Below are 57,671 nucleotides of genomic sequence, written 5' to 3'. Positions count from 1 at the left end.
CGGCGGCCACCAGGCTGCTCGCGCGGCTGGCGGAGTGGGAGGCCGGGCGGCGTACGAAGGACGCGGGGGCGGAGCTCGCCCTGGTCCAGTCGCTGCGGCCGCTGATCCGGTCTCTGGACAGTGGTGCGCGGTTCCATCTGATCCTGGCCAATGCGGCCAGCCTCGATGACTTCCAGGGCGCGCTACGGGCGATCGCTCACCGAGCCGAGATGGCCCGCCGGGTGCGTCCGGGCAACCGCCCGGCCGACCCGTGGGAGGACTTCGAGAAGCGGCCCGCCGACTACTACGCAATGCTCTCCGAGCTCGGCTTCCTCACCGAGGACGAGGACAAGATCCACGGTGACCTGTCGGCCGAGATCATCGAGGCGGTGCGGGCCCAGGAGCTGCGCACCAACAACCTGACCGCGTCGCTGCGCGGCTACCAGCATTTCGGCGTCCGCTTCGCGCTGGTGCAGATGAAGGTCATCATCGGCGACGAGATGGGGCTCGGCAAGACGCTCCAGTCGCTGGCCGTGCTCGCTCATCTGCACGCGATGGGCGCGTCCCACACGCTGGTCGTCTGTCCGGCCGCCGTGGTCACCAACTGGGTGCGCGAGACCGACTCGAAGACGACCCTCGTCCCCCACCGTCTCCACGGCAACCGCCGCCTGAAGGCCGCCAAGATCTGGGTCGAGCAGGGCGGCGTCGCGGTGACCACCTACGAGACGCTCAACGCGATCCAGCCGTTCCTCGACCAGGTCAAGGTCGCCTGCGTCGTGGTCGACGAGGCGCACATGATCAAGTCTCCGCGCACCCAGCGCACCGAACGCGTACGCCGGGTGCTGGACGCCTCCGACCGCGCCATCCTGCTCACCGGCACGCCGATGGAGAACCGCATCGACGAGTTCCGCAACCTGGTCTCCTATCTCCGCCCCGACCTGCTGCTCTCCGCCGACGAGTTCAACCCCCACCGGTTCCGCAAGCAGGTCGCCCCGGTCTACCTGCGCCGCAACCAGGAGGACGTGCTCACCGAGCTGCCCGACCTCGTCGAGGTCGAGGACTGGCTGCCCCTCTCCGTCGCCGACGAGAGGGCGTACGCCGACTGTGTCCGCGACGGCAACTTCATGGCCATGCGCCAGGCCGCCATGCTCCAGGGCACGTCGTCGGCGAAGGTCGAGCGGCTGGTCGAGATCGTCGGCGAGGCCGAGGAGAACGGCCGCCGCGTGATCGTGTTCTCCCACTTCAGGAAAGTCCTCGACGACCTGGTCACGCTCCTGCCGGGTGAGGTCTTCGGCCCGCTCACCGGGTCGGTGCCCGCCGAGGAGCGGCAGCAGATGGTCGACGAGTTCTCGGCCGCGGGACATGGTGCCGTGCTGGTCACCCAGATCGTCGCCGGCGGCGTAGGCCTCAACATCCAGTCGGCCAGCGTCGTCGTCATCTGCGAGCCACAGCTCAAGCCGACCATCGAGTGGCAGGCCATCGCCCGTGCCCGCCGGATGGGCCAGCTCCAGTCCGTCCAGGTCCACCGCCTGCTCTCCGAGGTCGGCGTCGACCAGCGCATCCACGACATCCTCGCCGCCAAGGCCGAACTCTTCGACGACTTCGCCCGGGTCAGCGCCACCGCCGCCAGCAGTCCCGAAGCGTACGAGACCTCGCATCCCGAGGACGCCGTCACCGCCCTCGCCACCGAAGCCTCCGACGCCGAGATCGCCCGCGACGTCGTCGCCACCGAACGCCAGCGCCTAGGCGTCTGACCCCAGCCGAATCTGTAGTTCTGGAGGCCGAGTCCTCAGTTCTGGGCGCCGAATCGTCAGTTATGGCGAGCGAGTCGGTAGTTCTGGCGTTTGCAGAACTACCGACTCGGTGTCCAGAAGTGCAGTTTCGGCGCCCAGAACTGCGGATTCGGCGAGGGTGAAGGTCAGTCGGAGTCGTTGCCGAGGTCGCCCTGGAACCAGTCGGCGGCGTGGCGGGCGCGCTCGAGGCAGTCGTCGAGGTCGTCGCCGTAGACGTTGACATGCCCGACCTTGCGACCCGGGCGCATCTCCTTGCCGTAGAGGTGGACGCGGAGGTGGGGGTCGCGGGCCATGGCGTGCGGGTAGCCGTCGTAGAGGCGGCCGACGTTCTCCCGGGTCGAGCCGAGGATGTTGACCATCACCGACCACTTCGCGCGGGGAGCGGGAGAGCCCAGAGGCAGGTCCATGACCGCGCGCAGATGGTTCTCGAACTGCGAGGTGACGGCGCCGTCCTGGGTCCAGTGGCCGGTGTTGTGCGGGCGCATGGCGAGCTCGTTGACGAGCAGCCGGCCGTCGACGGTCTCGAACATCTCGACCGCCAGGATGCCCACGACGCCGAGCTCACCCGCGATGCGCAGCGCGATCTGCTCGCCCTGGACGGCGAGCTCGGGCGAGAGGTCGGGCGCCGGAGCGATGACCTCCTTGCAGACGCCGTTCTCCTGGTAGGTGTGCACGACCGGGTACGCAGCGGCCTGGCCGCTCGGCGAACGGGCGACGATCGCGGAGAGCTCCCGGCGGAAGTCGACGAGCTCCTCGGCCAGGACCTGGACCCCTGCCTCCTCGGCGACACGGAGCGGCTCGGCGACATCGGCGACGTCGCGTACGACCCAGACGCCCTTGCCGTCGTATCCGCCGCGGGTGGTCTTGAGGACGCACGGGAAACCGAACGCCTCGACCTCTGCGGTGGACGACACGATGGCGTTGCGCGGGCACGGGATGCCGAGCTCGGTCAGCCGCGCGCGCATGACGCCCTTGTCCTGGGCGTGCACGAGCGCGTCCGGGCCGGGGCGGACAGCTACCCCGGCGGCCGCGAGCGCATGCAGATGCTCGGTCGGGACGTGCTCGTGGTCGAACGTGACCACCTCACATCCCTCGGTGGCCTTCTTCAACGTGTCCAGGTCGCGGTAGTCGCCTACCAACTGGTCGGGGATCACCTGAGCGGCCGACACACCCTCGCCCTCGGCGAGAAGCCGGAGCGGGAGGCCGAGCGCGATTGCGGGCTGAGCCATCATGCGGGCCAGCTGGCCGCCGCCGATGATCGCAAGTGTCGGTGCGAGGGTCACGACGACAGGGTAATGAGACTGCCCCGCCGGGGCCGATTTCGCGGATCCCCCTCACGCAATCCGCGAAACCCGACCCCCGGCAGATGAACGAAGGTCAGGCCTTCTCGAAGCGCAGTCCCTTGCCGCGCAAGGTGGTGATCAGATGGGGCTTCCGGGGGTCGTCGCCCAGCTTGCGACGCACCCATCCCAGGTGTACGTCGATGGTCTTCGACGAGGTGTAGAAGGTCGCGTTCCACACGTCCCTCATCAACTCGTCACGGGAGACGACATTGCCAGCCCTCTTGATCAGGGCGTGAACCAGGTCGAACTCCTTGCGAGAGAGCGTCAGCTCCTCATCGTTCCGCCATGCTCGCCGCGTCTCCGGGTCGAGCTTGATCTCCTGTACCTCGATCATGAGACCGACATTAGGGAGGTAAAGAGCCCTTGGCAAAGGATTGCACGATATTGCCACTGACATTTTCATGCCAAGGTGCAACGAATTGGGCATGCCAAACGTGCGCCCCCGAATCGCGCACTCAACCATGCCCACGAAGGACCTGCCGGGTAAAGCAATCAGGGCCCGTCGTTGATCGACTGTTAACTACAACGGAATGTGAACAAAACCGCGAAACCGCAGGTCAGCGACACCCTCGAAGGTCACGATTCAGACACGGCGGACAGCGACGGGCTCCACGATCCCGAACCCTCGCACCGGTCGAGCGGCCAGTCGCCGGGTCTCGAACTCGTCCTCGGGCATCGTCCCGGCGGTCGCCTCGTCGACGATGATCCGGTTGCGGCGAGCGACAGCGGTCAGCCGCGCGGCCATGTTCACAGGCGGTCCAAAGACATCGCCGAGACGCGAGACGACATTGCCGGAGGCGAGCCCGACACGTACGTCCGGCATCCGCGGGTCCCGGCCGATCACGTTGATGATGCCCTCGGCGGTGCCGTAGGCCTGGAGCGGGTCGTCGTTGACGAAGAGCACCGAGTCGCCGAGCGACTTGATGATCCGGCCGCCCCAGGTCGCCACCACGTCGGCACACCGCGACTCGAAGAGCTCGACCAGGTCGCCGATCTTCTCCTCGGTCAGCGTGTTCGACAGCGCGGTGAACGAGACGATGTCGGCGAACCCGACCGTCTGCCAGACCGTGCCCAGCTGCTCCTCGGGGCCGGCGATCGACGCCTCGGCCCGAGCGAGCGCGGCGCGCGTGTGCCGGCGCCAGGCGAAGATCATCATCTCCTCGAACGCGCTCTCGAACTGCTCGGAGACGGAGACGGTCGCCTTCAGCAGCTCGGCGGGCGTCCGGTCGCCCTCGTTCTGGGTCTCGACGTGGTGCAGCAGCGCGGAGACTTCGTAGTCGGACAGGCGCGCCATCGACTGCCCGATGCCGCGGGTCAGGTTGACGACCAGGTCGAAGCTGACCAGCCCGTTGCCGGCGATCTCGTTGGCCTTGGCCAGGGCCTGCACGTCCGCCTCGTCGAAGAACGCCTCGTCGTCCCCGATCTCCGGGAACCCGAGAGCACGCCACAGACGCTTCGCCTGGTCCAGGCTCACGCCGGCCTTCTCGGCGACCTCCGCCGAGGTCAGGTTGACGGGCTGCTTCGATTTCGCCACGAACAGATCATGCCATCCGGCTCGTCACGACCGCCCGTCACGACCGCGGACGGAGCCGGGCGTGGATGACGTCGCCCGCGCCGACCACCCGCGACCCGTCGTCGGTCGCGATGACGAGGCGGCCGAAGTCGTCGATCTCGGTGGCCACGCCCTCCCAGACGTCCCCGCCCGGCAGCTCGGCGCGTACCTGCTCACCGACGGTCACCGACAGCTCCCGATAGCGGCGAGCGAGCTCGGCGGGGTCCGACCCCCAGATCTCGTACGCAGCCCCCAGCTCCTCCAGCAGCGCGGCAAGCATCTCGGTGCGGTCGACCGGCGCGCCGCTCTCCAGCTCCAGTGAGGTGGCGGTCTCGATCGGCAGCTCCTCGCGCGTCAGCGAGGTGTTGAGCCCGAACCCGATCACGGCGGCCGCCCCCTCGGGTCCGTCGATCCGCTCGATCAGGATCCCGCAGACCTTGCGACCCTCGATGAGTACGTCGTTGGGCCACTTCAGCCCCGCTGCGTACCCCTTCTGCCGCAGCACCGATGCGACCGCGACACCGGTCATCAGCGGGAGCCACGGCCACCGCTCGACCGGGATCGAGGGCGAGGGCCGCAGCAGCGCGGAGACGGCCAGCGCCGAGCGCGCCGGGGTGATCCAGCCCCGGTCCAGGCGTCCTCGGCCGGCGGTCTGGTGCTCGGTGGTGATCACCAGGCCCGGCGCCTCGCCCGAGCGCGCGCGCTCGGCCAGTACGGCATTGGTCGAGGGTGTCTCGTCGAGGACCTCGACGCGCCATCCCCCCGGCAACGCATCGAGCCGGGAACGGTCCAGTGATGGGCGTCGCATCGCGAAAGGAGGCACGGGGATTAGATTGGCCCCCGCACCGCACGAAGTCCAAAGGAGCAACGTGAGCGCCGAATCGACCAACGAGCCAGTCATCGATCTGCACACGACTGCCGGGAAGCTGGCCGAGCTGGAGCGTCGTCTTGACGAGGCTGTCCATGCTGGTTCCGCGAAGGCGGTGGAGAAGCAGCATGCGAAGGGTCGCCAGACCGCGCGGGAGCGGATCGAGATGCTGCTCGATGAGGGCTCGTTCCAGGAGGTCGATGAGCTGGCCCGGCATCGTTCGACCGCGTTCGGGCTGGAGAAGAACCGGCCCTTCGGGGATGGTGTGGTGACCGGGTACGGCACCATCGATGGCCGTCAGGTGTGTGTGTTCTCCCAGGACTTCACCGTCTTCGGTGGGTCGCTGGGTGAGGTCTATGGCGAGAAGATCACCAAGATCATGGACCTGGCGATCAAGACCGGGTCCCCGCTGATCGGGATCAACGAGGGCGCCGGCGCCCGCATCCAAGAAGGCGTGGTGTCCCTGGGGTTGTATGGGGAGATCTTCAAACGCAACGTCCACGCCTCCGGGGTGATCCCGCAGATCAGCCTGATCATGGGCAACTGCGCCGGCGGGCATGTCTACTCCCCCGCGGTCACCGACTTCACCATCATGGTCGACAAGACCTCCGGCATGTTCATCACCGGCCCCGACGTGATCAAGACCGTCACCGGTGAGGACATCACCATGGAAGAGCTCGGCGGCGCCCTGGCGCACAACTCCAAGTCCGGGGTGGCCCACTACATGGGCGCCGATGAGGCCGACGCCATCGACTACGTCAAAGCGTTGTTGTCCTACCTGCCCTCCAACAACCTCGAAGAACCCCCCGCCTACGAGGAGGTCGCGGACCTGGAGATCACCGGGCTGGACCGGGAGCTGGACACCTTCATCCCCGACGGCGGGAACCAGCCCTACGACATGCACGAGGTCATCTCCCATGTGGTCGATGATGAGGAGTTCCTCGAGGTCCAGCCCTTGTGGGCACCCAACATCATCATCGGCTACGCCCGCATCGAGGGCCGCCCGGTCGGGATCGTGGCCAACCAGCCGATGCAGTTCGCCGGCTGCCTCGACATCGACGCCTCCGAGAAGGCCGCCCGGTTCGTCCGCACCTGCGACGCCTTCAACGTCCCCGTGATCACCTTCGTCGACGTACCCGGGTTCCTGCCCGGCACCGACCAAGAACACAACGGCATCATCCGCCGCGGCGCGAAACTGATCTACGCCTACGCCGAGGCCACCGTCCCCCTGGTCACCATCATCACCCGCAAGGCCTACGGCGGCGCCTATGACGTGATGGGCTCCAAACACCTCGGCGCCGACATCAACCTGGCCTGGCCCACCGCCCAGATCGCGGTCATGGGCGCCCAAGGCGCCGCCAACATCATCCACCGCCGCACCCTGGCCGACCTGGAAGCCTCCGGCGTGGGCACCGACGAGGTCGAAGCCAAACGCGCCCAGCTGATCGACGAGTACGAGACCACCCTGGCCAACCCCTACATCGCCGCCGAACGCGGCTACATCGACGCCGTCATCCCACCCCACGAAACCCGCGCCGAAGTCACCCGCGCCCTACGCCTGCTGCGCACCAAACGCGAAACCCTACCCGCGAAGAAGCATGGCAATATCCCGCTCTGATGTGAGCGAAGCGAGCGAGGAGCGGGATATTGCCTGCTTCTTCGCGAGCGCGCCGAGTCGGCGCAAACGGACCGCAGCGAAGCGAAGCGAGCGAGGACCGGATTGCGCCGACTCGGCGAAAGCCCGACGTAAGGCATCTGAAAGACGAAAGGTGGTCACGGAATGACCGACAACCACGAGCAGAAGCCCCTGCTCAAGGTCATCGACCACAACGCCACCCCCGAAGAGGTGGCAGCGATCGTGGCCGTCTTCGCAGCCCTGGGCTCAACCGCGCCGCCGAAGAAGAAGCCCCGCTCCCTGTGGGCCACCCCGCAGCTGCGTACCCCACTCCACCCCGGCCCCGGCGCCTGGCGCGCAAGCGGCCTGCCTCGCTGACGAGGACCGCAATGTCATGATCGCTCCGTGATCACGTTCTCTCGGCGATATCTCCTGGTCACCCTGGCATGGCTGGTGACCCGGGGATGGGTGGTGATCCTCTACGGCTTCCCGGCCGCGGCGGAGGGCTCGTTCTCCTGGTGGGGCGCCGAGTGGGGCGTGGTGGGCGACGTAAACTACTACCGCGACAGCCTCGACGCGCTCGCCACAGACGGGGTCGCGGGGACGCTGGTCGAATATCCGGTGCCGGCGCTGCTGCTGCTCTGGATCCCGTACGCCGCGATCGGCCTGCTCAACCTGGGCGGCGAGGCGTACATCATCGCCGTGCTGGCGATGGCGGCGCTGACCGACCTGCTCTTCATGGTGCTGCTCGTCCGCAACCGCCGCGGGACGCACCCGAGGTTCGGGATCTCCGCCGCGGAGGCGTTGTGGCTGGTCGCCGTCCCGGCGCTGGGGGCGACGGCGTACGCCCGCTTCGATCTCTTCCCCGGGATCATGGTGGGCCTGGCGGTGCTCTACGCGGCCAGGAGACCGAAGGTGGCTGCGGCGTTCGCGGCCTTCGCGACCGGCGCGAAGTACTGGCCGATCCTGGTCATCCCGGCCCTCGCCGCGAACCGCACCACCCGCCGCGGAGTCATCCTGACCGTGGCCGGCACCGGCATCGCCCTGGCCGGGCTGAGTCTTGTCCTCGGTGGCTGGGACCGGCTCTGGACACCGCTGAACTACCAGGGCGAGCGGGGCCTGCAGATCGAGTCGGTCTTCGCGACCCCGGCGATGTACGAGTGGGGCCACGGCGGTCCGGAGAGCGGCTACGCCATCGACTACACCGAGTGGAAGGCGTACGACATCAGCGGGCCGCTGGTCGAGCCGCTGCTCCTCGCGGCGACGATCGCGTCCGTGGTCGCCGGGGCGCTCGTCTTCGTCTGGTGGGTGCTGGCCTGGCGACGCCTCCCCCGCGGTGAGCGGACCGAGGAGACGATCGTGTGGCTGGTGCTCGCGACCGTGGCCGCGTTCCTGGTGACCAACAAGGTGCTCAGCCCGCAGTACATGCTCTGGCTGCTCCCCGCCGCCTCCGCCGGTCTGGTCCTGCTCCGCGGCAGGGCTCGCCGTCAGCTCGGCATCTGGTCGGTCGTGCTGGTCGTGGTGACGCTGCTGACCCACGAGATCTTCCCGCGGATGTACGGCTACATGCTCACCTTCAACGACATCGGCTCACCGTGGATCACCGAGGTGCTGGCCTGGCGCAACGGCCTGCTGGTGCTTCTCTTCCTCTATGCCGCGTGGCGCACGACCCGGTTGCTGGCCGCCCTCCCCGAGCGGGGGCGGCCAGCAACCGAGGGTCAGGAGAGGCAGACCTTGGCGACGTCGCCCTGAGCCGAGTAGATCGTGACCGGCTCCTCGGCGAACACCGGCCGGCAGGCCGCCGGGGTGAGCTCGTGCACGGTGATCCCGTCGTAGAACCCGTGGTCCTCGCAGTTCTCGTAGTTCACGAAGACCTCCCCGGGCTCGCCTCCGTCGCGGAAGATCCGCAGGATGACGTACGCCGTGACCGGCTGCCCCGCGGCACAGTTCTGCGGCGTGTTGGGACCGGAGCGGGCCGGCGCGCTGCGGATCGCCTCCACGAGCCCGGCGGCCTCGGCGCCGGTGACCTCTCGCGAACCGGTCAGCGATGCCGAGGACGGCTCGTACTCGCAGATCGCGATCGACTCCGGGGCATCGCCCTCCAGCGGCGAGGTCGCGGGGTCGGTCTTCGGCCGCACCGGGTCGCCCTCGGCCAGCGGCGAGGCGGTCTCGCAGCCGTAGGGATCCTTCGCGACGGTCCTCAGGGACCCCTTGATCTCCTGGTTGACCCGCTCGTCGCCCGGCCCGGTGAGGATCGTGGCGTACGCGTCGTCTCCGACCTGGACCCGGGTCAGCAACCAGCCCTCGTGCTCCCAGGAACCGGTCTGGAGGGTGGCGCCCTTGCCCGGCTTCTCGATCAGGACGTAGGGCTGCCACAGCGCGAACGGCACCTTGCCGAACTGCGGCGGGAAGTCACGGTCGCTGGTCTCGTTGCAGGCGATGGCCGGCACCGGCTGGTTGGTGATGTTCGCGACGTAGGGAGTCCGTGGCACGGTGTCCCACTGGTCGCCAGGCTTCGCGATGCACTCCGGCAGCGCCGGCGCCGTGGCGTCGGCCCACTCCTGGGGCACCTGGAAGGCGATGTCGTAGCGGACCGCCCAGCGGTTCCCGTCCGCGGGCGCGGGCAGGTCGTCGCGACGACGCTCGATGTAGGTGTCCTCCGGCGCAGCGCCCTTCTGCGCGTCGAGCGCCTCGGGCGCATCAGCGGCACCATCTTCGTCGCCAGCGGTGTCGCTCGCGGCAGTGCTCTCGCCAGCGCCGCCGGTGGGCTGCAGGTTGGCCACCACGCCACCCAGACCGACGACGGCCAACACCGCGGCGGCAGCGGCCAGAATCCAGGTGGTCCGTCGGCGTACGGGTGCCTTCTCCTCGGCCTGCTTGCTCTGGTCCGTCCCGTCGGACACGTCGACCGGCCCCGACGCATCAGAGGCCCCGGGGATCGCGAGCTTCCGCGGCTCGAAACCGTCGGCCGCACGGGCCAGGGCGGCCCGGAAGGCCCGCTCCTCGCGCTCGAAGTCACTCATTGTCAACCCCCTCGTTCAAACGTTCCCTCAACTTGGCCAGCGCCCGGTGCACGTGTGAGCGGGCGGTCGCCTCGGCGCAGTCGAGCACCGTCGCTATCTGCGCGAACGACAGGTCCTCGTAGAACCGGAGGACCACCGCCGCTCGCTGGTTGGATGGGAGCGTCTGCACCAGCTCCCACGCCTCGTCCGCGTCTCGCTCCTCGGGGCCGGGCTCATGGCTGGTCGCCATCGGCTCGACGTCCTCGACCAGCACCAGCCGACGCCGCTTGCGCCAGCCGCTGATCGACCCGTTGACGATGCTCCTCTTCACGTACGCCTCCGCCGTCCCGGACGCCGCCAGCGACTCCCACCGCGGCAGCGCACGGGCCAGGGCGTCCTGCACCAGGTCAGGAGCGTCGGAGTTGTTGCCGGTCACCAGATAGGCGAACCGCTGTAGCGCGGGCCCCCTCGAGGCCACCCAGGCCCCGAAGTCCGGATCCCTCTCCTGCTCTTCGGCATCCACGGACACCTCCTCTGGCACGTTCACACCCCTCCTACGCGAAGTCTGTCGTGTTCGTTGCGTGTAGCGGGGAATTGAGTTGCCCCAAGACGCCCCGGTCCTAAGGTTGGCCGGGTGACCCGTGAAGTAGACGCCCGCACCGACCGCTATGTCGAGGAGCTCTGCGCCCTCGACCCGCTGACCGCGACGTACGTCGGTGTCGCCGGCCACGACGCAGAGCTCCCCGACCTCTCCCCCGACGGGATGCAGGCGGTGGAGGAGCTCAACCGCGCTGCCTACGCCGACGTGGCTGCGATCAGGCCGGTCGACGAGCGTGAGCAGGTCGCCAAGGATGCGTTCCTGGAGCGGGTCGGGCTCGACATCGAGTTCGCCGATGCACAGCTGGACCGGAAGTTCGTCTCGGTCATCACCAGCGGCATCCACAACCTGCGCGAGGTCTTCGACCTGATGCCGACCGGCACCGAGGACGACTGGGCCGCGATCGGCGCCCGGCTGGCCGGGATGCCGGACGCGGTCGCGGGCTACACCGCGACCCTCCGGGAGGAGGCCGCGGCCGGACGGGTCTCGGCGACGGCTCAGTACGAGAAGGTCGCCGACCAGATCCTGAGCTGGACCGGGCAGAAGGGTGCCGGCGACTTCTTCACCGGTCTGGTCTCACGCGCCCCGGACGCCGTTCCTGCCTCCCTGCGCGCCGAGCTCGAGGCCTCGGCTGCGAAGGCCAACGAGTCGTTCGCCGAGTTCGGGCGCTTCATGGCCGCCGACCTGGTGCCCAACGGGCTCCCGAAGGAGGCCGTCGGGCGCGACCACTACCAGCTCTCCTCCCGGCGCTACCTCGGCGCCGAGATCGACCTGGAGGAGACGTACGCCTGGGGTTGGGAGGAGCTCAAGCGACTCTCCGACGACATGGAGGCCACCGCTGACCGGATCCTTCCTGGCGCGAGCGTCGTCGAGGCGGCGGCCCATCTCGACAAGGACCCCGCGCGGCAGCTGACCTCGACCGCCGCGCTCAAGGAGTGGATGCAGACCGCCGCCGACCGAGCCATCGCGGAGCTGGCCGACGTGCACTTCGACATCCCCGAGCCGGTCCGCCGGATCGAGTGCATGATCGCGCCGACCACCGACGGCGGGATCTACTACACCGGCCCGTCCGAGGACTTCTCCAGGCCTGGCCGGATGTGGTGGTCGGTGCCCGAGTCGGTCACCTCGTTCGGCACCTGGCGCGAGCTGACCACCGTCTACCACGAGGGTGTACCGGGCCATCACCTCCAGGTCGCCCAGACCGCCTACCGCGCCGAGCTGCTCAACCGCTGGCAGCGGCTGATGTGCTGGGTCTCGGGCCACGGCGAGGGATGGGCACTCTACGCCGAGCGCCTCATGGACGATCTCGGCTACCTGGACGACCCCGGTGACCGTCTCGGCATGCTCGACGGGCAGTCGTTCCGGGCCGCGCGGGTGATCATCGACATCGGCATGCACCTGGAGCTGACGATCCCGGAGGACAACCCGTTCGCCTTCCACCCGGGCGAGGTGTGGACGCCCGAGCTCGGCCGAGAGTTCATCGGGCAGCACTGCCTGATGGAGGACGCCTTCCTCGACTTCGAGGTCGCCCGCTACCTCGGCTGGCCGGGCCAGGCCCCGTCCTACAAGGTCGGTGAGCGGATCTGGCTCCAGGCTCGCGAGGATGCGCGCGCTCGTGCCGGCGCCGCTTTCGACATGAAGGCGTTCCACCGGGCGGCGCTCGACCTTGGCTCGCTTGGCCTCGATCCTCTTCGGGCGGCGCTTGGGCGGCTGTAACTTTGCTGGCGTCATTGACGTCTGCGGACTGTTCAACGGGGCTGGTCTTGGGCCGCCGACCCGTTCTTTGAGGGTCTTCTCGACCTGGCCCGGAGTCAAGGACGGCCTGCGGCCGCCGGCTTCGCCGGCCGCTTCGCGGTCCTTGACACCGGACCATGTCGAGAAAAGACATGGCTGGCTATCGGGGCGGCGGCCCGGGTGTGGCCACGGCACACGCACCCACGGCAGGTGACCGCTCCACGCTTACAGCAGACATGAGCTCTCCGGGTGGAAGGAAAGTTTCTTCCACCCGGCAACCCCAAACCGGCCGAGGTGGCCTCCGCGGCGAACGAAAATTCGTTCGCCTCCCCAACCACGAGCCCAGCTAGACGCCAAGCGGAAAGAAAATTCCTTCCGTTGGTCGGCCCACCCAAGCTCCCGAGCCCCCACCCAACCCAAACCGCTGCACCAAACCCCTGCCGCCGACCCGATAGCCAGCCAAAATTCTCGGCGACGTCCGGTGTCAAGGATCGCCGAAGGCGACCGGCGTCAGCCGGCGGCCGAAGGCCGTCCTTTACTCCGGACGGCGGCGAGAACACCCTCCTCGAAAGGGTCGGCGGCAAACCCCAACCACAAAACACGGCCCCCGACAGGAGAAGAAGACCGACCTACCCCCTCCGAGTCAACACCCGCTGCGCAACAACAAACACAAGCACCAACACCCCGATCGAGATCCGAGTCCACCACGACGACAGCGTGCCGTCGAAGGAGATGAAGGTCTGGATCGTGCCGAGCACGAGCACCCCGAGCAGCGACCCGATCACGAAACCACGCCCACCGGTGAGCAACGTTCCGCCGATGACCACGGCAGCGATCGCGTCGAGCTCCATCCCGACCGCGTGCAGCGAGTATCCCGAGAGCGTGTAGAGCGCGAACAGCAGCCCGCCCAGCGCCGCACACAGCCCGCTGATCGCGTACACCCCGACCTTGGTCGCCGCGACCGGCAGTCCCATCAGCAGGGCCGACGGCTCGCTGCCGCCGAGCGCGTAGACGGTGCGTCCGAAGCGGGTCGAGGCGAGGACGTACGCAGCGACCGCGACGATCACCAGTGCGAAGACCGCCGTCCACCCGAGGTAGTAGCCACCGGGCAACGTGATCGTGCCGAACGCGATGGCGGAGAAGGTCTCGTCCTTGATCGGGATCGAGTCGACGCTGATCAGGTAGCAGAGACCGCGGGCCAGGAACATGCCCGCCAGGGTGGCGATGAAGGGCTGGATGTCGAAGTAGTGGATCAGCAGCCCCATCGCTGTGCCCAATATGGTCCCGGACAGGAGCACGATCACGATCACCGCGACCACCGGCAGGCCGAGCTCGAGCGTCCGGGCTGCGATCAGCGTCGAGAGGGCCACGTTGGAGCCGACCGAGAGGTCGATCCCGCCGGTGAGGATCACGAACGTCATTCCGACCGCGAGCACGATCAGGAACGCGTTGTCGAGCAACAAGGTCAGGAAGACCTGCGGGTCGGCGAACCCTTCATAGCGGATCCCGCCGATCCCGAACATGCCGATGAACAGCGCGAACGTGCCGAGCACGGGCAGGTAGCGGCGCGGCGGGCTGTAACGTGCGACCCGGGCGATGAGCCCGGTCTCGATCGCGGGCACCTGAACACTCATGCGACAGCCTCCTCGCGGCTGGTCGGCGTACGGTCGCTGCGCCGTTGCAGCACCGCCCGCGCCTTCGGCGACTGCAGCAGGCACACGACCACGACCACCAGCGCCTTGAACAGATAGTTGGCCTCGGCCGGGATGCCGATGTTGGGGATGGTCCGGGTGAGGGTGGCGATCAGCATCGCCCCGACCAGGGTGCCGGTCAGCGAGAAGCGGCCGCCGGCCAGCGACGTACCTCCGATGACGACGGCCAGGATGGCGTCCAGCTCGATCCACAGTCCGAGGCTGTTGGCGTTCACCGAGTGGGTGTTGGCGGCGATGATCAGGCCGGCGGTGCCGGCACACAGTGCCGCGAAGACGTAGACGGTCCAGATGATCGTGCGGGAGCGTACGCCGGCCAGCCGGCTCGCCTCCGGATTGATCCCGACCGACTCGATGAGCAGGCCGAGCGCGGTGCGGCGTACGACGATCTGGGTGGCCGCGAAGACCCCGAGCGCGATCAGGGCGGCGACCGGGAGGGTCAGCAGATGGCCCGAGGCCAGCGCGGCGAAGGCGTCGTTGTTGACCGTGGTGATCTGGCCACCGGTCACCAGCATCGCGATGCCGCGGCCGGCAACCATCAGGACCAACGTGGCGATGATCGGCTGGATGCCGACGACCGCGACCAGGAAGCCGTTCCACAGCCCGAGCGCGACGCTGACGGCGAGTGCCATCGAGATCGCGATGACGGCCGTGCTGGCGGCACCGTCGGCAGGACTCTTGACGATGTAGACGCAGGCGACCGCGCCGGCGATCGCCGCCACCGCGCCCACCGAGAGGTCGATCCCGCGGGTCGCGATGACCAGCGTCATCCCGATCGCGACCAGCAGCACCGGGGCACCGTTGCGGACGATGTCGACCAGGCTGCCGAAGAGGTGACCGTCCTGGATGCGTACGTTGAAGAAGGTCGGCGTCGCGATCAGGTTGACCACCAGCAGCGCGCCGAGCGCCGCCAGCGGCCAGAAGAGCCGGTGGGCCATCGCGCGGGCGCCGAGTCCCTTGCCCGCTCTGATGTTCTCAGGCATCTGCTCGCTCCTTCTCGGCAAGGCCGCCGGGTTCGCCGGTGATGATCTCGAGTACGTCGTTGACATCGATGCCGCGGTTGGGCCGCTCGGCGATCTTGCGGCGGTCCTTGAGGACCACCAGCCGGTGGCTCAGCCGGAGCACCTCCTCGAGCTCGGCGGAGATGAACACCACGCTCATCCCCTTCTCGGCGAGATCGGCGACGAGCTGCTGGATCTGGGTCTTGGCACCGATGTCGATGCCGCGGGTGGGCTCGTCGAGCAGAAGTACGTCCGGCTCCGTGATCAGCCAGCGCGCCAGCAGGACCTTCTGCTGGTTGCCACCGGAAAGACTTCGCATCGGCAGGCTCGGGTCGGCCGGCCGTACGTCGAGGGCGATCATGAACTCCTTGACCAGCTTCTCGCGGGTGGCCGTCGGGATCGGCCGCAACCAGCCACGGGTCGCCTGCAGGCCGAGCAGCATGTTGTCGGCCACGGAGAGCTCCTCGAAGACTCCCTCGGCCTTGCGGTCCTCGCTGCAGAAGGCGAGCTTGCGGTCGATCGCGTGCCGGGGGCTGCGCAGCCTCCGCCGGCTCGAGCCGCGCACCGTGAGGTCGCCGGTGTCGGGGGCGTCGGCGCCGAACAGCAGCCGGGCCAGCTCCGTACGCCCCGAGCCGAGCAGGCCGGCGATGCCGACGACCTCCCCGGGGTACAGGGTCAGGTCGGTGGCCTCCAGGCTCCCCTTCCGGCCCAGCCCGACGGCGCTCAGCACCGGGAGGCGCTGCTCGGCCGCGGCCTCCTCGGATGCCTCGTGCACGGCATGGTCGAGGCGTTCGAGGACCTGGAGGTCGCGGCCGATCATCATCTGCACCAGCTCCAGCTGGGTGGTCCCCTCGACCAGCCGCTCACCCACCACGCGGCCGTTGCGCAGGATCGTCATCCGGTCGGAGATCTCGAAGACCTGGTCGAGGAAGTGGGAGACGAAGACGATCGCGGTGCCCTGGTCACGCAGTCTGCGCATCACCTCGAAGAGCCTGGCCACCTCGTCGGCGTCGAGGCTGGAGGTCGGCTCGTCGAGGATCAGGACCCGCGCGTCGGTGTCGACGGCACGCGCGATCGCGACGAGCTGCTGGACGGCGATCGGGTGACTGCCGAGCTCCGACCCGGGGTCGATGTCGATGCCGAGGCCCTGCAACGAGGCGGCGGCGCGGCGGTTCATCGCCCGGCGGTCGATCGGGCCGATCCCGTTGAGACGGCGCGGCTCGCGGCCGAGGAGCATGTTCTCGGCAACGGTCAGGTTCGGCACCAGGTTGACCTCCTGGTAGACCGTGCTGATCCCGGCGTGCTGCGCCGCGGCCGGGGTGGCGAACTGGGTCTCGACGCCGGCGATCTCCACCCGGCCCGAGTCGATCGTGTAGACCCCGGTAAGCGCCTTGATCAGCGTCGACTTCCCGGCCCCGTTCTCTCCCATGAGCGCGTGCACCTCCCCCGGCAGGAGTCGCAGCGAGACGCCGTCAAGCGCTCGGACCGCTCCGAACGTGATGGAGACGTCCAGCATCTCCACCACCGGCCGGGGTGGCTTCATTTCTGCCTGGCTCATGTCGTACTGGCTCCTGGCGGGGTCGGGGGGATCGGCGGCGGATGCTCACCGAGGTAGCTCGGTGGACGCGCGCTTCCCTCGTGGAGTTCCACGAGGGAAGCGACGCCTCACCGAGGCACCTCGGTCAACGGGCGTCAGTACTTGCGGTCGGGCAGCGCCTCAGCGGCCTGCTCCGGGGTGAAGGTGGTCTCCTCGGTGACGATGCGGTCGGGGACCTCCTCGCCGGCGACGACCTTCTCGGCCACGTCCATCAGCTGCGGCCCGAGCAGCGGGCTGCACTCGACGATGAAGTTGATCTCGCCGGCGGCCAGCGCGGTCATGCCGTCCTTGACCGCGTCGACGGTGATGATCTTGATGTCGGTGCCGGGCTTCTTGCCGGCTGCCTTGATCGCCTCGATCGCACCCAGGCCCATGTCGTCGTTGTGGGCGTAGACGACGTCGATCTTCGGGTTGGACTGCAAGAAGGCCTCCATGACCTGCTTGCCGCCGTCACGGGTGAAGTCACCGGTCTGGGACTCAGTGATCTTGATCTTGGAGTCCGCGGCGATCTTGTCCTCGAATCCCTTCTTGCGGTCGATCGCCGGAGCCGATCCGGTGGTGCCCTGAAGCTCGACGACGTTGACCGCACCGTCCTTGTCGACATCGGACGCGTCGGCGTTGTCGACCAGCCACTGGCCGGCCTTCTCACCCTCCTCGACGAAGTCGGAGCCGATGAAGGTGACGTAGAGCGAGGTGTCTTCGGTGTCCACGGCCCGGTCGGTCAGCACGACGGGGATCTTGGCGCGTTTGGCCTCCTGGAGCACAGCGTCCCAGCCAGTCTCGACGACGGGGCTGAACGCGATGACGTCCACCTTCTGCTGGATGTAGGACCGGATCGACTTGATCTGGTTCTCCTGCTTCTGCTGAGCGTCGGAGAACTTCAGGTCGATGCCGGCTTCCTTGGCCGACTCCTGGATCGAGGTGGTGTTCGCGGTGCGCCAGCCGCTCTCGGCACCGACCTGGGCGAAGCCCATGGTGATGGTGCCGTCGTCGGCTGCTTCGCTGCCGCCGCACGCGCTGAGCGACATCCCACCCATGGCGAGCGCACACAGCCCGATGAGGGTCTTCTTCACTGTCGTCCTCCAGTGTTTTTACTGCGGCGGCCGGTGTGACCGTCGTCACGATGCGACCCAGTGTGAGCGCTAACATTCGCGCGGTCAAGCGGAATCGGAAGATCGGTTCGAATCGGCAGCAGGTCGTCCGGAACTCCCCATACTGTGTCGACCATGACGCTCACCCTGACCCCGGAGCAGGCGCGCCGGATCGCTGTGCGTGCGCAACTGCTCGACGCACGTCGGCCCGTCTCGCTGGTGGAGACCGTCGATCAGCTGACGCTCCTGCAGATCGACCCGACCAAGGCGATCGCCCCGAGCGCGGATCTGGTGGCGTGGTCGCGGCTGGGGGACGCGTACGACCATTCGGATCTGACCTTCGCCCTCGAGCAGGAGCGCTCGCTGGTGGAGTTCTCCAGCTTCATCTTCCCCATGGACGAGATCGAGACGGTTCTCGCGCTGTCCCCGGGCCGGATCCACCCCACGGCCGTCGAGTGGATGGAAGCCAACAAGAGATTCCGTACGCAGGTCCTGGACCGTCTGCGAGCCGACGGTCCGCTCGTGGCCGGCGAGATCGAGGACACCGCCGAGGTTCCCTGGGCATCGACCGGGTGGACCAACGACAAGAACGTTCTGCGGATGATCGAGCTGCTCAACCGGATGGGTGAGGTCGCGATCGCCGGCCGCCGCGGCAAGCTGCGCACCTGGGACCTCGCCGAGCGCGTCTACCCCTCCGACCTGCGGCTTCCGTCCCCAGAGGACGCGCTGAGGGTCGAGACCGTGCGCCGCCTGGCCTCCCTCGGCATCGCCCGACCTGGACGGAAGGACTCCTCCGGCGGCGAGGTGCTCGGGGCCGGGGACGCCGGCGTCCCGTGCACCGTGGCCGGCGTCGACGGCGAGTGGCGGGTCGACCCCGAGGCGCTGGCCGCTCTCGAGGACGGGTTCGCGCCGCGGGCTGCCCTGCTCTCCCCCTTCGACCGCCTCGTCTACGACCGCGACCGGGCGCTGGACCTGTTCGGGTTCGAGTACGTCCTGGAGATGTACAAGCCGGCCGCCAAGCGCCGCTGGGGCTACTTCGCCCTCCCGATCCTGTACGGCGAGCGGCTCGCCGGGAAGCTCGACGCGAAGGTGGACCACAAGAAGGCGGTGATGAACGTCTTCGCCGTCCATGAGGACTTCGGGTGGACCGCCGAGATCGGTGACGCGGTGGAGGCCGAGATCGAGGCGCTGGCTGGGTGGCTGGGCGTCGAGATCACCCACGCGTGAAACGGCGACCCCGAAATCGGGGCAAACCGGCGGCGCCCTTCTCTACCTCCGTCGGCGCGCTTACTGTGTGGGGGAAGGGGTCGGAAATCGATCAAAGGAGACGATCCGGATGGCAACGCTCAACCCCTACATCAGCTTCAAGTCCGAAGCCGCTGAGGCGCTCGAGTTCTACCGGTCGGTGCTCGGCGGCACCGTCGAGACCATGACTTTCGACTCCATGGGAGACGCGATGGGTCCGGTGTCGCCGGAGGCGAAGGACCTGGTCATGCACGGCTCGCTCACCCTCGACGACGGCCTCGTCCTGATGGCCGCCGACACGCCTCCGGGGATGGGCATGGAGTACGTCGCCCCGACCGCCGGCGTCACGATCGCGATGACCAGCGCCGACCCCGCCGACCAGTCGCGCTTCGCCGACTACTACGCCAAGCTCTCCGAGGGCGGCACGCCAGGGATGCCGTTCGCGCAGGCGCCGTGGGGCGACTACTTCGGCCAGTTCGAGGACAAGTTCGGCGTGAGCTGGATGTTCGACGTAGCCAGCCCGGAGTCGGCACAGGCCTAGACGAAGGTCCGAGCAAAGATCCGTCTTTCGTAGGAGGCGCCGGGCAGCGAGTCGTTTTACCGTCGATGCATGCTGATCGCGGAAGACCTGCTGCTGCTCGTGCTCGACGACGAGAAGGGCACGCTCGCCTCGTCCTGGGTCCAGCAGGCGCTGGGCGGAGCGATCCTGACCGAGCTCGTCATGGCGGGCTCGGCCCAGGTCGTCCCCAAGTCCGGGCTCACCCCGGCCAAGGCCATGGCGGTGCCGGGCCGGCGGCCGGACGAGCCGGTCCTGGCCGCTGCGTACGACGTGTTGGCGGCCAAGCCGCTGGCGGCCAAGAACGCCGTCACCAACCTCGGCAAGGGGCTGCACGAGGCGCTCGCCGCGCGGCTGTGCGACCGCAACATCCTCAAGCGCCGCGACGAGAAGATCCTCGGCCTCTTCCCGCGCACCACCTGGCCGGCCGCGGACTCGACCCACGAGAACGCCGTACGCGGCCGCCTGGTCGCCGTCCTCATCCAGGGTGCCGCACCGGACGCACGGACCGGACCGCTCATCGCCCTCCTCTCCTCCATCGACCTCGCCCACAAGGTGGTCGACACGAGGGGCGTCGGCGCCGGAGCGGTCAAGAAGCGGGCGAAGGAGATCGCCCGTGGCGACTGGGCCGCCAAGGGCGTCAAGGACGCGATGGACGAGGTCACCGCGGTCATGACCGCGGTGATGGTCGCCACCACCGTCACCACGACAGCCACCTGACAAAACCCGAGGATCGCAGCCGCGGAGGGGCTGCGATCCTCGGGTTCTTTGCGAGACGTCAGGCGAAGAACGCCCGCACGTCGGCGGCGACGTCCTCGGGACGCTCCATGGCCGCGTAGTGGCCGCCCTCGGAGAACTCCGACCAGTGCTGGATGTTGGCGTTGTCCCGCTCGGCCAGCGACCTGATGGTCTGGAAGTCGTCCTTGAAGACGGCGACCCCGATCCGGCCCTGGGAGACCTCCGGCTCGCGCTCGGCGTGCCCCTCCTCGTAGTGGTAGCGCGCAGCCGAGGCGTAGGAGTTGGTGAGCCAGTAGTAGGTCGCCTGCTCGATGACCTGCTCGGGGGTGACCAGCGAGGTGCCGTTGCCGAAGGACTCGAAGAGCTCGCTGTAGGCCAGCGTCCCGACCGGCGAGTCGGCCAGCGCCGCACCGATCGTCTGCGGCCGGGAGCCGTTCATGGCGTTGTAGCCGCCGACGGACTGGAACCACTGCATGTGCTCGAGCGCGGCGTACTCCTTCGGCCCGAAGTTCTCGAACTCGCTCGGGTCGCCCGACGGGAACGAGAAGAGCTGCAGCACGTGCGCGCCGAGGAAGCCCTCGGGGTTCAGCAGGGCCAGCTCGCGACCGATCATCGCGCCGCCGTCGCTGCCGTGCACCCCGTAGGAGTCGTAGCCGAGCCGGCGCATGAGCACGTCGTACGCCTCGGCCGCCCGCTTCATCGTCCAGCCGGTGTCGACCACCGGGGTCGAGAGCCCGAAGCCCGGCAGCTCCGGGATCACCAGGTGGAACTCCTCCGTCAGCAAGTCGATCATCGGCAGGAACTCCAGGAACGAGCCCGGGTAGGTGTGGGCGAGCAGGAGCGCCTTGGCGTCCGGGTTCGAGGAGGGTACGTGGACGAAGTGGATGACCTGGCCGTCGATCTCGGTCAGGTGGTTGGGCACGGCGTTGATCCGCGCCTCGACCGCACGCCAGTCGAAGCCCTTCCAGCGCTCGACCATGTCGGCGAGGTAGGCCGTCGGGGTGCCGTAGACCCAGGAGTCGCCGGGCACGCTGGGCGCGAACCGGGTGCGCTCCAGGCGGGAGCGGAGGTCGTCGAGATCCGCCTGCGGGAACTCGACGGTGACGGTGCTGATCTCGCCGTTGGACTTGGTGCTGATTCCGGTGTTGACCTGCGTGTTCATGACTTCTCCTTGGTGGTTTCCGACCTTGTGAGACCCACGTTATGAAGGGTTCCGGCAAGCCTGATTCCGGAATTCCGGTGGCCCGTGAATCTTTTTTCCCGCACGCTGAGCCCGTGCTGGAAACCTCTGCGCGACTGCTCGCGCTCCTCGGTCTGCTGCAGTCCTCGGCCGGCTGGACCGGCGCCGACCTGGCCACCCGGCTCGACGTCTCCGAGCGCACCGTGCGCAACGACATGACCAAGCTGCGCGAGCTCGGCTATCCAGTGGAGTCGGTCCGCGGCCCGGGTGGGCGCTACCGGCTCGGCTCCGGCGGGAATCTTCCGCCGCTGCTGCTCGACGACGAGGAGGCGCTCGCGGTCGCCGTCGGGCTGCGGGCTGCGACGGGCATCACCGGCGTCGCGGAGACCAGTGCCAGGGCGCTGGGCAAGCTCGAGCAGGTGCTGCCCGACCACCTGCGTCGCAAGCTGGCCGCGGTGGTCGACGCGATGGACGCCGGCCCCGTCAACACCGACAGCAACGTTCCCGACCCGGACGTCGACGCCGGCACCCTCCAAGCGCTGGCCACCGCGATCCGGGACCACGCCGGCGTACGTGCCGACTACCGCGACGAGCCGATCGAGGTCGAGCCCTACCGGCTGATCGCATGGCAGCGGCGCTGGTACCTCGTCGCCCGCGACCCCCGCGCCGACGCCTGGCTGCCGCTCCGCGTCGACTGGCTGCGCCTGAAGGTTCCCGGCGGGCGCCCGTTCCGTCCGGCTGATCCCGCCTTCGACCTCACCGAGTTCGTGGTACGCGAGGTCGCGCGCACCGGCTGGGCCGTCCACGCCCGTCTGATCATCGCCGCCTCCGCCGAGGAGGTCATCTCCCGGATCAACCCCGCCGTCGGCACCGTCGAGCCCATCGCCCCCGACCGCAGCGTCCTGGTCACCGGCGGCGACAGCCTCGAGGTCGTGGCCGTCTGGATCGGCATGCTCGGCCTCGACTTCACCGTCGAGTCACCCCCGGAGCTCCGCGACCACCTCGAGATCCTCGCGAAGCGCTACGCAGCCGCCATCACCCCGCCGGAATGACGCCAAGCTGATCGCGGAGAACCTCGTGCAGCGCGGCCTGCTGGGTCGGGTGACAGAGCGGCGCCACCTCATCGCCGGACTGACTGGCCGCGGCCACCGTACGCGGGGATCTTCCGAGCCTCTCGTAGGCGAGGTGACTGGTTCGGTGGCGGAGACGGTAGAGGCGGTTGATGTCCGCTATGACAGAGGGTCCGAGCTTGTGAATCCCTCACAAGCTCGGACCCTCTTTCATAGCGAACCGGAATCGCCCCTCCCGAACCTCGCCAGGTAGTGCCAGACCCGCTTGACCGACTGCGCCTCGTAGTCCCCCGACCGCGCCGCGTCGCCGAGAAGACCAGGTGTGAGTACGTCACCGAGCGATCGCGCCAGGTCGACGTACTCCTGACCGCGGTAGCCCGGATCGAGGCCGTCGGTGGCGACCCGGAACCCCGGATGCCACTCCACCGCGCAGCCGAGGCGAGCGGCAGCCGCCTCGACAGCGGTGTCCCGGAAGCACGGGTCGAGCACGACCGCCTCGACGTCGCGATCGATCACGACGCCACCGTGCACGTGCGCCTCGACGCACTCGTCGAGGTCGTCGAAGCCCGAGGCGGCGTCGGCCATCTCGGACAGCTGCGGCAGCATCTCCGGACCACCGAAGTCGGTCGGCTCGAAGACCGAGTCGGGGAAGCAGAAGGTGCACCGATCCCGCACCTCCGGCCGGAGCCTGAGGTGGGCCGATCCGAACCGGATCGCGCCACCGTACGGATCTCGACGACGGTTCCACGCTCCGTAGACCGGCCTCTCGCCGGCCGGTCCTGCGTCGTAGCGCCCTCCGAACAGCCGGCTCTCCCAGCGCCAGCGGTCCCCACCCGGATGCGCGGTCAAGCCGCCATTCGAGATGCCGGTCTCGAACTGCGAGCGGTAGACCCCATCGCGCGCCAGCGACTCGATCACCAGCCCGCCCGCGTACGGCCAGTCGGGGTGGAACTGGAGCGTGACGCTCATCGCCGCGCGGCGACCGCGCTCACGAACTCCCGTACGAGCGGGTGGACCGGGGCTCCGGCGAGGGCGCCGACGTGGGGCTGGAACATGCTGGTGACGTAGAACGGGTGGTCCGGGAACTCCAGGACCTCCGCTCCGGCGTCGTCCGCGGTGGCGCCGACGACGACACCGATCTTCTCCAGCGTCGCCACGGCCTCAGCTGTGGGCGCGTAGTTGCAGAAGTGCATGCCGACGAACGGCTCCGGCTGCCAGGCTTCGAAGCGGGTGCCGGGGACCGGTGTCACCAGCCGCTCCTCGCCGTAGAGCGAACAGGCCAGCGCGGCGACCGCGTTGTCCTCGCCCACGCCGTCGGACTCGGCATGGGTCGCCGTCGAGCCGAGCACGTTGCGGGTCCACTCCAGCACGGCGTACTGCATTCCACCGCACACCCCGAGGAACGGAATCTCCCGCTCCCGCACGACCGTGAGCGCCGCGAGGACCGCAGCGTCATCGGCATAGGGCGAACCGGGCACGAGCCAGACTCCGTCGTAGGTCGAGATGTCGAACCCGGAGTCGGTCGGCACCCACTGCGTCTCGGCCCCGAGCTCGGCCAGCTGCGGCCGAAGCGCGTTGAGCTCCTGATGGCTGCGGTGTCCCCGGTCGTCGCCGAGCAGTGCGATCATGCGCCGAATCGTCCCAGCCACGCCGGGTTCGATCCAACCGATTACCGCAGCCGCTACTCCGGCTTGATGCCCAGCCGGTCGAGCTCGTCGTCGATGATCGCGGTGTCCAGCTTCTGGAAGACCGGGGTGGGCTTGGCGACCGGGGTGCCGACGACGATCGGGTGACGCTCCCACGAGGGCGCGCCGGAGTAGTCGCCGGTGATGATCGGGTAGGGCTTGCCGTTGTCGAGGTCCTCGACCTCCTCGATGCGGGGCATCGGGGCGACCTCACCCTTGCCGCCCAGCGCCTTGTCGATCTCATTGGCGGAGAACGGCAGGAACGGGGAGAGGATCAGGTTGAGGTCGGCGACGCACTGCGCCATCACGTGCAGCACGGTGCCGAGGCGCTCGCGGTCCTGGGGGGCCTTGGCCAGCTTCCACGGCTCGAGATCGGTGACGTACTTGTTGACCTCGCCGACCGCACGCATCGCCTCACCGATCGCCTGCTTCTGCCGGTGGCGACCGATCAGGTCGCCGACGGTGCCGAAGGCCGCCTCCACGGTGGACAGGATCGCCTGGTCCGCCTCGGTCAGCGTCCCGGCGGCGGGCAGCTCGCCGAAGTTCTTCGCGATCAGGGTGGCGGTGCGGTTGACCAGGTTGCCCCAGCCTGCGACGAGCTCGTCGTTCGTACGCCGCACGAACTCCGCCCAGGTGAAGTCGGAGTCGTTCGACTCGGGGCCGGCGGCGGCCACGAAGTAGCGGAACGCGTCGGGCTGGTAGCGCGAGAGGAGATCGCGCACGTAGATCACGATCTTCTTCGAGGAGGAGAACTTCTTCCCCTCCATCGTCAGGTACTCGCTGGAGACGACCTCGGTCGGCAGGTTGAGCGTGCCGTACGCCCCCGGCTCGCCGCCCTTCGAACCACCGCCGTTGTAGGCGATCAGCTCGGCCGGCCAGATCTGGGAGTGGAAGACGATGTTGTCCTTGCCCATGAAGTAGTACGAGGGCGCGTCAGGCGAGTTCCACCAGGCTCGCCAGGCGTCAGGGTCGCCCGAGCGCCGGGCCCACTCGATCGAGGCGGACAGGTAGCCGATGACGGCGTCGAACCAGACGTACATCCGCTTGGTCGGGTTGTCGCGCCAGCCGTCGAGGGGGACCTTGATGCCCCAGTCGATGTCGCGGGTCATCGCCCGCGGCCGGATCTCCTTGAGGATGTTCTGGCTGAACCGGATGACGTTGGGACGCCACAGGCCGGTCTGCTCACGCTCGTCGAGGAACGCGTGCAAGGCGTCGGCCAGGGCGGGCAGGTCGAGGAAGAAGTGCTGGGTCTCGATGAACTCCGGCGTCTCGCCGTTGATCTTGGAGACGGGGTTGATCAGCTGATCCGGGTCGAGCTGGTTGCCACAGTTGTCGCACTGGTCACCGCGCGCACCATCGGCCCCGCAGATCGGGCAGGTGCCCTCGATGTAGCGGTCGGGCAGGGTCCGCCCGGTCGACGGCGAGATCGCGCCCTTGGAGGTCTGCTCGACGAAGTAGCCGTTGTTCCACACCCCGAGGAACAGCTCCTGCACCACCGAGTGGTGGTTGGCCGAGGTGGTGCGGGTGTAGAGGTCGTACGTCAGGCCGAGCGAGGTCAGGTCCTCGACGATGATCCGGTGGTTCTTGTCGACGAGCTCCTGGGGCGTCACTCCGGCCTCGTCGGCGGCGATCAGGATCGGGGTGCCGTGCTCGTCGGAGCCGGAGACCATGAGCACGTCGTGACCCGCCATCCGCATGTACCGACTGAAGACGTCGGAGGGCACGCCGAAACCGGCCACATGGCCGATGTGGCGCGGGCCGTTTGCGTACGGCCAGGCGACTGCGGACAGAACGTTGCTCATGGCTCCATCCTAGGGAGCGGGCGTCATCAGCCCTCCATCGACACAGTCATCGACACCGGCAACCCGGATCACGGGTTGAACATCTGGTCCCGCTGGTAGGCGTACTTCCGGATCCAGGGCAGCCACTTGGCGAGCTGGGCGCCCGGGCAGGAGGTCTCGTTGGTGTGGAAGTGACCGTCGATGACCCAGACCCGCACCCTCCGGCCGGCCGGGAACCGGTCGCTGCCCTTGGAGATCGTCTCGAGCGTGCCGCGCTCGTCGCGGCCGGCCATGTCGAGCTTCCAGGCCGCCATCCGCTCGGTCTTGATGAGGGCGTCGTCGGAGGGACGTACGTTCTCGAAGTTGCCGATCAGGGCGATGCCCATCGACTGGTGGTTGAAGCCACGCGTGTGCGCGCCCTTGACGAGCCGGTCGATGCCGCCGGAGCGCCCCTCCCAGGCACGGCCGTACTTGTCGATGAGGAAGTTGTAGGCGATGTCGAACCACCCCAGTGACCTGGTGTGATAGCTGTAGATGCCGCGGATGATCCCCGGCACGTCGCCCTTGGAGTAGTTGTTGCTCGTAGCGGTGTGGTGGATGTGGACCTGCTTGAGCGTGCTGTTGTACTCCGGGCGGCCGTTGCGCCAGGAGTTGTTGGCACCCCACTGCGACCGGGTGAAGATCACCGGCTTCGGCGCCCACCGCGGTCGCGACCGCGCGACCCGGCCGTTGGCGCTGCCGTTTGAGGCGCTGCCGTAGCCCAGGTCGTCGGCCTCCCTCTTCGGAGCCTTGACGTCCTCCTGCGGGCCCGTGTTGATCAAGGTCAGCTTCAGGTCCTTGGGCTGTGCGCCCTCGACCCGCACCTGTACGCCGCTGGCCCGGCCGGTCCACACCGGCTGGGTGCCCCGGCGCTCGACCTTGCCGCGCGCGACCACGCTCTCGGCGCCGTCGGGCAGGTCCTCCTGCAGCGGCAGCTCCTGCCACTCGCGCCACCGGTCCGACCTGCTCACCCGCACCTCGACCTGGGGAGTCTCCGCCCCGGTCCAGGAGACCCCGACCATCGAGAAGGTCGTCGTACGCAGCTTCTCCGTCGAGGCCGCGGCGGCGGACCGCTCGGTCAGCCGCGGCGGCAGCTTCACGTCACGGGTGGCGATGCCGTCCTCGAGACGGGGCAGCTTGATCAGCTGACCGTCCTCTGCGGCTGCCGGATCGATCGCCGAACCGATAGCAGGCACGAGCATCGACGCGCCGACGACGACAGCGGTCAGGGTCACGGTGATGACGCGGGGGAAGCTGGCCATACCCTTGATTTTGGAGAGTCGAGCGCCCGACATGCCGCAAACGCATGTGTTCGGTGTGTCGTTTGAGACCTCTGTGACTCATGAGGCCCAGTTCGGGGTCATGCCACGAACGGCACCGGACGCCCCGCGTACGCAGCCAAGTGCTCATAGGCCCCCGACCCCTCCGGCGCCGAGAGCGCGTTGGCGAAGGCCCGCCCCTTGCGCTCCGGCCCGAGGATGCGGTCCATCGCGACGACCGCTCGCTGGGCTACGGCCTCGTCGAGGCCGTCGGTCGGGCGGCCGAGCGCCGCACACAGGTCCCAGGTGTGGACCGCGATCTCGGCCGACTGCCAGTCGGGGTCGATCATGACCATGTCGTCGGGGCCGACCTCGCGCCACAGGTTGATCAGCGCGTTGCCTCGGGTGCGAAGCTCCTCGCCCAGGTTGACCGCGTAGTCCTCGCGCCCATCCCATCCGGGCGGCGAACCCTGGAGCATCGTCACGAAGACGCGGGGCTGGGCGATCATGTGGTTGGCCAGCTTGCGCAGATCCCACTCGGGGCACGGCGTCGGCCGGGTCAGATCATCCGCCGTGACGGTGTCGAGAAGCTCTGCTGCCTGCGTCAGGGCCCGCTGCAGCGCGAGCACTCCCATCTGGTCGACCACGGACGCCAGCGTACGCGGCCGTGGTCGACCAGGTGCCGCCGGATCACCCGATGACGGATCAACCCATGTTGTCGAAGTCGATCTGCTGCTTCGGACCCGGAGCCTTGACATTCAGCGGCACGTCGAAGTCGCTGAATGTCATCTGCCCGGCGCCGCCGCCCGTCATCTTGAGGATGTAGTGCGGATCGGCCTCGAGAACGTAGATGATGCCGGGGTCCTTGCCGCCACGGTCCTCGAGCTTCACCGCGGCCTGCCCATCGACCTGCTCGTCGCCGGCGACCTTCATGGTGAGGCTCTCCAGGTTGTTCATCTTGAAGTCCCCGAAGACCTCCTCGCTGAACGTGCCCCAGTTGCAGATCTCGCTGAGGTCAGCCATGTCCTCGCCACCGACGATCCACTTGTCTCCGACCATCTCCATCACGGCGGCGGCATCGCCACCGGCGGCGTCATTCCAGAACTTGTCGTCGCCCTTGAACCAGAGCTTCCCGCCGACCGACAGCAGGCTCAGTTCTCCGGTGGACATGCTCATGGTTCCCGTGCAGTCACCGGTGGTCGAGACCTGCAGGTCGAGGGACATCGCCTCGCCCTCGTCCTCTATGTCTCCGGCGATCCGCACTGTCTTGAGTGCGTCCATCGCCTCCTTGGCGTCACCGACGATCGTCTTGGGGCTCTCGTCGGCGTACGCCCTGTCCTTCGCAGGACCGTCAGCACCGCCGCAGCCGCTGGCACCTGCCAGCAGCACGGCGGAGGCACCCATGAACGCCAGGGTGCGAAGCGATGGCATCAACCTCATCATCGGATGATCGCAGGGACGCCTCGCGATGGAAACCGTAATAGATCAGCGCCAACAGCCGCGAGATCAGGCCACGCGACGCCCCGCGAAAGCAGCCAGCCGCTCGTACGCTCCAGCCCCCTCCGGCGCCGCCACCTCGGCGTCGAAGGCGCCCGCGCGCATCTCCGGCTTCAAGGTCGCCTTCATGAACTCGAGCCCGACCTCGGCGAGCTCCGGGTCGAGCTCGGAGGTCGGGACGTCGAGTGCCTGCGCGAGGTCCCAGGAGTGGGTGGCGTACTCGGCGACGAGCAGACCGACCGGCACCGACGCGCCGCCCTCCCAGCCGTCCGTCCCGGGACCCTGGTCCCACGCGTGGAGGACGTCATCGGCGCCGACCTTGAACGCCGGTCCCCAGCTCTCGGCGATGTGCGGCGCGGGCGCGCCCCAATCGGGCTCCCCGCCACGAAGCATCGTGACGAAGTTGGTGCCATCCGCGATCACGTGGTCGGCCAGCGTGCCGACATCCCACTGGCGGCACGGCGTCGGCCGCGAGACGGTGTCGGCGTGCACCCGGTCGAGCAGATCGCCGGTCTGGTCCAGCGCCCGCGAGAGGAGTCCTGCGTCGTCTGTAGTAGTCACCCTGCCAACGTACGACTGGTAGACCTCGGCGTCACCGAAAAATTCCTCGCGGTCGGTACCTCAGCTGAAGTCGAGGTCGTGGACCCGGGCGCGCTTGAGCTCGTAGACGTAGGGGTAGGCGGTGATCAGCTGGAAGCCGTCCCAGAGCTTGCCGGCCTCCTCACCCTTCGGCGCCTTGGAGATGACCGGGCCGAAGAAGGCGGAGCCGTTCATCGCGATCGTCGGGGTGCCGACGTCGTTGCCGACCTGGTCCATGCCCTCGTGGTGGGACTTGGCGATGTCCTCGTCGAACGAGGAGTCGTCCATCGCGTCGGCCAGCTCGACGGGCAGGCCGACCGATGCCAGCGCCTCCTCGATCAGCGCCCGGTCGAAGTCACGGCCCTCGACGTGGCGGCGGGTGCCGAGCGCGGTGTAGATCTCGGCGAGCTTCTCCTGGCCGTACTCGTTCTGGACCGCCATGCAGACCCGCACCGGGCCCCACGCGGTCTTCAGGAACTCGCGGTACTCCTGCGGGATGTCCTTGTCCTGATTGAGGTACGCCAGGCTCATGATGTGCCAGGTCACCTCGACGTCACGCACCTTCTCGACCTCGAGGATCCAGCGCGAGGTGATCCAGGCGAACGGACAGGCGGGGTCGAACCAGAAGTCGGCAGAGGTCTTCTCGGGGGTCTTCTCGGAAGTCTTCTCGGACGGTGCGGCGGGGGTGGTCTGAGTCATATCGACACGAACCACTCCCGCCGCGGATCTGTTCCAGCCCTCACCTGACGGTGGTGAAGTCACCCCCGCTGGCCCAGTAGGCGACCTCGTCGCCGCTGTAGGCGGCGGTGACGGCGTACTCGCCCGCGGGGAGCTTGACGAAGGTGACACCGGCCGCGCCATCGCTGAGCGTCTTGGTGACCGTACGTCCGCCGTTGGTCGTGATCTTGACCGTCCCGGTGGGGAGGTAGCCCGGCGCGGTGACCTGGACGGCCACCTTCGCCTCCCGGGAGCCGCCGGTCGCGGTGACCTTGACGCTCGGCTTGACGCGGACCCGGCCGCTGGGGCCGTACGTCTTGCTCAGCGTCTGGCCGCTGCTGGAGCGGGCGACCACGGTGACACTGAGGCGGTGGCCGACGTCGGCCTCGGTGGGACGGTACTTCTCGGTCGCGGCACCGGAGATCGGCGTGCCTTCACGTGTCCACTGGTAGGAGAGGTCGACGGCCTCGCTGAAGCCTCCCGGGTCGACCTGCATCAGGCCGCCGAGACGGGTGCCGCCCTTCACGAAGCCGGCCTCGGTCTGGGCGAGCGTGCCTCCAGGCGTCGGCTCCACCGGCTGCTGCGGCGCCTTGCCGCCGCCGACGAGCGTGCTGGCGAAGGCGTACGACTGCTTCGGGCGGTAACCCTCCTGGACACCGACGACGACCGCGCCGATCCTCTTCCCGGAGGCCGTTGCCGGCACCTTCAGGAAGCGGGACTTGGTGCGTGCGATCAGGGTCTTGTCGGCGTACCACCTGACCTCGCCGATCTTGGCCGACGGCTCGTAGTCCGCTCCGCCGACGGAGATCGTCGAGCCGACCGTCTGGGTGCCATTGATCTTCGGCTGCGCCAGGACCTTGAACGTGCCCTGCTTGATCGGCGGCAGGATCTCGCTCATCGTCTTGGCCTCGCTGTAGTCCCGGCGGGTGCCGGTGAGCACTGCCGCGATCTGCTTGCCGGCGAGGTGGCCGGGGATGCGGAAAGTCTTGTTGGTCGCCCCCGGGATCGGCTTCTTGTTCACGATCCACTGGTAGCGGATCTTGTTCGGGTTCGGGCTCCACGATCCGGTGTTGACGGTGACCGCCTTGCCGACCTGTGCCGTGCCCTCGACCGTGGGCCGCTTGGTGACCGAGAGGCGCTGGTCGTTGAAGTGGATGAACCCGGTCGGGTAGTTCACCGAGTCCTTGCCGATCCGGCGCCAGCTGATGTCGCTGCCGTAGTTCGACTCCGAGATCGTGATCGTGTCCGCGCCGACCTTCTCGACGATCGCGACGTGCCCGAAGCGGCTCGCGCTCGGGTGCGAGGAGTGCCACCAGGCGACCGAGCCGACGGTCGGCGTGCGGTTCGTCAGCCTGCTCAGCGCGACGCCCCAGTTGGTGGCGTTGCCCTCGCCCGACCAGGGACGAGCGTTCGGCAGGCCGGTCTGGATCAGCTTGTACGCGACGTAGTTGGTGCAGTTCCGACCGGCGTACATCCGCCAGTACATGCTCCCCCATGCACTCTCGTACCCGCCGGTGGAGTAGCCCTTGCTGCGGCAGTCCGAGAAGCCGGAGCAGAGCGTGATCGAGCCCGCGTGCGCCGGTGATGCCAACTTGGGGATGACTTGCACACCGAGGCCGACGAGCAGCAGAACCGCGCCGGTGACCAAGGCCCGGCGCAGCGCCCCGCCAGGCTTCCCCACCTGGCGCGACTCCTGTGAATACTGGTGTTTCTGTGACTTGAGGGGCACATGAGCACCCTAGAGAAAGTTGTCAACCATTGATACCGGTGTGTCGGAATTACAACACTGTATTTTTACTTTTCACGCTCAGCGACTCCCAAGAACGGGCAACAACGGCGATATAAATGTCTCGAATTCCGGGCGCAGTGAGAGGATCCAGCCATGCCTGGAACCAATCTGACGCGCGCCGAAGCCACCGCTAGGGCCGCACTCCTCGACGTCCTCTCGTACGACATCGAACTCGACCTCACCACGGGTGCTGAGACCTTCGGTTCGACGACGACGATCACCTTCACCTCCACCGAGACCGGAGCCTCGACGTTCGCCGATCTGGTCGGCGCGACGGTCCACGAGATCACGCTCAACGGCATGGCGCTCGACCCCGCGGTGGCGTACCAGGACTCCCGGATTCTCCTCGACGGCCTCGCGGCCGAGAACGTGCTCGTCGTCAAGGCGGACTGCACCTACTCCCACACCGGCGAGGGCCTGCACCGCTTCGTCGACCCCGCCGACGACCGCGTCTACCTCTACTCCCAGTTCGAGGTGCCCGACGCCCGCCGCGTCTACACCACCTTCGAGCAGCCCGACCTCAAGTCCGTCTTCACCTTCCACGTGACCGCTCCCGAGGGCTGGAAGGTCGTCTCCAACGCGGTCACCCCCGAGCCGAAGCCGCTCGGCGACGGCCGCGCGACCTGGGACTTCGAGCCCACCAAGAAGATGTCGACCTACATCACCGCGCTGATCGCCGGCGAGTACCACGAGGTCCAGGACGTCTACGAGGGCAAGTTCGGCACCATCCCGCTGGGTCACTACTGCCGTCAGTCGCTGGTGCCCCACCTCGACCGTGACGAGGTCGTGAAGATCACCAAGCAGGGCTTCGAGTTCTTCGAGGACGCCTTCGACTTCCCCTACCCCTTCGGGAAGTACGACCAGCTCTACGTGCCCGAGTACAACATGGGCGCGATGGAGAACGCCGGCGCCGTGACGCTGCGCGACGAGTACCTGCCGCGCTCCAAGCAGCCGCGCTCGTTCTACGACTTCCGCGCCTCGGTGATCCTGCACGAGATGGCGCACATGTGGTTCGGCGACCTGGTCACCATGAAGTGGTGGGACGACCTCTGGCTCAACGAGTCCTTCGCCGAGTGGGCCTGCTACCACGCCCAGGCCAACGCGACCGAGTTCACCGACGCCTGGACCGGCTTCACCAACGCACGCAAGCAGACCGGCTACCGCCAGGACCAGCTACCCACGACGCACCCGATCGCCGCGGACAACTACGACCTGCAGGCCGTCGAGGTCAACTTCGACATGATCACCTACGCCAAGGGCGCCTCCGTCCTGAAGCAGCTCGTGGCGTGGGTCGGGCTGGAGCCGTTCCTGGAGGGCCTCAAGGCCTACTTCAAGGAGTTCGCCTACGGAAACTCCGAGTTCAAGGACCTGCTGCGCCACCTCGAGGCCGCCTCCGGGCGTGAGCTCCAGGGCTGGGCCCAGGAGTGGCTGCAGACCGCCGGCGTCAACACCCTCGCACCGGAGTTCACCCTCGCCGAGGACGGCTCCTACGCCGCCTTCGCCGTGCGCCAGTCGGCCGCCGCCGACTACCCGACGCTCCGCCGCCACCGCATCGGCCTCGGCCTCTACGACCTCGTCGACGGCGCGCTCGTGCGTCGCGACGCGTTCGAGATCGACGTCACCGGTGAGCTGACCACGGTTCCCCAGCTCGAGGGCGTCAAGCAGCCCGACCTGCTGCTGCTGAACGAGGGCGACCTGACGTACGCCAAGATCCGGCTCGACGAGCGCTCGCTGGCCACCGCGCTGTCGTCGCTGTCCGTGCTGGGCGACTCGCTCTCGCGCGCGCTGATCTGGGGTGCGGCGTGGGACATGACCCGCGACGCCGAGATGCGGGCGAGCGACTTCGTCGAGCTCGTGCTCGCCAACATCGGCCAGGAGACCGACGCCTGGGGCGTCACCCGGATCCCGGTCTTCGCCGCCCAGGCGGTGGGCTCGTTCTCGGCTCCGGCCAACCGCGACGCCCTCAAGGCGCGCTGGGAGACCGGCCTGAGGGAGCTGCTGGAGGCCGCCGCGCCGAGCAGCGACCACCAGCTGACCTTCGCCCGGACGTACGCCGCCGCAGCCCGCTCCGAGGCCGCGATCGCCGACCTCAAGGGCCTGCTCTCCGGCGACCTGGCCTTCGACGGTCTCGACATCGACCAGGACCTGCGCTGGGCGCTCGTCACCGGCCTGGCCGCCTCGGGCACCTTCGGTGAGGCCGAGATCGCTGCCGAGCTCGAGCGCGACAACACCATCTCCGGCCAGGAGAAGGCTGCCGCCGCCCGCGCCGCGCAGCCGACGGCCGAGGCCAAGGAGGCTGCCTGGGAGTCGGTCGTCGTCCGCACCGACGTGGCCAACGAGACCGCCCGCTCGATCGTGATCTCGTTCCAGCGTGGCGGGCAGGACGAGGTGCTGGCGCCCTTCGTCGACCGCTACTTCGAGGCCGCCGACACCCTCTGGGAGCACCTCGGCACCCACCGCGCCTCGACGGTGCTGGAGTTCATCTTCCCCAAGCCGGCCGCCTCCCCGGAGCTTCTGGAGAAGGCCGACAAGTGGCTCGAGACCTCCCCCGCCGAGCCGGCCGCGAAGCGGTACGTCCGCGAGGGACGTGACGAGGTCGCCCGCGCCCTCGCCGCTCAGGAGCGCGACGCTCAGTAGCACCACACGCGAAGGGCCCCGGAAGCACCTGCTTCCGGGGCCCTTCTGTATCTGCTCGAAAACCACGAATGGAAGGGAGATCTCCCCTTCCACTAACAACTTTATAGCGCACATAGGGGCTTGCCGCAAGGCCCCCGGCTTGGGGCAGAATCTCCTCCTCGAACAGGTAAAAGGCCTGATCAGACAGGGGATTCAACGTTGCAAGCATTCGATCTCGCGGGCCGTCACGACGCCAAGGCGGACCCGGCATTGATCGCTGAGGACGAGCAGCACTTCGCTGCGATCGCGGAGAGTCTCGATGAGCAGATCTCCGAGCTGAACGAACGGCTGGATGACGTACGCCGCCGGCCGGGCGGGCACGGACAGGAGGCGATGGACCGCGACCTGGAGGTGCACCGGATCGGCGTGCAGCTGCGGATGCTGCGCAGGTTCAGCCTGGACCTGTGCCTGGGGCGGATCGTCACGGACGCCGGCAGCACCATCTACATCGGGCGGCTCGGCCTGACGGCCAGCGACGGGCGGCGGCTGTTGGTCGACTGGCGCTCGCCGGCGGCGGAGCCGTTCTTCGCGGCCACCCACGCCGACCCGCGCGGGCTGCTGAGCCGGCGCCGCTACCGCTGGACCAACGGTCGGATCACCGACTACTGGGACGAGGTCTTCACCGCCGAAGGGCTCGAGGGGAACGCCGCCCTCGATGACCAGTCGGCCTTCATCGCCACGCTGGGCAGCAGCCGCTCGCCGCGGATGCGCGATGTGCTCGGCACCATCCAGGCCGACCAGGACGCCATCGTCCGAGCGTCCTCGCGCGGCGCTCTGGTGGTCGACGGCGGTCCGGGGACGGGCAAGACCGTGGTGGCGCTGCACCGCACGGCGTACCTCCTCTACTCCGACCCGCGCCTGGGCGAGGGCAAGGGTGGGGTGCTGTTCGTGGGGCCGCACGAGCCCTACCTCTCCTATGTCGCGGACGTGCTGCCGAGCCTGGGCGAGGAGGGCGTACGCACCACCACGCTGCGCCGGATGGTGCCCGAGGGTGCCTCGCTGGCGCCGGAGACGGACAAGGAGGTCGCCCGGCTCAAGGCCGACGCCCGGATGGTCGCGGCGATCGAGCCCGCGGTGGCGCTCTACGAGAAGCCTCCGTCGAAGCCCACGCTGGTCGAGACGCCTTACGGCGACGCGGTGATCAGCACCGGCGACTGGGCCGAGGCGATCGCCGCGGCCGAGCAGGGTACGCCGCACAACGACGCCCGCGACCAGGTCTGGGAGGCGCTGCTGAAGATCGTGACCGAGAGGATCCAGGAGAACACCGGAGCCGACCCCGACCGCGACTACGACGCCGATCTCGACGACTGGGGCGACGCGGACCAGGAGGAGGACGAGTTCGACGCGTACGGCCTCGTCGACGAGGACGCGACCGACGCCCTGCGTGCCTCGCTGGAGACCAACGCCGGTCTGCTCGACGTCTTCGGCGAGGTCTGGCCGCGGCTGCGGCCGGCCGACATCGTCGGGGACCTGTGGGAGGTGCCGGCGTTCCTGCGGATGTGCGCGCCCTGGCTCACTCCCGAGGAGGTGAAGACGCTGCAGCGCGACCGGGGTGTCCAGGCCGGCCAGGCCTGGACCGAGGCGGACCTGCCGCTGCTCGATGCCGCCCACCGCCGGCTCGGCGACCCCGGCGCCTCACGGCGCCGGAGCGCGCAGAAGGCAGCGGCGGCCGCCGACCGGAAGGCGAAGGCGGCGGTCGTCTCGGATCTGATCAGCCACGACGACTCCGACATGAAGGTGATGTCGATGCTGCGCGGACAGGACCTGCGCACCGCCCTCCTCGACGACTCGGTGCGGGAGCCGGAGGAGCTCGACCCGTACGCCGGGCCGTTCGCGCACATCGTCGTCGACGAGGCGCAGGAGCTGACCGACGCCGAGTGGCAGATGCTGATCAGTCGCTGCCCCTCGCGCAGCTTCACGATCGTCGGCGACCGCGCCCAGGCGCGCCACGGGTTCACCGAGTCGTGGCAGGAGCGGCTCGAGCGCGTCGGCCTGGACCGGATCGAGATGGCCGGCCTGAGCATCAACTACCGCACGCCCGAGGAGGTGATGACCGAGGCCGAGCCGGTCATCCGCGCGGCACTCCCCGACGCCAATGTGCCCACGTCGATCCGTGCTTCCGGGATCCCCGTGCACCACGGCACGGTCGACGAGCTCGACGTGATCCTGGACACCTGGCTCGCCGAGCACGACGAGGGCATCGCCTGCGTCATCGCCAGCGGTTCACCCGACAACATCGAGGGCCGGGTACGCCGCCTGAGCCCCGAGCACGCCAAGGGGCTCGAGTTCGACCTGGTCGTCCTCATCGACCCCGAGACGTACGGGACCGGGATCGAGGGTGCCGTGGACCGCTACGTCGCGATGACGCGGGCGACCCAGCAGCTGGCCATTCTCAGCTGACCGAACCGGTCAGTGCGTCGCGGCGGGGAGGTTGTCGTCCTCGGCCTTGTGGGGCTTGGGCAGCAGCCCCTCGCCGCGGAACACACCCGGCAGGAGCACCAGGAGGGAGATGACCACCATCAGGATCACCGGGATGAGCAGAATGAGCAGGAGCAGACCGGAGGCGGTCATCTCCTCGGCGACCGGCCAGCCGTTGGGAACCTCGGCGCTGGCGGGGCCGGCGGTAGCAACAGAGGCGACGACGGCGGCGGAGGCGGAGGCGCCGAGGAGGCCGGCGCGGCGCAGGATCTGGTTGCTCACGGGGCAGATACTAACCGGCGTACGTCGTGGTTCTCATCTCTGCCCCTCGTCGCCGCGGCGGGAGTCGATGCCCGGCCGGGGATTGGCCGTCGACCTTGAACGGCTTGGATACTGGAACCCATGTCTATCCCCCCGAACCCCCCACTGGTCTCGGTCTCCTGGTCGACGCTCGGCGAATGGGTGATCGGCATCCCCCTGCGCATCCTTGGCCTGATCGTGCTGGCGCTCGTGCTGCGCTGGATCCTCCATCGGGTGATCGACAAGATCGTCAGCCGCACCGTCGAGGCGCCCACGCTCGCCAGCAAGATCACCAAGACGCACGATGCGGGCGACGCCACCTTCGCGTCCTCCCGCCGCAGCCAGCGCGGCCAGGCGATCGGCTCGCTGCTCAAGAGCGTCGTCACCGGCGTCCTGGTCGCGATCTTCGCCACCATGATCCTGGACGAGCTCGGCATCAACATCGCCCCGATCATCGCCTCGGCCGGAATCGTCGGTCTGGCGCTCGGTTTCGGCGCCCAGTCGCTGGTGCGGGACTACCTGTCCGGCATCTTCATGATCATCGAGGACCAGTACGGCGTCGGTGACAGCATCGAGGTCAACAACATCAGCGGCACCGTCGAGGCTGTGACGCTGCGGATCACCCGGCTTCGCTCGCTCGACGGCACGGTCTGGTACATCCCCAACGGGGAGATCCTCACCGTCGGCAACCACAGCCAGAACTGGGCGCGCGCCGTCATCGACGTCGGCGTCGGCTACAACGAGGACCTCAACAAGGTGCAGCGCGTGCTGCGCGAGGTCTCCCACGACCTGTGGGTCGACGAGGACTTCAAGGGCCAGATCATCGAGGAGCCCGAGGTCACCGGCGTCGAGGCGCTGGCCGCCGACTCCATCACCCTTCGGGTGCTGATCAAGACCCTGCCGCTCAAGCAGTGGGCGATCGCGCGCGAGATGCGCCAGCGGATCAAGGCCCGCCTCGACTACGAGGGCATCGAGATGCCCTTCCCGCAGCGGGTCATCTGGCACCGCGAGGAGAAGGCCGCCGCCGAGGAGCAGACGGCCTGACGTACGCCGCCAGTGATGCCCCGGCCTCAGCCGGGGCATCACCACATTTCAGGCGAGATCTCAGGCGAGGGCGGCGTCGAGGGTGATCGTGGTGCCGGTGAGGGCCTGGCTGACCGGGCAGCCGGCCTTGGCCTCCTCGGCGAGCCTGACGAAGGCATCGTTGTCGAGGCCCTCGACCACGCCACGCGTGGTCAGCTTGATGCCGGTGATCCCCTTGCCGGGGGTGAACTCGACCTCGGCGCTGGTCTGCAGGCTGGTCGGCGGGGTGCCGTTCTGGGCCAGACCGTTGGAGAAGGCCATCGAGAAGCAGGAGGAGTGGGCCGCGGCGATGAGCTCCTCGGGGCTGGTCTTGCCGCCGGGCGCCTCCGTGCGGGCCGGCCACGAGACGTCGTAGGTCCCCAGGCCCGAGGAGTCGAGCGTCACCTTGCCGGCGCCCTCGAAGAGCGAGCCCTCCCAGACGGTGGTGGCGGTGCGGGTGGTGGCCATCGTTATCTCCCAAAGTTCGTGTGAATGCGTACGCCCCCGATCCTGCCACGGCAGGCGAGCGCGGACCCGCGTGGAAGAATGGCTCAGTGACGTTTTATGAGGAGATCGGCGGGATGGACACCATCCGCACGATCGTGGCCAAGTTCTACGAGGGCGTGGCGACCGACGACCTGATGCGGCCGATGTATCCCGAGGAGGATCTCGGTCCGGCGCAGGAGCGGCTGACGCTCTTCCTGGCTCAGTACTGGGGCGGCCCGACGACCTACTCAGAGCAGCGTGGCCACCCGCGGCTGCGGATGCGTCACGCCCCGTTCGAGGTCACCTCGGAGGCCCGCGACCGCTGGCTCCAGCACTTCCGTGAGGGCCTCGACGCCGCCGGGCTGACCCCGGAGCAGGACGCGCAGTTCTGGGCGTACGCCGAGCACGCCGCGAACTTCATGATCAACACCCCGAGCTGATCCCGTAGGGCTCAGCCCACGTGCACATGCGGCCGGCGTGACCTGTCCGGCTCGGCACGGCGCAGAATCTCGCGCGTGGTCGGGGCGACCTCGCCGACCCCGATGAACAGGAACCGCAGCAGGTTGACCGCCGGGTTGCCCTCGGTCCACTCGAAGTAGATGTGCGGCACCACGCCGGTGACGTCGCGGACATGGAGCAGGACGGCGGCCAGTGCGTTGGGCACCGCCGGTGCCTCCAGACGCAGCACCCGCCGGCGTCCGGTCACCTCACCGCGTACCTTCAGGGTGCCTTCGAAGTCGGACGGGTCGGTGACGAGGACCTCGACGAAGATGATGTCGCCGTCGTCGGCCAGATCGTTGTCGAGGACCATCTGGCGCAGCTTGTCCTCGTACTCCTCCGGCCCCTCGGTGCCCTCGTGCTCGTTGGCGATCAGCCGGATCTGGCGGCGCGCGCACTCGCGCAGGAACGTCTCGGCCTTCTTGTCCAGCTCGACGCCGGTCACCCGCAACTCGAAAGAGCGCATGATCCGGGAGACCAGCGAGACCCCGATGATCGCGGCGATGAAGCAGGCGGCGATCTTGACGCCGTCGGGACGCTCGATCACGTTCGAGACCGTGGTGTAGGCGAACACGGCCGCGATCAGGCCGAACAGCACCGTCCGGACCCGCTGGCCGGCCTTGTGCGCGGCCAGGGTCACCGCGACCGCCGCGGAGAGCATCAGGACCAGCACACCCGTCGCGTACGCCCCGCCCTGGGCGTCCACGTCGGCGTCGAAGATCCAGGTGATCAGGAACGCCGCGGCGGAGATGGTCACCACCAGTGGCCGGGTCGCCGCCGCCCACTCCGGTGACATCCCGTAGCGCGGCAGGTAGCGCGGGATCAGGTTGAGCAGACCGGCCATCGCCGAGGCACCGGCGAACCACAGGATGAGGATGGTGGAGACGTCGTAGACGGTGCCGAACGCGCTGCCGAGATAGTCGTGGGCGAGGTACGCCAGCGCCCGGCCGTTGGCCGCGCCGCCCTCCTCGAACGCCTCGGCCGGGATCAGCAGGGTGGTCACCCAGGAGGAGGCGATCAGGAACACGCTCATCGTCAGGGCGGCCGCGGTGAGCAGCTTCTTCGTACCCCGGATCCGGCCGGCAGGGTTCTCCTCCGTGTCGCCCTGGCCACCCCTGACCTGCGGCATCACCGCGACGCCGGTCTCGAAGCCGCTCATCCCCAGAGCGAGCTTGGGAAAGACCAGCAGCGAGACGGCGATCATCGTCGTGATGTTGCCGTGCTCGACGAAGAGGGCGTCGTTCCAGCGGGTGAAGACGCTGGGGTCGCTGAACACGTGCACCAGACCGACGGCGATGACGACGGCGTTGAGGGTGAGGAAGGTGACCACCAGGGCGACCGCGATCCCGATCGCCTCCTTGAACCCCTTCAGGAAGACCGCGGCCAGGGCGGCCAGCAGCACCAGGGTGATCACCATGTTGTGCCCGTGCCAGGTGGACGGGAAGAGCGGGTTCTCCACCACGTGCGCGGCGCCGTCGGCGGCGGAGAGGGTCATCGTGATGATGAAGTCGGTGGCCGCGAAGCCGAGCAGGGCGAGCACGAACGCCTTGCCGCCCCACCGGGACAGCAGCCGCTCCAGCATCGCGATCGAGCCCTGGCCGTGCGGGCTCTCGGCCGCGACGCGGCGGTAGACCGGGAGCGCACCGAGCAGGGTCAGCCCGACCAGAACCAGCGTCGCGATCGGCGAGAGCAGCCCGGCAGCGAGTGCCGCGATGCCGGGCTGGTAGCCCAGCGTCGAGAAATAGTCGACACCGGTCAGGCACATCACCTGCCACCACGAATGCTTCTTCTCGGGGGTCTCCGTGGGCTCCGGGACGGCCGCCCGGCCGCTCTCTGCGATCGCTGCGGTCACGAGGACAACGCTTCCGGTTCAGGCGTCGCGACGCCACATCCCGGCTACGCGGGGAACCGTAAGGATTTCGTCAAGATCCGTCCGGGTCGAGGGTGTAGCCGACCCCGGAGGTGGTGACGAGGTATCTCGGGTGGGAGGGATCGTCCTCGAGCTTGCGGCGCAGCTGGGCGGCGTAGACCCGCAGATAGTGAGTCTCTTTGGCATAGGCGGGACCCCAGACCTCCTTGAGGATCTGCTCGCGCGGGACCAGCCGGCCGACGTTGCGGGCGAGCAGCTCCAGGAAGGACCACTCGGTCGGGGTGAGGCGTACGTCATCGCCTGCCTTGTGCACCCGCTTACGGGCGAAGTCGATCTCCAGGTCACCGATGGCGAGGGTGGTCGCGGCCGGGGGCGCGGACTCCTGCGAGCGGCGTACGGCCGCTCGCAGCCGGGCCATCAGCTCGTTCATCGCGAACGGCTTGGTGACGTAGTCGTCGGCGCCCAGGTCGAGCGCCTCGATCTTGTCGTCGCCGTGCTGGCGGGCGGAGAGCACGACCACCGGCACCTGGGTCCAGCCCCGCAGCCCCTCGATCACCTCGGTGCCGTCCAGATCCGGGAGCCCGAGGTCGAGAAGGACGACGTCGGGGTGCGTAGCCGCGGCGGCGGCCAACGCCGAGCGGCCGTCCGTCGCCGTCTCGACCTCCCAGCCGGCGGCGCGCAGGTTGATGGCGAGCGCCCGCAGCAGCGCGGGCTCGTCATCGACGACCAGAACGCGGCTCATCGCCCGCTCCTCGCGCGCGGCACCGCGACGACCATGGTCAGGCCGCCGCCGGGGGTGTCCTCGGCCGAGAGCCGGATGCCCAGCGCCTCGCTCAGGCCCTTGGCCACGGCCAGACCGAGCCCGAGCCCACCGGCCGAGGTGTCGTCGAGACGCTGGAAGGGCTCGAACATCCGGTCCCGCTGCTCCTCGGGCACCCCTGGTCCGCGGTCGACGATCATCACCTCCACAGTCTCCGGTGTCTCGTGCGCGAGGACGCGCACCGGCTCGCCGGCGTTGGGTCCCTGTCGGCTGACCCGGACCGCATTGCTGACCAGGTTGGCGACGATGCGCTCGAGCAGGCCCGAGTCGGTGCGTACGAGCGGGGTGTCCTCGCCGACGTCGAAGGCGATCGATCCGGGCGGCAGGCCGGCCACCGCCAGCGGCAGCGACTCCTCCAGACTGACGTCCCGCATCGCGGGGTGCACCAGACCGGCCTCGACCCGGGAGAGGTCGAGCAGGTTGTCGATGAGCGCCTCGAGCTGGTCGGCGGAGGTCGCGGCCGACTCGACGAGCTCCTTGCGGTCCTCCTCCGGCACCCTGCCCACGAGCAGGCCGTCCAGGGCGGCTCGCATCGTCGCCAGCGGCGTACGCAGGTCGTGGGACACCGCTCGAAGCAGGGCCGTCGAGGTCTGCTCCGCCCGCTCCAGGGCGAGGGCGCGGTCGGCCTGGTCGCGCAGGCGGCGATGCTCCAGCACCAGTGACGTCTGCACCGCGAAGGCCTCCAGGACCCGTCGATCGCGCGCCCGCAGCGGGGTGCCGCGCAGGACGATCACGTGGGTGTCGTCGACGGCCACCTGGGCGTCGCCCTGGTCCGGGTCTGCCGGGTAGCCGACCCCGGCACCCGCCAGCCGCACCCATCCCTGCGGTGTCTCCTCCAGCAGAACCACCGCCTGCTGGGCGAAGGTCTCGCGCACCCGGCTCACGATCGCCTCGGCAGTGTCCTGGCCGGTGAGAACCGAGCGGGACAGAGCCCCCATCGTCGCCGCCTCTCCCCTGGCCTGGCGTGCTTCGGCCGCTCGCCGTGAGGCGCGGTCGACGACGGTGGCGACGCCGACCGCGACCGCGACGAAGATCACCAACATCACCAGGTTGCGTGGCTCCGCGATGGTGAAGCGGTGTACGGGCTGGGTGAACCACCAGTTCAGATGGAGGAACCCGGCGAGCGCGGCGGCCACCGCCGGCCAGCGCCCACCCACGAGCGCGACCAGGACGGTGGCGGCGAGCAGCAGCATGCTGGCCAGCGGGAGCTGGTTGGAGATGTCGCCCTCGATGCCGTCGTTGTGGAGCAGCCAGACCAGCGCCGAGGGCACCAGGAGCGCGCACATCCAGCCCAGAGCCTGCCGGGTGCGGCTGAGCGGTGAGCCGAGGCCGCCGCGGACCCGCGAGCCGCGGGCGATCTCCTCGTGGGTGACGAGGTGTACGTCGATCGACCCGGCCGCGGCCGCGATCCGGTCTCCGGTGGTGCCGGTGAAGAGCCGACGCAGCCGCCCGTGCCGGGAGACGCCGACGATGATCATGGTGGCGTTGGCACCGGTCGCGAAGTCGACCACGGCCGTCGCCGCGTCCTCACCGATCACGCTGTGGAAGGTGCCGTCCAGCGACGCGGTCAGCGCCTGGACGCGCTCTATCGAACCGGCGTCCGGTCTGGCCAGCCCATCGGCGGTGACCACGTGGACCGCCAGCAGCTCAGACCCCTTCGCGCGCTGGCACAGCCGGGCCGCTCGCCGCAGCAGCGTCTCCGACTCCGGGCCTCCGGTGACCGCGACCACGATCCGCTCCTTGGTCGGCCAGGGGTGCTCGATCCGGTGCTCGCGCCGGTAGTCGCCCAGCGCATCGTCGACCCGGTCCGCGAGCCACAGCAGAGCAAGCTCCCGCAGCGCGGTGAGGTTGCCGACCCGGAAGTAGGAGGTCAGCGAGGCATCGATGGTCTCGGGCTTGTAGACGTTGCCATGAGCCATCCGCCGCCGCAGCGCCTCCGGCGCCATGTCGACCAGATGGATCATGTCGGCGGTCCGCACGAGGTCGTCGGGCACCGTCTCCCGCTGGCGTACGCCGGTGATCCGCTCGACCTCGTCGTTGAGGGACTCCAGGTGCTGGATGTTGACCGTGGTGATCACGTCGATCCCCGCCGCCCGGATCTGCTCGACATCCTGAGCCCGTTTGGTGTGTCGGCTGCCCGGCACGTTGGTGTGTGCGAGCTCGTCCACACAGACCACCTTCGGGTCGCGGGCGATCACCGCCTCCACGTCGAGCTCGGTGAAGGTCGCGCCCCGATAGTCGATCTCCCGGCGCGGGATCACCTCGAGCCCCTCGATCTGGCGCGCGGTGTTGCTGCGGTCGTGGGTCTCGACGAACCCGACGACCACATCGGTCCCGCGCGCCTGGCGCCGCTGCGCCTCGCCGAGCATGGCGTACGTCTTGCCGACGCCTGGCGCGGCTCCGAGATAGACGGTCAGACGGCCCCGCTTCCGCGGGGACCGTCCGTCCGTTGACGTGGTCTGCACGTCCCTATTCAACCCTCTGCGCGCGCACCGCGATGTTGAGCTCGAGCACGTTGACCCGCGGCTCACCGAGGATCCCGAAGGTCCGGCCGTCGGTGTGCTCGGCCACCAGCGCCGTCACCTCCTCCTCCGAGAGCCCGTTGGCGCGGGCAACCCGGGACACCTGGAGGGCTGCGTAAGCCGGTGAGATGTCGGGGTCGATGCCGGATGCGGAGGTGGTGACGGCGTCGGCGGGGACCTGGTCGACCGTGACGCCTTCGCGCGCGGCGATCTCGCGCTGGCGCTCGGTGATCGCCTTGACCAGGTCCGGGTCCTCCGGGCCGAGGTTGGAGCCGTAGGTGGACAGCGTGTCCCAGCCGTCGCCGGCCGCGCTGGGACGCGGGTAGAAGAGCCCCTCGTCGTCGTTGCCCTGCCCGATCAGGGCCGAGCCGACCGCCTCGGCGGGGTCGTTGGTGTGCGCGCCCGACTCGGTGACCAGCGAGCCGTCGGCACGCCATCCGAAGGCGGCCTGGGCGACGCCGGTGACGACGAGCGGGAAGACGATCCCGCACAGCAGGGTGGCGGCGATGAGCACGCGGAGCCCGGCGAGGGAGTGACGTAGCAGTGCAAAGAGATCAGGCATGTTCACAGTCCTGGGATGAGAGAGATGACGAGGTCGAGCAGCTTGATCCCGACGAACGGCACGATCAGGCCGCCGACCCCGTAGAGCAGCAGGTTGCGGCGCAGCAGGGCCGAGGCCGAGGAGGGCCGGTAGCGGACGCCGCGCAGCGCGAGCGGGATCAGCGCGATGATGATCAGCGCGTTGAAGACCACCGCGGAGACGATGGCCGACTCCGGCGAGGAGAGCCGCATGATGTTGAGGACGTCGAGCGCGGGGAAGGCGCCGACGAACATCGCGGGCAGGATCGCGAAGTACTTCGCGACGTCGTTGGCCACCGAGAAGGTGGTCAGCGCGCCTCGGGTGATCAGCAGCTGCTTGCCGATCTCGACCACGTCGATCAGCTTGGTCGGGTCGGAGTCGAGGTCGACCATGTTGCCGGCCTCCTTGGCCGCGGTCGTCCCGGTGTTCATCGCGACGCCGACGTCGGCCTGCGCCAGCGCGGGCGCGTCGTTGGTTCCGTCGCCGCACATCGCGACCATCCGCCCGCCGCGCTGCTCCTTGCGGATCAGCGCGAGCTTGTCCTCCGGGGTCGCCTCGGCGAGGAAGTCGTCGACGCCCGCCTCCTTGGCGATCGCCGCGGCGGTGGCCGCGTTGTCGCCGGTGATCATGACCGTCTTGATGCCCATCGCGCGCAGCTCGTCGAACCGCTCGCGGATGCCGTCCTTGACGACGTCCTTGAGATGTACGACGCCCAGCACCCGTGCCGGGTCGCTGTTGCGGTGCTCGGCGACGACGAGCGGCGTACCACCGGTCTCGGCGATCTCGGAGACGATCACCCCGGTCTCCGGGGGCACCTGGCCCCCGTGCTCCTTGACCCAGGCCGTCACCGCGGAGGCGGCGCCCTTGCGTACGCTCAGGCCGGGGCTGTCCAGGCCGGACATCCGGGTGGTGGCCGAGAACTCCACCATCGTGGCCTCCGCCGGCCCGCCCATCGAGCGACCCACGAGCGTCAGGATGCTCCGACCCTCCGGCGTCTGGTCGGAGAGGCTGGCCAGGACCGCTGCGTTCTCGGCGCCGGTCAGCGTGACCCCGGTGACCGGGATGATCTCGTACGCCTGCCGGTTGCCGTACGTGATCGTGCCGGTCTTGTCGAGCAGGAGCACGTCGACGTCACCAGCCGCCTCGACGGCCCTTCCTGACATCGCCAGGACGTTGCGGCGTACGAGCCGGTCCATGCCGGCGATGCCGATCGCGCTCAACAGCGCGCCGATGGTGGTCGGGATCAGGCAGACCAGCAGCGCGGTGAGGACGAGCCAGGACTGGTGCGCGCCGGAGTAGCCGGCGAGGTAGTAGAGGCTCCAGCAGACGACCACGAAGATCGCGGTCAGGCTGGTCAGGAGCACGTTGAGCGCGATCTCGTTCGGCGTACGCTGCCGCTCCGAGCCCTCGACCAGGGCGATCATCCGGTCCACGAAGGAGTGGCCCGGGTCGGAGGTGATCCGGACGACGATCCGGTCCGAGAGGACCAGGGTGCCGCCCGTGACCGCCGACCGGTCGCCGCCGGACTCACGGATCACCGGGGCGGACTCGCCGGTCACCGCGCTCTCGTCGACGCTCGCGACCCCCTCGATGACGTCGCCGTCACCGGGGATCCGCTCGCCGGCCTCGACCACGACGACGTCGCCGGCGCGCAGGCCGGTGGAGGCGACGACCTCCTCGGCACCGCCCGGGCCACCATGCAGGCGGCGTGCGGTGGTCTCGGTCTGCAGGGCACGCAGGCTGGCCGCCTGGGCCTTGCCGCGGCCCTCGGCGACCGACTCGGCCAAGGCACCGAAGACGACGGTGAGCCACAGCCAGATCGTGACCAACCAGCCCATCACCGACGGGTCGAGGACCGACATGACGGTCGTGGCGGCCGCACCGATCTCGACCACGAGCATGACCGGCGTCGCCACCAGCTTGCGGGGATCGAGCTTGCGCAGCGCACCAGGCACCGCTTCGGCGATCTGCTTGGTCGTGAGCACCGACGGTGCCGCCTCGACATGGGTCGAGTGCTCGGTGCCTTCTTCACGGGTACGTACGGGGGTCTGGGTCATGACAGGGACTCCACGATCGGGCCCAGCATGAGAGCCGGGACGAAGGTCAGGCCGACGACGACCAGCGCGACGCCGGTCAGCAGGCCCACGAAGAGCGGGCGGTGGGTGGGCAGGGTGCCGGCGTTGTCCGGCAGCCGGCTGGCGGTCGCGAACCGGCCCGCCAGGGCGAGCACGAAGACCATCGGGACGAACCGGCCGAGCAGCATCAGCATCCCGAGCAGCGTGTTCCAGAACGGGGTGCCCGAGGTGATGCCGGCGAAGGCGGAACCGTTGTTGTTGGCGGCGCTGGTGACGGCGTACAGCGCCTCGGAGAGGCCGTGCGGGCCGTCGGTCGAGAGGCCGGCCAAGCCTGCCGGAGCGGTCAGCGCGATCGCCGCGCCGACCAGCACCAGGATCGGGGTGGTCAGGATGTAGACCGCGACCAGCACCATCTCGTCGCGGCTGATCTTCTTGCCGAGATATTCAGGCGTACGTCCCACCATCAGGCCGCACAGGAAGACCGTGACCACGGCGAGCATGAGCATGCCGTAGAGACCGGAGCCGACGCCGCCGGGGGCGATCTCGCCGAGCATCATGCCGAACAGCGCGACACCGCCACCGGGTGCGGTCAGGCTCTCGTGCATGCCGTTGACGGCACCGGTCGAGGTGCCGGTGGTGGCCGCGGCGAAGAGCGCCGTGGCCGCCTCGCCGAAGCGGGTCTCCTTGCCCTCCATCGCCGCTCCGGCGAGCTGGGGAGCGGTGCCGGGACCGGCCATCTCCGCCCAGGTCAGCAGGGTGATGCCGACGGTCAGGAGGGTGCCCATCGTGGCCAGCACCGCGCCGCCTTGGCGCTTGTCCTTGACGATCAGGCCGAAGGCCCAGGCCATCGAGAACGGCAGCACGAGGATCGCCCAGATCTCGAGCAGGTTGGTGAACGGGTTGGGGTTCTCAAAGGGGTGGGCGGAGTTGACGTTGTAGAAGCCGCCGCCGTTGGTGCCGAGCTCCTTGATCGCCTCCTGGCTGGCGACCGGGCCACCGGTCAGGGGCTGGGTGCCGCCGGTCAGCGTGGTCATCTCGTGCACGGAGTGCAGGTTCTGCACCGCCCCGGCCGCGACCAGCACGATCGCGACCACGAACGCCGCCGGCAGCAGGACCCGGACCGTCGTACGCACCAGGTCGACCCAGAAGTTGCCGATCCTTCCCTGGCTGCGGGTGCGGGCGAGCCCGCGCGCGAAGGCCGCGGCGACGGAGAGACCGACCGCGGCGGAGACGAAGTTCTGCACGGCGAGCCCGGCCATCTGGATCAGGTGGCCGGTGGCCGCCTCGCCGGAGTACCACTGCCAGTTGGTGTTGGTCACGAACGAGACCGCGGCGTTCCAGGCTCCGTCGCTGGGCAGCGGGTCGAAGCCTCCGTCGAGCGGCAGCAGGTTCTGCAGCCGGCCGAAGGCGAACAGGAACAGGATCCCGGCCAGCGAGAAGCCCAGCGCCGACATCGCGTACGAGCGCCAGTGCTGGTCGGCCTCGGCGTCGACCTTGAGCGCACGGTAGGCCACCGTCTCGGCACGCAGGTGCTTCGGGCTGGTGTAGATGTGGGCGAGGTAGCGCCCGAGGAGAGGAACCGCGAGGGCCAGCGCCGCGATCAGGACGACGATCTGCAGGACGGCGGCGGCGACGGGACTCATCGGCTCACCGCCCGCGGCTCGGCCTCGGTGGGGGCGGTGTCGGTGTCGGAGGGCTGGCCCAATCGCCGGTCGATGACTCCGACCAGCGCGGCGAGCCCTGCGAAGGACACCAGCGTGATGAGGATGTAGACGAGATCTAGCACGGCTCCATTGCAGCCCCGCCCGAGGCCGTAGAGGGCCGTCCTTGACGGTTCCCTGACGGGGTACGCCTCGCGATTGACGCATCCTTGACCGGGGGCGCCTACCATGTCCCCGTGCGGACGTGGCTCCGCGCGAATGAACAGGCAATCGGTTGCTACCGCGAGCGAGAAGAGGAGGTGGCTGAGATGGACGGCCAACCTCCGAGTACCACCTCGCCCTGACCGGTCCGGCCCACCTGGAGTGCGCGCCGGGCTGGTGCGTCGCGTTCCCGCGTCGCGATCCCGCTCGCATCATTCCGGAGGCCATCATGTCCGAGCACCCGTTCCTGCGCCCGTTCACCAAGCAGCGCCGTTCCGACCCGCCGACGATCCCGCCGCTGCATGGCGGAGGCGGTCGGTCGACGACGCCGGTGCCGGCGGCTCGCGGCAGCATGATCGACAGCGCCGTCTACGTCGGCGGCGACCGGGTCGACTCGCCCTCGACGCTGGCCGAGACGTACCGCTCGCTGCGCGACCACGACGACGCGATGGCCTGGATCGGTCTCTACCAGCCCAACCAGCACGAGCTGGCCTCGCTGGCCGAGGAGTTCGGCCTGCACGAGCTCGCCGTCGAGGATGCCATCCTGGCTCACCAGCGACCGAAGATCGAGCGCTACGACGAGACGCTGTTCGTGGTGCTGCGGGCAGCCTGGTACGTCGACGAGACCGAGAACATCGACTTCGGCGAGCTGCACCTCTTCGTCGGTCCCGACTTCGTCCTCACCGTCCGCCACGGCGCCCAGCCCGACCTCTCCCCGGTGCGGCGCCGGATGGAGAGCAACCCCGATCTGCTCAGGCTCGGCCCGGAGGCGGTCCTGTACGCCATCCTCGACCGTGTGGTCGACGGCTACGCGCCGGTGGTCGCCGGACTCGCCAACGACATCGACGAGATCGAGACCGAGATGTTCCGCGGTGACACCCAGGTGTCCCGTCGCATCTACGAGCTCTCCCGCGAGGTGGTCGAGTTCCAGCGGGCGACCCGGCCGCTGCTGAACGTGGTCCGCTCCCTCTCTGCTGGATTCGAGAAGTACCGCACCGACGAGGAGCTCCAGCGCTACCTGCGCGACGTCGAGGACCACGTGATCGGGACCGTCGAGCAGATCGACGAGTTCCGCAACCTGCTGCGCGACATCCTGACCGTCAACGCCACCCTGGTTGCCCAGCAGCAGAACGAGGAGATGAAGGCGCTCAGCGAGCTCAGCGTGCAGCAGAACGACGAGGTCAAGAAGATCTCCGGTTGGGCGGCGATCCTCTTCGCTCCCACACTGGTCGGCACCGTCTACGGGATGAACTTCGACTTCATGCCCGAGCTGCAGTGGCGCTACGGCTATTTCATGGCGCTCGGGCTGATGCTGACCGTCAACGTCGTCCTCTATATCCTGTTCCGCCGTCGCAACTGGATCTGAGAGGCCCCCACATGACGGTCTACGCACTACGTCCGACCGGACTCACCGAGCACGACCTCGACGAGGTCACCGAGCTGCTCGACGAACCCGGCACCGTGGTGTGGATCGACCTCCCTCAGTGCGACGCGGCCATGTCCGAGCAGCTCAGCCGTTGGTTCCCGTTCCACTCCCTCGCCTTGGGCGACTGCGTGGCCCGCAACCACATCTCGAAGTTCCACTTCTACGACGACCACGTCTTCACGGTGCTGCACGCCCCGAAGCTCGGCAGCGGCGGACACGTGCACTACGTCGAGCTCGACCAGTTCATCGGCCCGAACTACCTGGTGACCGTGCACGGTCCGCTCAACCCGGTGGTCGACCCCGAGGTGGCGCACATCGACACCGACGGCGTGCGGCAGCGGATCCTGAAGGGCGACATCCATCCGCGTACGTCCTGGGACCTGTCCCACTCCATCGTCTCGTCGATGGTGCGCCGCGAGACCCAGCTGGTGGCCGACCTCGCCCGGGAGTCCGGCCGGATCGAGCAGCAGGTCACCGACGACGACCGTGACGACGACCCGGAGACGCTGCTGGAGGAGCTGTTCCAGGTCGGGCACGCACTGCTGGCCGTACGCACCATCGCCACCCACAGCGCGGAGACCTACCGAGCCGTGGCGCGGCGCGGGAACGGACCGGTCGCGGGCTTGGCGGTGCGGGCAGCGGAGATCGCCGACCGGTTCGAGATGGTGCGCACCATGGCCGACGGGCAGGGCGACTTCGTCCGCGGGGTGATCGACTTCTACCAGGCCCGCACCAGCACCCACCTGGCACTGGCCACCGAAGGGCTCGCCGCCACCTCGGTGCGGCAGAACGACGACATGCGCCGGATCTCGGCCTGGGTCGCGATCGTCGCCGCACCGACCCTGATCACCGGCTTCTTCGGGCAGAACGTGCCCTACCCCGGGTCCGGCGAGACTACTGGCTTCATCGCCTCGACCGTCGCCATCATCGTCACCGCGGTGGTCCTGCACAGGGTGTTCAAGGCCAAACGCTGGCTCTGACCCGAGGTGCGGGCATGGGCGCGGCCACACGGCGATGCGGTAGGCGACAATGTGCGCCATGCTGCAGTTGCGGATCACCTCGCCGGCACATCTGACGCCTCAGGTCATCGACGTGCTCACCGCAGACCCGGCGGTCAGCGAGCTCTCCTCGCTGCCCGGCGCATCGCTGCGTCCGGAGGGCGACGTGGTGATGGCCGGGGTGGCGCGGGAGGCCGCCAACGACGTCATCGACCGGCTCCGTGACCTGGACGTGCACAAGGAGGGCAGCATCCACGTCGACTCGGCCAAGGCGTGGCTCTCGGAGAGCGCGCTGAAGGCCGCCGACCTGGCTCCGGGCAGCAGCGCGGACAGCGTGGTGTGGGCCGACGTCACCCAGCAGGCCTACGACGACACCGAGGCCAACTGGACCTTCATGAGCCTGATGACCCTGGCGACGCTGCTGGCCGGGATCGCGATCGTCCTCGACTCCCAGATCCTGGTGATCGGGGCGATGGTGATCGGCCCGGAGTTCGGCGCCATCGCGGCGTTGGGCGTCGCCCTGGTCCGGCACCGCTATCACCTCCTCGGCCGCTCGCTGGGCACGCTCGCCCTCGGATTCCTGGTCGGCATCGCGGTCACCACGGGGGCCGCGCTCATCGGCCGCGCCCTCGGCTGGATCGATCTCGACGACGTGCTCGCCGACCGGCCGGGGACCGGCTTCATCTACACCCCGGACAAGTGGTCGTTCATCGTGGCGCTGATCGCGGCGTCGGCAGGCGTACTCGCCCTCACCTCGGCCCGGGTCGGCGGCCTCTCCGGGGTCTTCATCTCGGTGACCACCATCCCGGCAGCCGCCAACATCGCCCTCGGTCTCGCCTTCGGCGTGGGCCACGAGATCCGAGGCAGCGTGCTGCAGCTGCTCCTCAACATCACCGGGATGGCGCTCGCCGGCTGGGCGACGCTCGGCATCCAGCAGGTGGTGTGGAAACGGATCTCCGAGCGCCGCGCCCGGTTCGTCCGGCGGGTCAGGAAACGCTGACAAAGGTCCCGCTTCTCGACATCTGACGCAAGCACTGGGAGGCTACTGGACTCAAGCAGAACATTTAGTTGACCAGAGCGCTCTCGGAGGACGCATGCGGGCAATTCAGCGGGCTATCGTCGGAGTCGGGCTTGCAGTCGTCGCCCTCGTCGCGATGGCACTGCTCATCGGAGGGATACGGTCGATCGGACCGGACCAGTCGACCCAGCCCGCGCAGCAGGCGACCGGTCAGCAGACTCCGCTCACCGATGACCCGACCGGCCCGCCCGACCCCATCGACGCCGCCGAGGACACCTCGGTCGGCACGCTGCCCCCTCCTCCCGACGCCTCGCTCGCCACCCAGCTCGCCTCCCGCGACCTGCTCGCGCCGCCCGACTCGGCGCCGAACGCGAACCAGCCCACCGAGGGCAGCACGCTGAGCGCCCGGAAGACGCGCGGCGGCGAGAAGTCGGACGAGACCTCAGGTCAGGTCCCGGCCATGCCCGGGCAGGACTTCACCACGACCCAGGACGGCTGGGACTGGAGTCAGTGGGACGCGGATGGCTGGTACGGCGACCGCGACAGCGACGACGACTGCCGGCGCGAGCAGCACTATGAGCACCGCTACGACCGCCGCGACGACTGCGACGATGACGACCGACGCGACTGAAACGATCTACAGCACGCTCTCGACGGCCGCACGCACCTCCGGGCTGGGCTCGACGGCCTTCCCGGACTCCAGGTCGTAGAAGACCAGCGTGACCTGCCCGCGGGCGAGCCGAAGGTCTCCGTCGGCGATCTCGGACTCGATCGTCATCGACTTGGTGCCCAGCCGGGAGACGTAGCTCCACACCTCGTACGGCTCCGAGCGAGCCAGGACCGGTGCGTGGTAGGTGACGTCGGTCTGCGCGACCACGACGGACGGCCAGCCTTCGATGCCGTGCTGCGACCTGAGCCGCTGCGTCAGCGCCACCCGTGACTCCTGGAAGTACTCGAAGTACTTCACGTTGTTCACATGCCCGTAGGCGTCGACGTCGGAGAAGCGGACGTAGAGCGGGAAGCGCCCGTCCTCGAGCCGCTTCGGCTCACCCAGGGCGAGCGGCTTCGGCGACCACTCCTCCGGGTAGGCCTCGAGGTACGGCTGGAGGTTGGCCTTCTCCTCCGGCTTGAGCCGGCGCGGCGACTCGGTGGCGAAGACGTACGGTGCCAGGACCGTGCTCGCCCGCAGGAAGATCTTGCGGGTGCCGTCGGGCTGGTCGCGGAAGATCTCGTAGGCCATCGTGAAGCTGGCCGCCCGGATGTCGGTCACCCACGACTCGACGTAGACCGGCTTGAAGTCGAAGAGCAGCGGGGCGACGTACGTGACCTGGTGGCTGGCCACCACGACGCCCTCGGCCAGGCCCTGGGTCTGCGGGCTCCGGGCGTGCGTGCGCAGCATGTCCACGCGCGCCTCTTGGAGGTAGTCGACGTAGACGACGTTGTTGACGTGGCCGAGCATGTCGAGGTCGGCCCAACGCATGGGGCATTCGTAGAGGTGGCGCACGTGCCCGATCCTTCCAGATCATCTTGGGCACTGGACCTGGCGACCAGAGGCTGTCCGGGCGAGTATGGTGTCGACCACAGTTCTACTTACTCATCAGTAACCGGGAGTCTTCATGCCTGAGGCAGTCATCGTCGCCGCCGCCCGCACCCCGATCGGGCGAGCCAACAAGGGATCTCTGAAGGACTTCCGTCCCGACGACCTCGCGGCGCTCATCACCAAGGAAGCCGTCGGCAAGGTCGAGGGTCTCGACCCCAACGACATCGACGACCTGCTGCTCGGCTGTGGTCTGCCGGGCGGCGAGTCGGGCAACAACATGGGCCGTGTGGTCTCCGTGCTGAACGGCTGGGACAAGGTGCCCGGCGCGACCATCACCCGCTACTGCTCCTCCTCGGTGCAGACCTCGCGAATGGCGCTGCACGCGATCAAGGCCGGCGAGGCCGACATCATCGTCTCGGCCGGTGTCGAGACCGTGTCCCGCTTCTTCAAGGGCACCTCGGACCACCTGCCCGACACCGTCAACCACCTCTTCGACGACGCCCAGTCGCGGACCACCGCCACCGCCACGTCCAACGAGAAGTGGCACGACCCTCGCGAGGACGGCCTGCTGCCGGACGTCTACATCGCGATGGGCCAGACCGCCGAGAACCTCGCCACCTCGCGCGGCATCTCGCGCCAGGAGATGGACGAGTTCGGCGTACGCTCCCAGAACCTTGCCGAGAAGGCGATCGCCGACGGCTTCTGGGCCCGCGAGATCACCCCGGTCACGACCCCCGACGGCACCGTCGTCTCGGCCGACGACGGCCCCCGCGCGGGCGTGACCCTGGAGGCCATCTCCGGCCTCAAGCCGGTCTTCCGCGAGGACGGCACCGTCACCGCCGGCAACTGCTGCGCCCTCAACGACGGCGCCGCCGCCGTCGTGGTCATGTCCGACACCAAAGCCGCTGAGCTCGGCGTCACCCCGCTGGCCCGGATCGTGTCCACCGGCGTCTCCGGCCTCTCCCCCGAGATCATGGGCCTCGGCCCGGTCGAGGCGACCCGGAACGCGCTGAAGTACGCCGGCATGTCGATCGGCGACATCGACCTGGTCGAGATCAACGAGGCCTTCGCGGCCCAGGTCATCCCGTCCTACCAGGACCTCGGCATCGACATCGACCGCCTCAACATCAACGGCGGCGCCATCGCCGTCGGTCACCCCTTCGGCATGACCGGCGCGCGCCTGCAGAACACCATGCTCAACAGCCTCGACTGGCACGACAAGTCCACCGGTCTGATCACCATGTGCGTCGGCGGCGGCCAGGGCATGGCGATGATCCTCGAGCGCATCTGACACCCACCCCTCGACTCGGCGCGTCTGTCACAGGCAGGCGCGCCGAGTCGGCGTTTCAGCGCATCTCGATGCCGGGGCGGTCGCTGATCAGGTGGTCGGAGACGGCGTTCATCACTCGCCCCAGAGCCGCGAAGTCTTCGGGGCTGACCAGATCGATGAGGTAGTCGCGCACGCCGGTGACGTGAACGTGGGCCGCTTCCCGCAGCAGCTCGAAGCCGCGGTCGCTGAGGGTGGCGACGACACCGCGGCCGTCCTCGGCCGAGTTGCGGCGTTCGACCAGCCCGGCACGCTCCATCCGGGTGATCGTGTGCGTGACCCGGGAGCGCGAGTGGGCCAAGGAGTCGGCGAGCTGAGCCATCCGCATGGCGCCGTCGTTCTCGGAGAGGCGTACGAGGATCTCGTACTCCGGGAGCGAGATGTCGAAGCGGGTGCGTAGGTCGGCGTCCAGGCGGTCATCGAGCAGGGTCATCCCCATCATCAGCGCACGCCAGGAGCGCTGTTGCTCTTCGTCCAGCCACCGAGTCTCATCACCCACGGGGCATTACGTTAGCCCTGTCTACGGGCTGTTCCATGCACTGGCACCCCTTAACGGCGAGGAAGTTGTCACCGAAGGTTCGATCCGAACCCGGGACGAGAGCCCTGAAACAGCCGGGACCAACGGCAGAATGAGCCGGGACCTAAGCCCGCGACGAGGCCGGCGATGAGACCGGCGATGAGACCGGTCCGAGGCATCGCAGGCCCCAGAAACAATTCGCCACGGCTCCAGGTAAAGGCGAGAATCGTTCGGTGTCGACTCCCCCTGCTCTCGGTCTCCGTGACTTCATAGCCGCACTTCCACGCGAGGGCCGCTGGCTCCTGTCGACGGTTGCGATCCAGCTCCTCGGTCGCGGCATGACGCTGCCGTTCACGATCATCTACCTGCATGAGGTACGCGGCTTCGACCTCGGTCTCTCCGGCACCCTGATGGGCCTGATCGCCATCGCCGGCTTCCTCGTCACCGGCCCGGCGGGCAGCCTTATCGACAAGTACGGCGCCCGTCCGGTCATCCTCGGCGGCCTGGTCTGCGCGATCGCCGGTGACGTCATGCTCGCCTTCGCCACCACCCCGGTGATCGCCGCGGCGGCGCTGTGTCTTCTGGGCGTCCAGGCCGGGGTGTCCTGGCCGGCAGCCAACGCCCTGGTCGCCACCGTGGTCGAAGGTGAGCTCCGGCAGCGCTACTACGGTGTGAACTTCGCGCTGATCAACCTCGGCATCGGCGTCGGCGGCGTCATCGGTGGTCTCTTCATCGACGTGAGCCGGCCCGAGACGTTCACCTACGCCTTCCTCGCCAATGCCGCCACCTTCACGATCCCGGCCCTGGTCCTGCTCGGCCCGCTGCGTCATCTGCACGGCCGCGCCGCACGACCTGCCGCCGACGAGCCCGACGCGACCGCCTCGTACGCCACGATCCTGCGCCGTCCCGAGGTCATCTGGCTGGTGGTGATCGGGGTGCTGCTCTCGACCCTGGGCTATGGCCAGATCGAGAGCGGGTTCCCGGCCTACTCGCGTCAGATCGCCGAGGTCTCCACGCGGGTCATCGGGTTCGCGTTCGTGGTGAACTGCGCGGTGATCGTCCTCGCCCAGTTCTGGGTGATGAACCGGGTCAGCGGCCGACGGCGCACTCGAGTGCTCGTCGCCACCGCCGCGATCTGGGGCCTGGCCTGGGTGGTGTTCGGGGCGACCGGCTTGGTCCCCGGCTCCGTCGCAGCCATCGTCGGCGTGGTCGCCTTCCAGGGGATCTTCTTCGCCCTCGGCGAGACGCTGATGCAGTCGGCCTACCCCGCCCTGACCAACGACATGGCGCCCGACCATCTCCGCGGGCGCTACAACGCGATCAACTCCGCCTCGTTCCAGACCGGGGCGATCATCGGCCCGATCCTCGCCGGCTTCCTGCTCGAGCACGGCCAGTCGACGGCATTCATCGCGCTGATGGTGGTCGGCTGTGGCTTCATCGTCGCCGCCTCGATGCGCCTGGAGCGCCGGATCACCCCCGCCGTGAACGGCGTACGCCCGGCAGCGGCCCAGGAGCCCGCAACCCTGTGACAAACGCGCCGAGTCGGCTCGTTGTGACGAGCCGACTCGGCGATGGTTCTGGTCAGAACGCGCCGACTCGGCGCGGGTTGGTCAGTCGCGGGTGAGGCGACGGTGGGTGACGCGGTGGGGGCGGGCGGCC

The 57,671-nt window shown here is 68.8% G+C and carries 51 protein-coding genes (2 of these 51 running past the window's edge); 19 read left to right on the top strand and 32 right to left on the bottom strand.

Annotated features, from left to right (window positions below; translation table 11 throughout):
* Positions 1-1,733, top strand: the 3' portion of a protein-coding gene (locus tag ACIO3S_RS06875) for a DEAD/DEAH box helicase (RefSeq protein ID WP_400460843.1). The gene continues 988 nt to the left of window position 1, outside the view; the window shows 1,733 of its 2,721 coding nt (coding positions 989-2,721); its start codon lies off the left edge, out of view; the stop codon is at positions 1,731-1,733.
* Between the two features lie 164 nt (positions 1,734-1,897).
* Here ACIO3S_RS06875 and ACIO3S_RS06870 read toward each other — a convergent pair whose 3' ends face one another.
* The 4 genes from ACIO3S_RS06870 to ACIO3S_RS06855 form a co-directional block, all read right to left on the bottom strand.
* The gene (locus ACIO3S_RS06870) at positions 1,898-3,055 is read right to left on the bottom strand and encodes a 5-(carboxyamino)imidazole ribonucleotide synthase (RefSeq protein ID WP_400460841.1); all 1,158 of its coding nucleotides are present in this window, start codon (positions 3,053-3,055) and stop codon (positions 1,898-1,900) included.
* A 94-nt stretch (positions 3,056-3,149) separates the two neighbouring features.
* Positions 3,150-3,449, bottom strand: coding sequence for a winged helix-turn-helix domain-containing protein (locus ACIO3S_RS06865; RefSeq protein WP_229788189.1), 300 nt, complete (start codon positions 3,447-3,449; stop codon positions 3,150-3,152).
* 249 nt (positions 3,450-3,698) lie between these two features.
* On the bottom strand, positions 3,699-4,649 hold the full coding sequence (locus ACIO3S_RS06860) for an adenylate/guanylate cyclase domain-containing protein (protein WP_400460839.1): 951 nt from the start codon (positions 4,647-4,649) through the stop codon (positions 3,699-3,701).
* A 37-nt stretch (positions 4,650-4,686) separates the two neighbouring features.
* Positions 4,687-5,475 carry a biotin--[acetyl-CoA-carboxylase] ligase gene (locus tag ACIO3S_RS06855; protein WP_400460837.1) on the bottom strand — a complete coding sequence of 263 codons (789 nt, stop codon included), beginning with the start codon at positions 5,473-5,475 and terminating at the stop codon, positions 4,687-4,689.
* A 61-nt stretch (positions 5,476-5,536) separates the two neighbouring features.
* Between ACIO3S_RS06855 and ACIO3S_RS06850 the strand changes: the two genes are divergently transcribed.
* The 3 genes from ACIO3S_RS06850 (at position 5,537) to ACIO3S_RS06840 (ending at position 8,902) form a co-directional block, all read left to right on the top strand.
* Positions 5,537-7,153 carry an acyl-CoA carboxylase subunit beta gene (locus tag ACIO3S_RS06850; protein ID WP_400460835.1) on the top strand — a complete coding sequence of 539 codons (1,617 nt, stop codon included), beginning with the start codon at positions 5,537-5,539 and terminating at the stop codon, positions 7,151-7,153.
* A gap of 162 nt (positions 7,154-7,315) precedes the next feature.
* Positions 7,316-7,528 (top strand): acyl-CoA carboxylase subunit epsilon, encoded by a 213-nt coding sequence (locus ACIO3S_RS06845; RefSeq protein WP_400460833.1) that lies wholly within the window; start codon positions 7,316-7,318, stop codon positions 7,526-7,528.
* A 27-nt stretch (positions 7,529-7,555) separates the two neighbouring features.
* Complete coding sequence (locus ACIO3S_RS06840) at positions 7,556-8,902, top strand: glycosyltransferase 87 family protein (protein WP_400460831.1); 1,347 nt, start codon at positions 7,556-7,558, stop codon at positions 8,900-8,902.
* On the opposite strand, the gene ACIO3S_RS06835 is transcribed toward ACIO3S_RS06840, so the two are convergent.
* Both ACIO3S_RS06835 and ACIO3S_RS06830 read right to left on the bottom strand, forming a co-directional pair.
* Complete coding sequence (locus tag ACIO3S_RS06835; RefSeq protein WP_400460829.1) at positions 8,869-10,173, bottom strand: hypothetical protein; 1,305 nt, start codon at positions 10,171-10,173, stop codon at positions 8,869-8,871. The two genes, ACIO3S_RS06840 and ACIO3S_RS06835, sit on opposite strands and share 34 nt — an antisense overlap.
* Entirely contained in the window at positions 10,166-10,675 is a 510-nt protein-coding gene (locus ACIO3S_RS06830; protein WP_400460827.1) for a SigE family RNA polymerase sigma factor, read from the bottom strand. Before ACIO3S_RS06830 ends, ACIO3S_RS06835 begins: the two co-directional genes overlap by 8 nt.
* 111 nt (positions 10,676-10,786) lie before the next feature.
* Between ACIO3S_RS06830 and ACIO3S_RS06825 the strand changes: the two genes are divergently transcribed.
* Positions 10,787-12,466, top strand: a complete 1,680-nt coding sequence (locus ACIO3S_RS06825) for a DUF885 domain-containing protein (protein WP_400460825.1) — start codon at positions 10,787-10,789, stop codon at positions 12,464-12,466.
* A gap of 647 nt (positions 12,467-13,113) precedes the next feature.
* Here the strand turns inward: ACIO3S_RS06825 and yjfF are convergent.
* The 4 genes from yjfF to ACIO3S_RS06805 all read right to left on the bottom strand — a co-directional run bounded on the left by yjfF (position 13,114) and on the right by ACIO3S_RS06805 (position 17,864).
* Positions 13,114-14,118, bottom strand: coding sequence for a galactofuranose ABC transporter, permease protein YjfF (yjfF, locus tag ACIO3S_RS06820; protein WP_350841763.1), 1,005 nt, complete (start codon positions 14,116-14,118; stop codon positions 13,114-13,116).
* Positions 14,115-15,176, bottom strand: coding sequence for an ABC transporter permease (locus ACIO3S_RS06815; RefSeq protein WP_400460822.1), 1,062 nt, complete (start codon positions 15,174-15,176; stop codon positions 14,115-14,117). The genes yjfF and ACIO3S_RS06815 overlap by 4 nt, the downstream gene beginning before the upstream one ends.
* Entirely contained in the window at positions 15,169-16,752 is a 1,584-nt protein-coding gene (locus tag ACIO3S_RS06810; protein WP_400460820.1) for a sugar ABC transporter ATP-binding protein, read from the bottom strand. Before ACIO3S_RS06810 ends, ACIO3S_RS06815 begins: the two co-directional genes overlap by 8 nt.
* Positions 16,753-16,886: 134 nt before the next feature.
* Complete coding sequence (locus ACIO3S_RS06805) at positions 16,887-17,864, bottom strand: ABC transporter substrate-binding protein (RefSeq protein ID WP_400460818.1); 978 nt, start codon at positions 17,862-17,864, stop codon at positions 16,887-16,889.
* Between the two features lie 153 nt (positions 17,865-18,017).
* Here ACIO3S_RS06805 and ACIO3S_RS06800 point away from each other — a divergent pair, with 153 nt between their 5' ends.
* From ACIO3S_RS06800 to ACIO3S_RS06790, 3 genes are all read left to right on the top strand, one after another.
* The gene (locus ACIO3S_RS06800) at positions 18,018-19,109 is read left to right on the top strand and encodes a DNA glycosylase AlkZ-like family protein (RefSeq protein ID WP_400460816.1); all 1,092 of its coding nucleotides are present in this window, start codon (positions 18,018-18,020) and stop codon (positions 19,107-19,109) included.
* A gap of 109 nt (positions 19,110-19,218) precedes the next feature.
* Positions 19,219-19,668 (top strand): VOC family protein, encoded by a 450-nt coding sequence (locus ACIO3S_RS06795; RefSeq protein ID WP_400460814.1) that lies wholly within the window; start codon positions 19,219-19,221, stop codon positions 19,666-19,668.
* 69 nt (positions 19,669-19,737) lie between these two features.
* Positions 19,738-20,403, top strand: a complete 666-nt coding sequence (locus tag ACIO3S_RS06790) for a GPP34 family phosphoprotein (protein WP_400460812.1) — start codon at positions 19,738-19,740, stop codon at positions 20,401-20,403.
* A gap of 58 nt (positions 20,404-20,461) precedes the next feature.
* Here ACIO3S_RS06790 and ACIO3S_RS06785 read toward each other — a convergent pair whose 3' ends face one another.
* Positions 20,462-21,583, bottom strand: coding sequence for an epoxide hydrolase family protein (locus ACIO3S_RS06785; protein ID WP_400460810.1), 1,122 nt, complete (start codon positions 21,581-21,583; stop codon positions 20,462-20,464).
* A gap of 113 nt (positions 21,584-21,696) precedes the next feature.
* On the opposite strand from ACIO3S_RS06785, the gene ACIO3S_RS06780 reads away from it, so the two are divergent.
* On the top strand, positions 21,697-22,653 hold the full coding sequence (locus ACIO3S_RS06780; RefSeq protein ID WP_400460808.1) for a helix-turn-helix transcriptional regulator: 957 nt from the start codon (positions 21,697-21,699) through the stop codon (positions 22,651-22,653).
* A gap of 228 nt (positions 22,654-22,881) precedes the next feature.
* On the opposite strand, the gene ACIO3S_RS06775 is transcribed toward ACIO3S_RS06780, so the two are convergent.
* The 9 genes from ACIO3S_RS06775 to ACIO3S_RS06735 form a co-directional block, all read right to left on the bottom strand.
* A complete protein-coding gene (locus ACIO3S_RS06775) occupies positions 22,882-23,640 on the bottom strand; it encodes a DUF3626 domain-containing protein (protein ID WP_400460806.1) in 759 nt (252 codons plus the stop codon).
* Positions 23,637-24,299, bottom strand: coding sequence for a CTP synthase (locus ACIO3S_RS06770; RefSeq protein ID WP_400460804.1), 663 nt, complete (start codon positions 24,297-24,299; stop codon positions 23,637-23,639). Before ACIO3S_RS06770 ends, ACIO3S_RS06775 begins: the two co-directional genes overlap by 4 nt.
* Before the next feature lie 53 nt (positions 24,300-24,352).
* Entirely contained in the window at positions 24,353-26,158 is a 1,806-nt protein-coding gene (gene metG / locus ACIO3S_RS06765; protein WP_400460802.1) for a methionine--tRNA ligase, read from the bottom strand.
* Between the two features lie 68 nt (positions 26,159-26,226).
* Positions 26,227-27,438 carry a peptidoglycan recognition protein gene (locus ACIO3S_RS06760; protein WP_400460800.1) on the bottom strand — a complete coding sequence of 404 codons (1,212 nt, stop codon included), beginning with the start codon at positions 27,436-27,438 and terminating at the stop codon, positions 26,227-26,229.
* Positions 27,439-27,536: 98 nt separating this feature from the next.
* Positions 27,537-28,082 (bottom strand): maleylpyruvate isomerase family mycothiol-dependent enzyme, encoded by a 546-nt coding sequence (locus tag ACIO3S_RS06755; RefSeq protein ID WP_400460798.1) that lies wholly within the window; start codon positions 28,080-28,082, stop codon positions 27,537-27,539.
* Between the two features lie 58 nt (positions 28,083-28,140).
* Positions 28,141-28,866, bottom strand: coding sequence for a hypothetical protein (locus ACIO3S_RS06750; protein ID WP_400460796.1), 726 nt, complete (start codon positions 28,864-28,866; stop codon positions 28,141-28,143).
* A gap of 75 nt (positions 28,867-28,941) precedes the next feature.
* Positions 28,942-29,493 (bottom strand): TIGR03086 family metal-binding protein, encoded by a 552-nt coding sequence (locus ACIO3S_RS06745; protein ID WP_400460792.1) that lies wholly within the window; start codon positions 29,491-29,493, stop codon positions 28,942-28,944.
* A gap of 60 nt (positions 29,494-29,553) precedes the next feature.
* Entirely contained in the window at positions 29,554-30,210 is a 657-nt protein-coding gene (locus tag ACIO3S_RS06740; protein ID WP_400460790.1) for a DsbA family protein, read from the bottom strand.
* A gap of 40 nt (positions 30,211-30,250) precedes the next feature.
* Positions 30,251-31,909: a CHAP domain-containing protein gene (locus tag ACIO3S_RS06735; RefSeq protein ID WP_400460787.1), complete on the bottom strand. Its 1,659-nt coding sequence runs from the start codon at positions 31,907-31,909 to the stop codon at positions 30,251-30,253.
* A gap of 201 nt (positions 31,910-32,110) precedes the next feature.
* Here ACIO3S_RS06735 and pepN point away from each other — a divergent pair, with 201 nt between their 5' ends.
* Complete coding sequence (gene pepN / locus ACIO3S_RS06730; protein WP_400460785.1) at positions 32,111-34,654, top strand: aminopeptidase N; 2,544 nt, start codon at positions 32,111-32,113, stop codon at positions 34,652-34,654.
* A 198-nt stretch (positions 34,655-34,852) separates the two neighbouring features.
* On the top strand, positions 34,853-37,093 hold the full coding sequence (gene helR, locus ACIO3S_RS06725) for an RNA polymerase recycling motor ATPase HelR (RefSeq protein ID WP_400460783.1): 2,241 nt from the start codon (positions 34,853-34,855) through the stop codon (positions 37,091-37,093).
* A gap of 9 nt (positions 37,094-37,102) precedes the next feature.
* Here the strand turns inward: helR and ACIO3S_RS06720 are convergent, their stop codons facing one another.
* A complete protein-coding gene (locus tag ACIO3S_RS06720; protein WP_160025139.1) occupies positions 37,103-37,393 on the bottom strand; it encodes a hypothetical protein in 291 nt (96 codons plus the stop codon).
* Positions 37,394-37,513: 120 nt separating this feature from the next.
* On the opposite strand from ACIO3S_RS06720, the gene ACIO3S_RS06715 reads away from it, so the two are divergent.
* A complete protein-coding gene (locus tag ACIO3S_RS06715) occupies positions 37,514-38,455 on the top strand; it encodes a mechanosensitive ion channel family protein (protein WP_160025140.1) in 942 nt (313 codons plus the stop codon).
* 60 nt (positions 38,456-38,515) lie between these two features.
* Here the strand turns inward: ACIO3S_RS06715 and ACIO3S_RS06710 are convergent, their stop codons facing one another.
* Complete coding sequence (locus tag ACIO3S_RS06710; RefSeq protein ID WP_160025141.1) at positions 38,516-38,941, bottom strand: OsmC family peroxiredoxin; 426 nt, start codon at positions 38,939-38,941, stop codon at positions 38,516-38,518.
* Between the two features lie 86 nt (positions 38,942-39,027).
* Here ACIO3S_RS06710 and ACIO3S_RS06705 point away from each other — a divergent pair, with 86 nt between their 5' ends.
* A complete protein-coding gene (locus ACIO3S_RS06705; protein WP_400460780.1) occupies positions 39,028-39,399 on the top strand; it encodes a globin in 372 nt (123 codons plus the stop codon).
* Between the two features lie 11 nt (positions 39,400-39,410).
* Here ACIO3S_RS06705 and ACIO3S_RS06700 read toward each other — a convergent pair whose 3' ends face one another.
* From ACIO3S_RS06700 to ACIO3S_RS06670, 7 genes are all read right to left on the bottom strand, one after another.
* Positions 39,411-41,222: an amino acid transporter gene (locus ACIO3S_RS06700; protein ID WP_400461071.1), complete on the bottom strand. Its 1,812-nt coding sequence runs from the start codon at positions 41,220-41,222 to the stop codon at positions 39,411-39,413.
* 157 nt (positions 41,223-41,379) lie between these two features.
* Positions 41,380-42,069 (bottom strand): response regulator, encoded by a 690-nt coding sequence (locus tag ACIO3S_RS06695; protein WP_400460777.1) that lies wholly within the window; start codon positions 42,067-42,069, stop codon positions 41,380-41,382.
* Positions 42,066-44,612 carry a DUF4118 domain-containing protein gene (locus ACIO3S_RS06690; protein ID WP_400460775.1) on the bottom strand — a complete coding sequence of 849 codons (2,547 nt, stop codon included), beginning with the start codon at positions 44,610-44,612 and terminating at the stop codon, positions 42,066-42,068. The genes ACIO3S_RS06695 and ACIO3S_RS06690 overlap by 4 nt, the downstream gene beginning before the upstream one ends.
* A 4-nt stretch (positions 44,613-44,616) precedes the next feature.
* Positions 44,617-45,231, bottom strand: coding sequence for a potassium-transporting ATPase subunit KdpC (gene kdpC / locus ACIO3S_RS06685; RefSeq protein WP_400460773.1), 615 nt, complete (start codon positions 45,229-45,231; stop codon positions 44,617-44,619).
* A gap of 2 nt (positions 45,232-45,233) precedes the next feature.
* The gene (gene kdpB / locus ACIO3S_RS06680; protein WP_400460771.1) at positions 45,234-47,306 is read right to left on the bottom strand and encodes a potassium-transporting ATPase subunit KdpB; all 2,073 of its coding nucleotides are present in this window, start codon (positions 47,304-47,306) and stop codon (positions 45,234-45,236) included.
* Complete coding sequence (kdpA, locus tag ACIO3S_RS06675) at positions 47,303-48,967, bottom strand: potassium-transporting ATPase subunit KdpA (protein ID WP_400460769.1); 1,665 nt, start codon at positions 48,965-48,967, stop codon at positions 47,303-47,305. Before kdpA ends, kdpB begins: the two co-directional genes overlap by 4 nt.
* The gene (locus ACIO3S_RS06670; protein ID WP_160025150.1) at positions 48,964-49,110 is read right to left on the bottom strand and encodes a hypothetical protein; all 147 of its coding nucleotides are present in this window, start codon (positions 49,108-49,110) and stop codon (positions 48,964-48,966) included. The genes kdpA and ACIO3S_RS06670 overlap by 4 nt, the downstream gene beginning before the upstream one ends.
* A 305-nt stretch (positions 49,111-49,415) precedes the next feature.
* Here ACIO3S_RS06670 and corA point away from each other — a divergent pair, with 305 nt between their 5' ends.
* From corA to ACIO3S_RS06650, 4 genes are all read left to right on the top strand, one after another.
* Entirely contained in the window at positions 49,416-50,552 is a 1,137-nt protein-coding gene (gene corA / locus ACIO3S_RS06665; protein ID WP_400460767.1) for a magnesium/cobalt transporter CorA, read from the top strand.
* Between the two features lie 11 nt (positions 50,553-50,563).
* Complete coding sequence (locus tag ACIO3S_RS06660; protein WP_400460765.1) at positions 50,564-51,592, top strand: magnesium transporter CorA family protein; 1,029 nt, start codon at positions 50,564-50,566, stop codon at positions 51,590-51,592.
* Between the two features lie 58 nt (positions 51,593-51,650).
* Positions 51,651-52,610, top strand: coding sequence for a DUF389 domain-containing protein (locus ACIO3S_RS06655; RefSeq protein ID WP_400460763.1), 960 nt, complete (start codon positions 51,651-51,653; stop codon positions 52,608-52,610).
* 94 nt (positions 52,611-52,704) lie between these two features.
* Positions 52,705-53,259, top strand: a complete 555-nt coding sequence (locus ACIO3S_RS06650) for a hypothetical protein (protein WP_400460761.1) — start codon at positions 52,705-52,707, stop codon at positions 53,257-53,259.
* A gap of 6 nt (positions 53,260-53,265) precedes the next feature.
* Here ACIO3S_RS06650 and ACIO3S_RS06645 read toward each other — a convergent pair whose 3' ends face one another.
* Entirely contained in the window at positions 53,266-54,108 is an 843-nt protein-coding gene (locus ACIO3S_RS06645; protein WP_400460759.1) for an acyl-CoA thioesterase, read from the bottom strand.
* A 136-nt stretch (positions 54,109-54,244) separates the two neighbouring features.
* Between ACIO3S_RS06645 and ACIO3S_RS06640 the strand changes: the two genes are divergently transcribed.
* Positions 54,245-55,459 carry an acetyl-CoA C-acetyltransferase gene (locus ACIO3S_RS06640; protein ID WP_400460757.1) on the top strand — a complete coding sequence of 405 codons (1,215 nt, stop codon included), beginning with the start codon at positions 54,245-54,247 and terminating at the stop codon, positions 55,457-55,459.
* Positions 55,460-55,514: 55 nt separating this feature from the next.
* Here ACIO3S_RS06640 and ACIO3S_RS06635 read toward each other — a convergent pair whose 3' ends face one another.
* On the bottom strand, positions 55,515-55,994 hold the full coding sequence (locus tag ACIO3S_RS06635; protein ID WP_400460755.1) for a MarR family winged helix-turn-helix transcriptional regulator: 480 nt from the start codon (positions 55,992-55,994) through the stop codon (positions 55,515-55,517).
* A gap of 251 nt (positions 55,995-56,245) precedes the next feature.
* Here ACIO3S_RS06635 and ACIO3S_RS06630 point away from each other — a divergent pair, with 251 nt between their 5' ends.
* Positions 56,246-57,541 (top strand): MFS transporter, encoded by a 1,296-nt coding sequence (locus ACIO3S_RS06630; protein ID WP_400460753.1) that lies wholly within the window; start codon positions 56,246-56,248, stop codon positions 57,539-57,541.
* A gap of 81 nt (positions 57,542-57,622) precedes the next feature.
* Here the strand turns inward: ACIO3S_RS06630 and ettA are convergent, their stop codons facing one another.
* Positions 57,623-57,671: the 3' end of an energy-dependent translational throttle protein EttA gene (ettA, locus tag ACIO3S_RS06625; protein WP_378819475.1), read on the bottom strand. 1,634 nt of this gene lie beyond the right edge of the window; only the last 49 of its 1,683 coding nucleotides appear in the window; its start codon lies beyond the right edge, outside the window; the stop codon is at positions 57,623-57,625.

Origin of the sequence: Nocardioides sp. NPDC087217, assembly GCF_044744805.1 — a bacterium.
GTDB lineage: Bacteria > Actinomycetota > Actinomycetes > Propionibacteriales > Nocardioidaceae > Nocardioides.
This window is presented reverse-complemented; position numbering and strand designations above follow the sequence as displayed.

Excerpts from the sequence above, each read along its gene's own strand:
- ACIO3S_RS06700 (WP_400461071.1), bottom strand. The coding sequence starts at position 41,222 with ATGTGCCTGACCGGTGTCGACTATTTCTCGACGCTGGGCTACCAGCCC.
- kdpC (WP_400460773.1), bottom strand. The coding sequence starts at position 45,231 with ATGCCTGATCTCTTTGCACTGCTACGTCACTCCCTCGCCGGGCTCCGC.
- ACIO3S_RS06695 (WP_400460777.1), bottom strand. The coding sequence starts at position 42,069 with ATGAGCCGCGTTCTGGTCGTCGATGACGAGCCCGCGCTGCTGCGGGCG.
- ACIO3S_RS06710 (WP_160025141.1), bottom strand. The coding sequence starts at position 38,941 with ATGGCCACCACCCGCACCGCCACCACCGTCTGGGAGGGCTCGCTCTTC.
- ACIO3S_RS06835 (WP_400460829.1), bottom strand. The coding sequence starts at position 10,173 with ATGAGTGACTTCGAGCGCGAGGAGCGGGCCTTCCGGGCCGCCCTGGCC.
- ACIO3S_RS06750 (WP_400460796.1), bottom strand. The coding sequence starts at position 28,866 with ATGCCATCGCTTCGCACCCTGGCGTTCATGGGTGCCTCCGCCGTGCTG.
- ACIO3S_RS06640 (WP_400460757.1), top strand. The coding sequence starts at position 54,245 with ATGCCTGAGGCAGTCATCGTCGCCGCCGCCCGCACCCCGATCGGGCGA.
- ACIO3S_RS06865 (WP_229788189.1), bottom strand. The coding sequence starts at position 3,449 with ATGATCGAGGTACAGGAGATCAAGCTCGACCCGGAGACGCGGCGAGCA.
- ACIO3S_RS06795 (WP_400460814.1), top strand. The coding sequence starts at position 19,219 with ATGGCAACGCTCAACCCCTACATCAGCTTCAAGTCCGAAGCCGCTGAG.
- ACIO3S_RS06770 (WP_400460804.1), bottom strand. The coding sequence starts at position 24,299 with ATGATCGCACTGCTCGGCGACGACCGGGGACACCGCAGCCATCAGGAG.
- metG (WP_400460802.1), bottom strand. The coding sequence starts at position 26,158 with ATGAGCAACGTTCTGTCCGCAGTCGCCTGGCCGTACGCAAACGGCCCG.
- ACIO3S_RS06715 (WP_160025140.1), top strand. The coding sequence starts at position 37,514 with ATGTCTATCCCCCCGAACCCCCCACTGGTCTCGGTCTCCTGGTCGACG.
- corA (WP_400460767.1), top strand. The coding sequence starts at position 49,416 with ATGTCCGAGCACCCGTTCCTGCGCCCGTTCACCAAGCAGCGCCGTTCC.
- ACIO3S_RS06855 (WP_400460837.1), bottom strand. The coding sequence starts at position 5,475 with ATGCGACGCCCATCACTGGACCGTTCCCGGCTCGATGCGTTGCCGGGG.
- ACIO3S_RS06775 (WP_400460806.1), bottom strand. The coding sequence starts at position 23,640 with ATGAGCGTCACGCTCCAGTTCCACCCCGACTGGCCGTACGCGGGCGGG.
- pepN (WP_400460785.1), top strand. The coding sequence starts at position 32,111 with ATGCCTGGAACCAATCTGACGCGCGCCGAAGCCACCGCTAGGGCCGCA.
- kdpA (WP_400460769.1), bottom strand. The coding sequence starts at position 48,967 with ATGAGTCCCGTCGCCGCCGCCGTCCTGCAGATCGTCGTCCTGATCGCG.
- kdpB (WP_400460771.1), bottom strand. The coding sequence starts at position 47,306 with ATGACCCAGACCCCCGTACGTACCCGTGAAGAAGGCACCGAGCACTCG.
- ACIO3S_RS06740 (WP_400460790.1), bottom strand. The coding sequence starts at position 30,210 with ATGACTCAGACCACCCCCGCCGCACCGTCCGAGAAGACTTCCGAGAAG.
- ACIO3S_RS06800 (WP_400460816.1), top strand. The coding sequence starts at position 18,018 with ATGACGCTCACCCTGACCCCGGAGCAGGCGCGCCGGATCGCTGTGCGT.
- ACIO3S_RS06815 (WP_400460822.1), bottom strand. The coding sequence starts at position 15,176 with ATGCCTGAGAACATCAGAGCGGGCAAGGGACTCGGCGCCCGCGCGATG.
- ACIO3S_RS06655 (WP_400460763.1), top strand. The coding sequence starts at position 51,651 with ATGCTGCAGTTGCGGATCACCTCGCCGGCACATCTGACGCCTCAGGTC.
- ACIO3S_RS06760 (WP_400460800.1), bottom strand. The coding sequence starts at position 27,438 with ATGGCCAGCTTCCCCCGCGTCATCACCGTGACCCTGACCGCTGTCGTC.
- ACIO3S_RS06785 (WP_400460810.1), bottom strand. The coding sequence starts at position 21,583 with ATGAACACGCAGGTCAACACCGGAATCAGCACCAAGTCCAACGGCGAG.
- ACIO3S_RS06790 (WP_400460812.1), top strand. The coding sequence starts at position 19,738 with ATGCTGATCGCGGAAGACCTGCTGCTGCTCGTGCTCGACGACGAGAAG.
- ACIO3S_RS06650 (WP_400460761.1), top strand. The coding sequence starts at position 52,705 with ATGCGGGCAATTCAGCGGGCTATCGTCGGAGTCGGGCTTGCAGTCGTC.
- ACIO3S_RS06660 (WP_400460765.1), top strand. The coding sequence starts at position 50,564 with ATGACGGTCTACGCACTACGTCCGACCGGACTCACCGAGCACGACCTC.
- ACIO3S_RS06845 (WP_400460833.1), top strand. The coding sequence starts at position 7,316 with ATGACCGACAACCACGAGCAGAAGCCCCTGCTCAAGGTCATCGACCAC.
- yjfF (WP_350841763.1), bottom strand. The coding sequence starts at position 14,118 with ATGAGTGTTCAGGTGCCCGCGATCGAGACCGGGCTCATCGCCCGGGTC.
- ACIO3S_RS06810 (WP_400460820.1), bottom strand. The coding sequence starts at position 16,752 with ATGAGCCAGGCAGAAATGAAGCCACCCCGGCCGGTGGTGGAGATGCTG.
- ACIO3S_RS06645 (WP_400460759.1), bottom strand. The coding sequence starts at position 54,108 with ATGCGTTGGGCCGACCTCGACATGCTCGGCCACGTCAACAACGTCGTC.